Here is a 57,671-nt window from a genome sequence, read left to right as displayed (position 1 = left end):
GGTCGCCGCCGCCACCGTCACCTGGTCGCGCAGCGTGGCGGCGCGGCCGGGGCGGTTCAGGTAGGCCGGTTCCGCGCGCAGGGCGGTGAGCAGCGCGATGATCCGCGGGCCGGTGAGGACCTCCCCGATGGGCAGGTCCGGGTCGAGGCCGCCGAGCAGCTCGCCGAGGACCGGGCCGAGCTGGGAGCCGGAGCGCCAGACGGACCAGCGGTGCGCGAGCCACCAGCCGATCGCCTCGGCGGCCGCCGCGTCTGCGGTGCGCCTCGCCCGGTCGATCCGGCGCAGCAGCCGGGGATGGCGACCGGAGAAGGACGCGAAGTCCGCGGTCAGGGCCGCCGCCGCACCACTTCTCAGGTCCGCCGTCGCGCCGGCGCCGGGATGCGCGACGGTGGCGTCGGCGACGAGGATCGCGCCGACCGCCTCGCCCAGGAACGGCATGGCGACCAGCAGCGCGGCCTCGGCGGGGCTGAGCGGCGGCGGCTCGGTGCCAAGCAGGCGGGCGAGGAACTCGACCCGCTTCACCAGCCGCAGCGCGAGCTGCTGGTCGAGCCAGGGGTCGGCGGGCAGGCGGGCGGCCGCCCGATCCCGCGCCCCACCGAGGACGCCGGCCAGCTCGATCGTCGCGGTACGCAGCTCCTCGGCGCCGGGTGTGTCCGTCATGAGCGTCCAGGCGGCGTGCCGCTCGGCCGCCCGGCGCCAGGGATGGTCCGCCACGGCGGACGCGCCGGCGACCGGCGCGGCCGGGAACGGCCGGAAGCGGGCCGGATCGCAGTGCTCGACGACACGCAGCTCGCACGGCTCGCCCCGGCCCGCGACTGCCGGTGTGCCGCAGGACGGGCCAGCCTGATCCCCCGCGTCGCCGGGCCAGCCCGAGCCGTCGCGCCCACCCGGACCGCCGAGGCTGGTGGGCGCCATCGCGGTCAGGTGCCGCCGCAGCGCCGCTCGCAGCGCGGGCAGGTCGGCGGGTGCCGGGCGTTCACCGAGGACCTCGGTCAACACCCGCAGCAGCGGGGACGCGGCGTGCGGATACCGGGTACGCCGGACGAGGTAGGCATGGTCGGTGCCGTCCCCCGGGGACAGGCGGCCCTCGGACCAGCCGTCCTCGGTGAGTGTCACCCGTAGCGCCTCGTCGAGGTCGTCCGCGGCGTCGACGAGCACGAGGACGCGCCGCGCGGGGCTGCGGGAGATCGTCTCCGACCAGTCGAGGCGCACGCAGACATCCCAGAACGGCTGGTAGCCGGTGTCGGCGTCGGCCGGGACGAGGAAGTCTCGGCCGTCGTGGTGGACACCGTGACCGGCGAGGAGCAGCAACAGGGTGTCGGCCGGGCCGGCGTCGCGCAGGAAGGAGTGAATCGCCGTCTTGACGGCGCTGCCGCCGAGGCGCGACCGGTCGTGGACCTCAGCCCGGTAGCCGACCCCCTCCAGCGCCTCCGCGACCGCGTCCAGCTGCGGCGTGAGCTCGGGCCGCGCGGGCAGGGCGTCGTCCTCATAGCCGGCGACGCCGATCAGCAGCGCGCGGCACTCCCCCACTTCGGCGCCGGGAGCGGCCCGGCCGGACGGCGCCGTGATCGTCGGGCCCGCCGCCACGCTGTCGGAGTGGCCGGGGAAGGTCGGTGCCGCGCTGGTGGCAGGTGCTCTCGGCGGCATCGGGCCGCCGCCGGGAAAGCGCGGCTCGGCCGGTGGCTTCGCTCGCCCGGCGATGGCCTCGCGGACAGCCTGGAGAAGGGCGTCCCGCGCGTCCTGCGGCGACAGCGAGAACAGATCGACCGATACCCGCTGGTTGAGGACGCCGGGACGCGGGCAGGCTTCGATCCGCACCGGCAACAGCCGGCGATCGGCACCGGTGGGATCGGCGGCGAAGGCAGCCTGCCATTCCTGCTCACCGAAGACCGACTCCAGATAGGCGTTCGAGCAGACGGCGAGCGTACGGGTGCTGTAGCGGATGCCGTCCTGCATTGTCGCCGTCCAGTTCGAACCAGCGACCATGTCCCAGGCCTGCACGAGCACCCGGAAATCCGCCGACTCGAGCTGCCACGCGATCCATTCCGCCCAGGAACGATCTCGGGCCGTGTAGGACACGAAGAAGTCCCATCGGCCCTCGCCAGACGGCTGATTCCACCCCCCGATACTCATCATCCGAATTGTGACAGGTCGCTCAACGTCACCGACGCGAGCGCGGCGGTTCCCGGATGCGACCTCGTCACGACGTGGGGTGGGGACAAGCCCCGGCGCGGCGGGCGGGGGCACGCGAGCGCATCCTGCGCACCGCGGAGGGACAACACCGCGGAGCGACAACACGGCGGTCGAGGCGGCGGGAACCCTGCCGGCGGTGGAGGAGGCGGTGATCCGGCACAGGATGGCGTTCACCGCGCGGCTGACCGACCTTGCCCGGCAGGCCGCCGCCGCGGTACGGCGGGGGCCGAGAATCGGCCGGACGGCGACCGTGGTTGTCTTCTGGCGATGGCATCCCGCTCCCGGTCCAGGCGCCGGAACCTCCCGACCTCCAGAGGTTCCGCTGCCGACGCGGCCCGCGCCAGTGGCACGGTCGTGGCCGCGGAACGAGATCGTCCCGGCCGGGGCAATGCCGGCCCCGGGTTTTCCCCGATGGGACGGGGATCCGGCTTTTGCGATGCTGCGTATGCGCTTTACGAAAGGTGACGAATGGGACGGCGCCCGGCTGATGGAACGCCGGCGGTGACCCATCGGTGCGACCGCTGCCGCTGCCAGGGCGAGCCCACATGAGCATCGTCCCGGTATGGGAGGTCGACCCGCTGGAGCTGCCCACGCTGGAGCTTCCCGAAACCGACGGCCTCGTGCTGGCCGGAGCCTCGGGCGCGCGGGACGGCTCCGGTGGCGGGTGCGTCGAGGTCGAGTTCCTGGCGGTCGACGCGGACGAGCTGCTGCGCAGGGCGGTGGAGGCGGCCGCCTGGCCGCACATCGGGTCCGTCACGGTGCACCCTGGCCGGGATCCGGCCGAGCGCACCCGGCTGGCCTTCCTGATCGGCCGGCAACTGCGGCTGGAACGCTCGGCCCGTGGCTGGGACTCGCCGGTGGTGACCCTCGGCTCGGCGCTGCGGCCCGAAGCGGCCGGCGGCCAGGGTCTGCGGATGGTGCCGCACCACGTGCGGCTGCGCTGCGGCGACCGCTGGAACCGGCACACGCTGTGGGAGGTCATGGGACTTCGCCAGTACGTCACCTGGCTGGATCGCCGCGCCCCCGGCTGACGATCGACCTCGGCCGGATGCGGTACCCGTCCGGGCGGAGGGCGTACCGAGCCGGACGAGGACGCCGCATCCGTACCAAACGGCCTGATGACGGCGAGATTCCTCACCTCGTGGCCCTGCCGTTCGCCGGGGTGCGGTGCCGATCATCGTGCTGTAATGCCGGGATGGCGGCGGCAGGCATGCGGATGGCGCGGCACCGGGAACGGCACGGCGTTCAGCGGGCCGGGTGGCTGCGGGCGGCCGTGCTCGGTGCGAACGACGGGCTGGTGTCGACGTCGAGCCTCGTCGTCGGGGTCGCGGCGAGCGGGGCGTCCGGGACCGCGGTTCTCACCGCGGGGCTGGCGGGGCTGACCGCGGGCGCGTTGTCGATGGCCGCCGGCGAGTATGTGTCCGTCAGCGCGCAGGCCGACGTGGAACATGCCGACCGGGCGCTCGAGCGGGCGGAGCTCGCGGCGAGCCCGGCGGCGGAGTTCGACGAACTGGTCGGCATCTACGAGCGCCGAGGCCTGCCGCGCGAGTTGGCGGAGCAGGTCGCGACGGCGCTGAGCGACCGGGACGCCCTCGCCGCGCACATGCGGGACGAGCTGGGGCACACCGAGCTCAGCCGGGCCCGACCGCTGCAGGCGTCGGCCGCGTCGGCGAGCAGTTTCGCCGTCGGCGCGCTGGTGCCGTTCATCGGGATGGCCGCCCCGGCCGGAAGGGCGCGGCTGACGCTGATCGTCGCGGCGACCATGCTGGGCCTCGCGGTGGCCGGGGCGCTCGGCGCCCGTACCGCCGGCACCGCACTGCTGCGCCCGACGCTGCGGGTGGTGCTCGGCGGCTGCGCGGCGATGGCGGTGACGGCACTGGTCGGCGTCCTCACCCACACCGCCGTCGGCTGAGCCCGGTCCGGGCGGGCGCTGCCCGCGCTCACCCGGACCGGGCAGTCGTCTCTCAGGCGGTGGTGGCGGCCTCCGACCGCATGGTGCCCGGCTCCGCCGCGGCCGGGCGGGGACGCTCACGCGCCGGGGAGGCGGCGAGACGCTCGGCGAGCGCGCCGAACCCAAGCGCGAGCGTCGCCCACAGGACCAGCTGGCTGATCACCGAGTAGAAGCGGAACCTGAACAGCAGGTCCGCCGGGAAACCCGGGTAGACGATCGTGCCGTCCGGTGCCCGCAGCGGCTGCGGGGTCTCGGTGGCGACGTTGCCGTACTCGGCCTTGTTGATACCCAGATGCCCCAGTGCCGGCAGCAGCCCCATCGCGATGCCGACCAGGACCAGAAAGACCAGCGCGCCGAGCAGGCTGGCGTTCCACCCGCCGACGCGGCCGGCAAGCCAGCGGGCCGCCAGCACGGCGAGCACCATCGAGATCACCGAGATGGCGATCATCGCCAGGTACAGCACGCTGCGCTCGCCGATCGTCTCCTCATGCCCGACCGCCGGCGGGTTGGCCGGGTACTTGGCGAACGGGATCAGGTACAGGCTGACGAAGCCGGCGGCGGCCAGCAGCGCGGCGAGCACCCGCGGCCGCAGGCCCGGGTAGCGGCGCGAGACGATCAGGTAGGCGACGACGAACAGGCCGCCCATCGCCAGCCCGAAGATCGCCATGCCCACGCCGATGCCGACGTTGCGCTGCACGGACCGGCTGAAGACCTCAGCGGCCTCGGCGCCGTGGCTGTGCCCGCCGTGACTCGCGGCCGCGTTCAGCGACTCCTGCGCCGCGTCCCGGCCGGCCTCGTAGTCGATCGCGTCCTGGATGAAGGGCTCGGCGAAGATGCGGGCGAAGACGAACGCCAGCAGCCCGCCGAGCAGACCCACACCGAGGCCGCGGTAGATGTAGCGGAACTCCATCGCGCGGCCCCCGCTCAGTGGCAGGGGAAGCCGAGGAAGTGGCGCGCGTCGTGCACGAACTCGTGGATGTGCGTGTCCGAACCGAACAGCGACGTCGCTCCCTGGTCGATGCCGAGGAAGTACAGCAGCAGCAGCGACAGCAGCGCCGTGAGTCCCAGCGCCGCCCGGCGGGCGGTGAGCGGGAAGGTGACCGAGCGTTGCCGTGACTGTGCGATGGGAGTGGTCACAAAGGGCCTCCTGAGGGATCGTGCGTCCCGGACATGCGGGCAGCCCGTGCTCGGGTCTGACTTCCGGGCTCCACCGCCGCTCAGGGCGGACGGAGTCCGGTCACAGCGGCGCGACCGTGCCGGATTTCCGCCGGCTTCCTCACACAGGCGATCGGAGTATGCGGTTCCGATCCGGTCGCTGTCAACGCGGACGAAACCGGCAAAAACCCGCATCGCGGCTGGTAACGACATCGTGATGCCGCGGCGCGGGGCCACGGTGGATCGATCAGGACCGGAATCAGCCCGCGCCGACGCGGCGCACGATGGCGGACAGTTCGCCCTGGAACGTCGCGCCAAGCCGGGTCACCGTGCCCTGAAAGGTCCCCGGGCCGTTCTTCGCCCTGCTCAGCCAGTTCTCCGGGAGCTCCACCCGGTCACCGACACGCAGCGGCGACCGGCCGCACCATCGGTAGGCATAGCCGTCGACCTCGACGACCTGGTCGCCATCGAGATCGTGATAACGATGCGCGTCGTCGAGGCATCGCTCAAGGTCGCGGACCCGGTCCCGAAGCTGCTCGACCTCATGGCGGCACATTTCCTGGCCGCTTTCCCAACCTCGGCGGTGACCAAGGCCCATCCCCCGCTGATACGCCTCGGCAACGTCCCGCTCATGGTCGGTGAGGTGGGTGCGGCAGGCGATCTCCGGCCCGTACAACCGCACCTTGCAGGGCTTTCCGGACCGGGTCGGCCGCCCGCACGTCCGGATCTCGACCAGCTGATCGTCTACTCGACTGTCCATGCCGTCGCCACCGATCTCATCGTTGTCAGGGATGACGGGGGCAACTATAACCAGGAAAAGTACGGGGTCGATGGGCGGTTAGCGTACTTTTCCACCATTGGAAGTCGGCCGCGCAGCCACGGCCCTACTCTTGGCGAAAGGATCGCGCGGAGACGGAACGTCCCGCCAGGTCAGCGCGTTATTGATTTTCTCCGCGTCAGAAACGATGCGATCCGACCAGGCATCCCACGCCCGATCCCCGCCAGTCGGCGGCAATTACGCCACTGTCGGCCGATGCCATTATGACCACGCGGCCAGTCCAGAAACAACGTGCGCCGGCGACTCCGGGCGCGGCACCCGGCTCAGGCCCTGGACCACAGCCGCACGGCGCCGTCCAGGTAGCCGCCGGCGAGCGTTCGTGAGTCCGCGTCGACCGACAGCGCACAGGCCGCGCCATGCCCATCGGACCCGAACACGGTCGGGTTTCCCACCCGCTCGCGATTCACCGTGTTCCAGACCCGCACCGTTCCGTCCGCGCCAGCTGCCGCCAGCATCGCGCCATCCGGGAACCAGGCGAGGTCGTACACCGCCCCGGTCCCGCCGTTCAGCGGCGTCCCCAGCAACCGGGGACTGGCTGGATCGGCGACGTTCCAGAGCTGTACCGCGCCGTCAGCGCCCCCCACAGCAAGGGTCCGGCCGTCGGACGACCAGGCCAGGGCGAACACCGGCCCCGTCGGGCCGCGCAGGGATGAGCCGATGAACGCACGATGGGCGGTGTCCACCAGCAGCACCGACCCGTCGGACACGCTGGCGGCGAAGAGGGCACCGGCGGAGGCGAACGTGTACCACTGCACACCGCCGACGGCCGCGCGCACCTCGGCGGTCAGCGGCAGCGGCACCGGACGGGCGCCACCGTCACCAGTGACCGCCCAGGAACGCGCGATGTTGTCGCTCTCGATGTCGACGACCCTGTCACAGCTCGCGGGAAAGGAGATCCGGGGCACCCTGTCCGTGCCGTCGATCGACCATCGGGGCGGGTCCTGCGCCCGGCTCAGGCCGCTGGCGGACACCTCGGCGGATGCTCCCCGCCCCTTTTCGCACGACAGACTCCGGCCTGTCGGGCTCGCCGGACCGGCCCCCGCAAGCAGCGCCCACTGCTGGGCGGAGCCGCCCGCGTCCGCGGTCACCAGTGACGTGCCCCCCGCCAGCAGGGCCAGCGCGATCGCAGGTCTGCCGGAGCGAGAGACCACCTGGCCGACCAGGCGCAGCCCGCTGGCGCCCGGCGACGTGCCCGCGGTCCAGGGCGAGCCGCCGCGGGACGTCACATCCAGCGGCGGTGGGGCCGTCGTCGCGGCGGTCGTCGCCGCAGTTGCCGGCGCCGGCGCCGGCGCCGGCCGCCTCGGGTGATCTGGTGCGGCGGCGGACCGGTCGGCGTCGTGATCGCCTCCGCCCTGACGCGCCGTCGCGCCGTGGAGGGCGCCGGCACCGGCGCCGAGAGCGACGACGAGGCCGGCGGCCAACGCCACGACGGCCCGCGCGGACCACCGCGGGTGGCGTGGCGCGCGGCGTCGGCGCCGCCGGCCACCGCCCCGGGCCTCCCGAGGGGCGGCACCCGTGGGACCCGTAGCACCCGTAGCACCCGTGTCGGAGACTTCCTCAGCGGTGCCTGGCGGCGGCTTCACATCGCGGGCCGCGCCCGACCTCGAACCGCCGTTCTGACCTGGACCATCAGCCGGGCCTGGGCCGCCTGGAAAGGGCGGCGCGTCGCGTGGTTTCGCGCGGCCGCTGTCGACCGCCTCGAACGCCGCCAGGAGATGACCGCGGGCAGCCTCTTCGGCCAGGCCGAACAGGTCGATCGGGCGCACCTGGCCGAGCAGCGCGGGTGGTTCGCACTCCTCGACACGGATCACCAGAAGCCGGCGGCGCCGGCCGTCGGGATCGGTGTCCATCGCCGCGCGCCATTCCGGCCGGGCCGACATCGCGGCCAGGGTGGCCGGCGACACCACCGCGGCGACATGGCGGGCGCCGGAAAGAACGTGCTGGACCTGCTCGGTCTGCTGTGTTCCTGCGACGGAATCCCAGTTTCGAAGCCATATTTTTAGCCCGACTTCCTCGAGCACCCAGGCAAGCCATTCGGCCCAGCCCTGATCGGTCCCCTCGTTGAAGATGGCCACGTCACACTTGGTCCAGGCGTGTGTCCCGGCCTCCGGCACACCGGAGGCATTCACGGACTGGAGTGCCATGCGGTAAGCGTGCCAGAGCGTCAGCAGGCGGGAGAAGGCAGGGCCACCCCCTGGCTTCGACATTGCCGCGCGCGTGTAGCCTCCGACACACAGAACTTCGGGGGGAACACGAACTATGCAAGGACGATTCCGATCGCGCCGCCGTCTGGCGATGGCCGCTTGCTGCCTTTCTCTGGCGGCCGGCCTGACCGCCGGATGCGGCTCGGGCGGCGATGCCGCCGAAGCGGGAGCGGCGGCGCCGCCGGCGGGAGACAGCGGAAGCCAGGTGGCAACTCTCACACCTACGCCGACAGCGGCCGGTGCCACCGCCACACGGGCCGCTGTCACACAGTCCATCGCGACAACCGCCCCGGCAACCCTGCCAGGCCAGGCCGCGCAGCCACCAGCGGCCGACCCACCCGCGCACCAGCCGGCAGCCGACCAGCCCCAGGCCGGCCAGTCGCCGGCTTCCTCGAGTACCTACTACCGGAACTGCGCCGCGGCACGGGCCGCCGGGGTGGCGCCGCTGCACCGTGGTGAACCCGGCTACGACAGCCACCTGGACCGGGACGGCGACGGCATCGCCTGCGAGTGACGCTCACCCGCCCGCGGCGCCCACTCCCTGCGCGGCGCCGCGGGCGGGGGCCGCGGTGGGCCCGCGACGCTCCCGGGCGGCGGTCCGGCGGCGCACGGTCGCCGCGACGTCCGCGGGCAGCACGTTCACCAGGGGGGCGAGCTCGGCGAGCAGGTCCGGCTCGGTGGTCAGGGCACGCAACGCCCGTCCCACGGTCATGTCGTGCGCGGGCCGGTGGGTGATCGTGATCGGGTCTCCCGCCGTGACCTCGCCCTCGACGAGAACCCGCAGGTAGGCGCCTGGCCGTCCGCGCCGGACGAAGCGCCCGACGAGATCGGGCACGTCCCAGAAGCCGGCGAAGACCCGGCACGGCACCCGCGGCGCGGTGACCTCGAACTCGGTCGACCCGATCGCCCAGCGCTCGCCGATACGCGCGCCCGTCACGTCCAGCCCGGCGGTGGTGAAGTTCTCGCCGAAGCTGCCAGGGCGCAGCTCACGGCCGATGTCCCGCGACCACCAGGCGAAGTCCTCGGCGGCGTACGCGTATCCGGCGCGGTCGGCGCCGCCATGATGGCTACGGTCGACGATGGTGTCACCGTCCAGACCGAGCACCCCGACGCGCACCGGGCCCCGCGCCGGTCGCTTGTCGATGCCCGTGCGTCCCATCCGCCCGGTCCACTCCCCCGTCCGCACGACGGCGAGACTGACGGCGACAAGCCTCATGCGACGGCGTCTTCCTCCTCGTCCGGCGATCCTGGCGCCGGCCCCGACAGCAGCCGCGGCGCCGAAACAAGTGTCGCGTATCGCGGGAGGCCGCGGACCGCGGGCCAGAACGCGTCTCCGGGCATCAGGCCCGGGCGGACGCGGAAAGCGGACGCGGACATGTGGGTGGCGCCGTGGTCGGGACCGGACCGTGGGTGCTTGTGACGGGACCGCCGGGCAGGTGCCGCGGCGGTCCCGTCACGGATGAACCCGGCAGAGGACCGGGCTCCTGGTCAGGGTCAGCAGGTCAGGGTGCCGGTGCGCAGCGCGTGGCTGCCGTCGTTGCTGTCATCGGACCAGACGGCGGGCTTGACGCCACTCACGCAGGCGTCCTGGGGAGCGAGAGCGAAGCCCTCGTTGTTGTAGTTGGACATCCCGGTGGGGCGGGCGTGCACCGCGGTGACGGCGAACCGGCCCTGGGCGTTGATGTCGAGGGTCGCGGTGCGGCCGGAGCAGGTGTCGTCGCAGGCCGCCCACAGATGGCCGGTCGCCGGCTCGTACTCGAGGTCCATCACCGCGGCGAAGCCGCTGGCGATGGTGGCGACCCGGGTGTAGGCGGTGCCGGCCTGGTTGAGGGCGTAGGCGTACACCGTCCCGTTGGCCTCCAGGCCGACGAAGTAGAGACCGCTGCCGTGGCCGGCGTAGGTCGCCGGGTCGTAGACGGCGCCCGTGTGGTCGTCGCGGAATCCGTGCGCGGTGAGGTAGGAGTCGGGAATCCACGAGATGGCCTCGAGGCCGCTGTTCGCGGCCACGGCGGGCAGGTCCGCGGTGAGGTTCCACTCGGCGGTGGCGGTGAGCGAGGAGGCCGTCGAGGAGGCGTCGTAGCGCAGGACCTTCAGCAGGCTGACGGTGTCATGGCTGTTGTCGCGCTCGGTGGAGACCACCATGCCGTCCGGGGTGATGGCCACGCCCTCCGCGTCCGGATCACCACTGCCGTTGGCGTAGTGCAGCGCCTTGCCCGCGGACCAGCCACCGGTGGTGTCGGGGCTCCAGGTCGTGCCGCTCGGCACCAGTTTGTAGAGCGTGCCCGGCCCGTTCTTCACCGCCCACAGCACGCTGGAGGTCTGGTACGACAGGCCGCTGACGTTGGTGCCGAGCACGCCCGCGCCGTCGGCGACGCTGACGGACGAGCCGCCCGGCCACGCCGTCACCGGGATGACGCAGGAGTTCGGCGCGCCGCGGGTCGAGGCCGCGGTCGTCGCGAACGCGCCGGTGCCGTCCGGGCAGCGGCCGTAGGTCGTCGACGCGTGCGACGTCCAGGTGTAGGAGTCCACCAGCGTCGTGCCGCCCGGCTGGTAGAGCCGCACCGAGTCGGAGCTGCCCAGGCCGAACGCCGATTCGACGTCGACGACCAGGTGGCCGCCGGCCGGCAGCGAGGTCCCCGCGGCGATGGTGAACGTGTGCGCGTTGTCGTTGTCCCTGACGACCCAGCCGGAGACGTCGACGGCCGCCGTGCCGATGTTCGTCAGCTCGACCCAGTCACCGGGTGTGCCGCCGCTGGACTCGACCTCGTTGATCCGCACGTCCGACGCCGCCGCCGATGCCGGGCCGACAAGGCCGGTGGCGACGAGGGTGAGGGCGGCGAGGGGCACGGTCAGGGCGACGGCGACGCGTCGCATCCGGCCACGCAGATTCCTGGGCAATGCAGCTGCTCCTTCACGGAGAATCCGAACGAAAGAGTGCGCACCGTCGCACTCCTCGCGCAGAGTGCTGCATCCTGACGACCGCCGGCTGAACGCATGGCCAACGCCGATGGCAGCCCAGATGGCGACTGCGTGCAGAGGAGAAGGCACACACGGCGACATCGACCCGGTCGAACGTCGCCGCGCCCCGGCTCCGCATCTGGTGCGATCCTGGGCGCGGCGAGGCGTGCTATCTTGCAGTTGATCAATGTGTAATTTCCATGGTCAACTGTGTGTGAAAACCTTGATCGGAACCTTCCGTGCGCGCCTACGTTCCTCGCCTGCTGGACACCGAGCTCGCCGATGTGATCGCCGCGCACCCAGCGGTCCTGGTCGTCGGTCCACGCGCCTGCGGGAAGACGACGACGACCCGCCGGCTGTGCCGTTCCATCCTGCGCCTCGACGTCCCCGCTCAGGCCGCCGTCGCACGCGCCGACCCGGACGTCGTGCTGCGTGGACTCGACGAGCCCGTCCTGATCGACGAGTGGCAGGTGGTCCCCGAGATCCTCGGCGCGGTGAAACGTGCCGTCGACGACGACCCGCGCCCCGGACGATTCGTGCTGACCGGCTCCTCCCAGGCCGACGTCACCGCCTCCGGCTGGCCCGCGACCGGCAGGATCGTGCGCCTGACGATGTTTCCCCTCGTCGGCCGCGAGCGCCACGGCGACCCGACCGCGCCCTCGCTGATCGACAGGATTCTCGACGACGGCGCTGACGCGTTCACCGACCCGTACGGCGACTGGGACCTGACCAGCTACCTGACCGAGGCCCTCACCAGCGGCTGGCCCGAGGCCCTGCAGGCGCCGGCGGACCGAGCCCGCGACCGCTGGCTCGTCAGCTACGTCGACCACCTGGCGACCCGCGAGGCTCCGTCCCTCGGCATTGCCCGGGACCCGCTGCGCCTGCGCAGATACCTCCAGGTAATCGCCGCGAACACGGCCGGCTCCCCGACCCACAAGCTGCTCTACGACGCCGCCGGCATCGGCCGCGACGCCGCCCTGGGCTACGACGACCTCCTCGACACCCTCATGATCACCCAACGGGTTCCCGCCTGGGCGGCCAACCGGACCGCCCGTGAGACCCGCCTGCCCAAGCGCTACCTCATCGATCCCGGCCTGCTCGGCCCGCTGCTGCGCATCGACCAGCGTCGTGCGATGCGGGACGGCGACCTGCTCGGCCGTGTCATCGACACCCTCGTGGCCGCTCAGCTGCGCGCCGAGTGCGCGCTGAGCGTCGTCGGTGCCGACCTCTACCACCTGCGCGACGCGGGCGGCCGCCATGAGATCGACCTGCTCATCGAGGCCCGGGACGGGCAGGTCATCGCCGTCGAGGTCAAGGCGACGGCCGCGCCGTCTCGCGCCGATGCCCGTCACCTCACGTGGCTGCGGGATCAGCTCGGATCGAGGCTGGCCCTCGGGCTACTCGTCCACACCGGTCCGCGCGTCTTCCGCCTGACCGAGGACGTCCTCGCCGTCCCCCTCGCCAGCCTGTGGTCCACCCGGCCAGGCTGAGGGCGCGTGCCCGGACATGTCGGACCGTGCACCTACGCTACGTCCATGCACGATGACGGGGATCAGGTCGCATCTGGCGCCTCGGGCGCGGATGGCCCGGGTGCGGACGGCGCGGACGGGGTGGGGGTCGAGGAGTCCGAGCGGCTGGAGGGATACACCTACCTGACCGTTCCGGACCGGACGGTCTATGTGGCGATCATGCGGCTGTTCGTGTCGTCGCTGCTGGTCGACTTCTCCGCGCCCGAGGTCGCGGCGCGCCTGACCGAGCAGGGCATCGAGGTCGACGCCGACGCCGTCGCCGACCGGCTGACGAAGCTGCTGTCCTGGGGGAACCTGCTGCGCAGCTCGCACACGGTCCGCGCGTCGAGCATCCGGGAGTACCGGCAGGCCCGGCAGCGGTTCCAGATGTCGCGGCTCGGCGAGCGGATCCAGCGCAGTGTCGACGAGGTGCTCGGCGCGGCGGACGCGGCCCGCGAGGTCAGCCGGCAGATGCTCGCGCTCGTCGCCCGCGGCCTGGCTGAGCTCGCCGATCTGCTCGAGGCACCGGGCGGGGTCGACCTCGCCGACGCGGGTGACCGGATCGGCACCCTGTTCGTCCAGTTCGCCGAGTTCGCTGACTCGGTCCGCGACTTCTACGCCTACCTGGGCTCCGTCCTCTCCCGCTACGACCTCGACAGCGCCGACTACACCGGGTTCAAGGACCTGCTGCTCGACTACGTCGAATCGATCACCGAGGAGGTGTCGCTGCTCGCCCCACGGGTCGCCGCCGACCTGCGCCGCTGCGAGCCGCACCTGCCGGCGCTGATCACGGCGCTCGACGCCGCCGATCCGGGCCTGTCCGGCCTCGCCGACATCGCCCCGGGCACCCGGATCCGTCGCGGGCCGGGCCGTGATCCCGCCGACTGGACGGCGCTGCGCGGCTGGTTCGAGTCCGACAGCGACGCACCCAGCGAGGTCGACCAGCTGCGCTCGGCGACGCTGCGGGCCCTGCAGTCGCTGCTGGCCAACGCCAAGCGGATGATCCGCGCCGCCGGCGGCGAGGTGTCGCGGCGCCGTGACCTGCTGCGTCTGGCCCGCTGGTTCGACAATGCCGACCATGACGAGGCCGAGGACCTGTTCGCGGCCGCGTTCGGGCTGTACGGAGCGCGGCACGTCTCCTATGCGCTCAGCCCCGACGTTCCGGTGGCCGCGTCGGCGAGCTGGTGGCACGGGCCGGATGTCGGCGTGCCCGTCAGCCTGCGCGAACGCGGTAACCGTGCGACGCGGGGGCGGACGTCCGGCGCCGAGGACCATTCGGCGCAGAAGGAGCGGCTCCTGCGGGAGGCCGCGCAGGCCGCCCGGGCGCGCGAGGCCGCGGCCGCTGAACTGCGCGCCGCCGGCGGCCGCCTCGACGGCATCCGGCTCTCCCCGGCCGCGCTGGCCCTCCTGCTGGAACTGCTCGCCAGCGCACTGGGCGCCGCCCGCGCCCACCGGCCAGGCGAAGACCCGTCCAGCCTGACCGGCCCCGGCCCATCCGACGACACCGACGACACCGACGACGACGGCGACGGCACCGGCACCGGTACTGGCACTGGTACTGGCACTGGTACCGGCACTGGTACCGGCACTGGTACCGAGGCCGGTCCCATTGCAGGTACCGCGCTGCGGGCCGTCACGTTCGACGGCGCCCATGCGTCCGCCAAGGATGTCGACCTCGCGCTGACCGTCACGCATGTGGCTGGCGCGCGGCTCACCCTGAGCAGCTCGGACGGGGACCTGCGCATCGACGACCTGGTGCTTCACGTCGGCTCCGCCGCCGATCCGGCGGCCACCGACGCACCGGCTCCCACCGGTCGTCCGCCTGCGCAGGCTCAGGCACGACACTCGGCGGTGGCGCGGTGACGGCCGGAACGGGGCGGCGCGCCGGCCGGGGGCAGACCCGCCGTAGACGGGCGGGCGAGGCCGGGCACGACGAGGCGATCACCGCGGAGCGCCGCGACGCGGCCCGGCTGCTGCTCGCCCACCCGCTGGTGACCGCGCGGGGACCGCACGCCGACGGGTTCCGCCTGGTCCGCCGGCACTCCGACGCGCTCACCGCGATGTTCGCGCAGCACCTGGGCTACCGTCTCATCGTCGAGCCCGGTTTCGCCCGGCTGGTGAAGGCGGGTCTGCCTCGCGGCGCGGGCCGCGGGCTGGTCCGCGGCACCGGCGGCCGGTTCGCCCCGCGTCACTACGCCTATCTGACGCTCGCCCTGTCGGTGCTGGTCACCTCCGGCGACCAGATGCTGCTCTCCCAGCTGGTCTCGGGCATCCGTACGGCCGCCGTCGACGCCGGCATCGAGCTCGCCGACCCCGACCGCCAGCACGAGCGGCGCGCGCTGGTCGCCGCGCTGACCCAGCTGATGGCCTGGGAGGTGCTCGGCGAGGTCGAGGGAACTGTGCTGGCCTACGCCGACGACGTCCGGCAGGAGGCGCTGCTCGCCGTCGACCGCGAGATCGCCCAGGTCCTCGTCGCCGGCCCGCTGCGCACCAGCGAGACGGCTGACGAACTGGTGGACGCCGCCGCGCGGCCCGGCCCCGGCGGGCTGCGCCACGCGGTGCGCCGGCTGATCGTCGAGACTCCCGTCGTCTACCTCGACGATCTGACCCCCGACGAGCGCGGCTGGCTGCGCCGCGCGCAACGCCGGGAGCAGCGGATGCTCTACGAACAGTTCGGGCTGGACCTGGAGCTGCGCGCCGAGGGCATCCTCGCCGTCGACCCGGCCGAGGCGACCTCGGACATTCCCTTTCCCGGCACCGGCACGGTCGCCCAGGCTGCGCTGCTGATCGCCGGCCAGCTCGTCGAACGGCTGCGCCCGGCGGACGCCGGCCATCCCGCCACCGGAGCCCGCCTGGTCATCGGCGTGCCGGTGCCCGACACGATGCTCGACGTGACCGTCGCCCAGGTGATCGAGAACTACGCGGTGTCCGCGGGGTGGGCCCGCGCCTACGTCGAGGACCCGCCGGCGCTGCGCCGCGCCGCAGGTGACCTGCTTGTCTCGATGGGCCTGCTCGCCCCGGCCGGCGCGGTCCCGCGCGGCGAGCGCGCCGCCGCGTCGCCGGCGGAGTCCCAGACGGATCCGACCCTGACGATCGACGGCGTCGGCGACGAGTCCGAGGACGGTGACCGGGACGAGGACGGTGACCGGGACGAGGACGGTGACCGGGACGAGGACGGCGGGGCCCACGGCGAGGATGACGACATCGCGGACGGGGCGCGTGCCGCCGCGACGGACGCGACCGGGCGGCGGGTCACAGACACCACCGGCGCCCGGGGAGCGGCCACGAGCAGCTATGTCCTGCTCGCGGCGGCGGCCCGGTTCCAGCCCCAGCCCAGCCAGGCACGACCACGCCGGAGGCGGACCGGCGGCGATGGAGGAGAAGGCTGATGAGCGTCCCGCTGCCCCGCTCCACGACCGCCCGCGCCGGCCTGTCGGGCACGGGTCGCGACCCGTGGCGCTATCGGCTGCACCGGGCCGGCATACGCAACGTCTGGCAGTACGACGACGCCGAGTTCCTCTTCGGCGACGGGCGGCTGCTGCTGCGCGGCAAGAACGGCGCCGGCAAGTCGAAGGCGCTGGAGATGCTGCTGCCGTTCCTGCTCGACGGCGACACCCGCGCCCTGGACGCGACGGGAACCGGCCGCACCAGCCTGAGCTGGCTGATGCTCGACGGCGCGGTGGCGACCAACCGCCTCGGCTACCTCTGGCTGGAGCTGCGCCGCACTCTGCCCGACGACGACCGTGAGTCCAGCGAGACGGGGGGCGACGGGGGTGACGAGGCGGCGTTCCTGACCCTCGGGGCCGCGGTCCGGGCGTCGCGGACGACGGGCGAGGCGAAGCCGCTGTTCTTCGTCACGCCGCTGCGGGTCGGCCACGAGCTGCGGCTCGTCGACGGCGCGCAGCCGCTGCCGATCGACCGGCTGCGCGCGGCGGTGGGTGAGGCGGCGACCTACGACACCGCGAAGAAGTTCCGGGCCCGCGTCGCGCGCGACGTGTTCGGTCTCGCCGACACGGGCCGCTACCGCAACCTGGTACACCTGCTGCACCGGCTGCGGCGCCCGACCGTCGGTGACCGGGTCGAGGCCGGCGGGCTCGCCGATCTGCTCGCCGAGGCGCTGCCGCCGATCGACGAGGAGACCATCGACGACGTCGCGCACAACCTCGACGACCTGGACGCCGTGCGCGCCGAACTCGCCCGGCTCACCCGCACCGACGAGGCGCTGCGCGCGTTCCTCGCCGCCTACCGCGGCTACCTGCACGGGGTGCTGCGCCGCCGCGCCGGTGCGATCGCCGACGACCTCGAGCTGCTGCGTCAGCGCCGCCGCGCCGCCGGCGACGCCGAACGGACGGTGACCGCGTCGCAGCTCGCGAGCGAGCAGACCGCCGATGCCCTCGGCACACTGCGTGAGGCCGAGCGTCTTGCCGACGCCGACCTGCGGGCCCTGCGGGACAGCACCGCCTACCAGTCCCTGCGCGAGCTGCGGGACCGCCGCGGCATCGTCACCGCACTCGACGCCGCGGCCGCCGCCGACGAGAAGAACGCCGTCACCGCCGCCGCGCTCGCCCGCAGCGCCGGCGCCCGGGTCCACGACGACACCGACCGGATCACCGCCGGCGCCCGCCGGCTCGCCCGGGCACACACCGGCCTGGTCCGCCGCTCCCAGGGCACCGGGGTCGACGCGGCGCTGCTCGGGCCGACGCCGCGCGCTCCCCTCACCCGGCTGACCCCGGATGTGTCCACGGTCGACGTCGCCGTTGTGCGCGCCGAGGCGGAGCATCTCGGCCGCCGTCTTCGGGACGTACGGACCACGGTCGCCGGACGGCTGCGCGCCGCGGCGGCCCTGCGCGACGACCTGCGCCTCGCCGCGGCCGCGCGCACCCGGGCCGAGGCGGCGGAGGCGACGGCCGGCGAGGCCGAGACCCGCGCGGGCACCGCCGCCGACGCGCGGCGCGGGCGCGAGGAGGAGCTGCTGGTCGCCTCGGTGGACTACGCCGACGCGACCGCGGCCTGGTGCGCCGACCCGCGGATCGCCGGCCGCCCGGACGTCAACCCGAACCCGCTGCTCGCCGCGGTGGCGGTGCCCGGGGCAGGTGGCGGGGGCGACGCGCCCGACGGCGGGCCCGGCGCCGACGCTCACGGCCCTGCCGGCGCCGACCGGTGGGCGGCGGACTCGTCGGCCCGGGACCGGGCGCTGTCCCGCGAGCTGCCCGCCGAGGTGGAAGGTCTCGCCGACGAGCTGCTCGCCCCGCTGGTCCGCGAGGTCGACGCCGAACGGGACGAGGCGGTCGCCCTCGTCGGCGAGCGGGACCGGGGACTCACCGCCACCCGACGGCGCCCAGCGCCGCCGCCTCGCCCAACGCGACCCCGCCCCGCCCCGCTCCCACTACCTCGACCATGACCGCGCCCCGGCGACGGGCGCGCCCCTGTACCTGCTGGTCGACTTCGACGAGAACGTCCTCCCCGCGGCGCGGGCCGGCCTCGAAGCCGCCTTGGAGGCCTCCGGCCTGCTCGACGGCTGGCTCGCCGCCGACGGCGTCCTGCTCGACCCTCTCACCCGCGACACCCTGCTCACCGCCACCGGCACTGCCACCGCCACCGGCACGCCGTCCGCACCGGGCACCGGCCCGGTGGGGCGGGGGGCGAGCCTGGCGGACGTGCTGCGGCCGGCGGCCGTCCCGCCGGGGTCGCGCGAGGCGCCGTCGGTGTCCGCCGAGACGGTCGCGGCGCTGCTCGCGAGCATCGCCGTCGTCCCGTCCGGCATGCCCGCGCCGGCGGCCGGCGGGCGGCCGCACAGCTGGGTGTCGGCGGACGGGCGATGGGGGCTCGGTGTGAGCTCCGGCGCGCATCGCAAGGTCAGCTCCGAATACGTCGGCGCGGGAGTGCGCGCCGAGACGAGGCGCCGCATTCTCGCGGAGCTCGCGGAACGGATCGACCGGCTGACCGCGGAGCTCGACGCCGCGACATCCGCCGTCGAGGCGCTGACCCGCCGCCGTGACGACCTGCGCGCGCTGCGGCGGGCCCTGCCCCGCGGCACCTCCCTGGACCGGGCCTGGACGGCTCTCGACCACGCGGACGTCGCCGTCGAGTCCGCGCGCCGGGAGCTCGGCGAGGCCCGGGCGCGGGCCCGCGACGCCGTCGCCGAGGCGGCGGCGCTGCGGCGCCGGGTGGATGCCACCGCGCGGGCCGCGGACCTTCCCACCGACCCCGACCGGCTCGACGAGGCGATCACCGGGTTCCGCGAGTTCGGTGGTGAGATCGACCAGCTCCGTCAGGGCCTGGCGGAGATCCCGTCGCTCACCGAGAACCATCCGGCGCTGGTCACGACGTTCGAGGACCGCCTGGCCGACGCCCAGGCCGCGGCCGAGACGGCGCTCGTCGCCCGCGAACGCCATGCCGAGGCGGCCCGCGAGCTCGCCCAGCAGGAGGCGGCGATCGGCGCGACCGAACAGCAGCTCATGGACGCCGAGGCCGACGCCACCCGCCGCCACACCGAGGCCCGCACGGCGATCCCGACCGCCGAGCGCGCCGCCGCCGAGGCCCGCGACGCCCTCGTGCGCGCCCAGGAACGCCGCGACCAGGCGCTCGCCGACCGGGCCGGCCAGGAGCAGGTCGTCATCGCCTCCGGTCAGGCGCTGCGCACCGCGCTGCTGCTCGGCGGCCTCACCGACGCCGCCGGCCTCGAAATCCCCCATGCCCTCACCGAGGACGACCTCGCGCCCGACGACGTCCGGGCCCGCCTGCGCCGGCTGGAGGAGCTGGCCCGCGAGGTCGCCGGCGGGCTCGCGGCGGCGCGCCTCGACGTGTCCGACTCGCTGATCCTGCGCCGGGCTCAGGAGCTGGGCGCGGCGCTGCCCGGCGGCCTGGACGCCGCCGTCGGCGAACGCGACGGCATCAAGATGGTCGAGGTCCTCGACGACACCGGGTCCCACGCCGTCGCGATCTTCGCGAGCCGCATCGCCACCGAGCTCGCCGAGGCGCGGACCCGGCTGTCCGACCGCGAGCAGGACGTGTTCCGCCGGTTCCTGCTCGGCGAGCTCGGCGACAGCCTGACCCGCCAGCTCACCGCGGCCCGCCAGCTCGTCGCCGACATGAACGACGTGCTCGCCGAGGTCCGCAGCTCCCACGGCATCGGCGTCCGGCTCGTCTGGGAGGTCAGGGGCGACGCCGACGCCGACACCCGGGCGGCCGTCGAGCTGCTCGCCATCCCGTCCGGGCTGCGCACGCCGGCCGCCGCCGACCGGCTCCGCGAGGCGTTGCAGCGGCTGATCGAAGCCGAACGGTCCGACGACCCGTCCGCCGGCTACGCGGCGCACCTGCGCAAGGCGCTGGACTACCGGGACTGGCACACCTTCGACGTCCGGGTCACCGACGCGTTCGGCCGGGAACGCCGTCTTGGCCCCCGCACCGGCCTGAGCCAAGGCGAACAGCGGGTCGTCTCCTACCTGGTGCTGTTCGCGGCGGCGGCCGCGCACTTCACCTCGCTCGCGCAGAACGAGCCCCGGGTCCCGCGGATGATCCTGCTCGACGACGCGTTCGCCAAGGTCGACGAGCCGACCCACGCGAAGCTGCTCGAACTCCTCGTCGATCTGGACCTCGACTTCGTCCTGACCAGCGAGCGCCTGTGGGGCAACGCCCCGGCCGTGCCGAGCCTGCACGTCTACGAATGCCTACGCGACCCGCTGGTGCGCGGCGTCGCCACCCTGCACTACGAGTGGAACGGCCGCCGCATGCGGCTGGTCTCCCCATGACCGACGGGCCGCTGCCGGCGGCCACCGCCGCCTGGCTCGGGCAGCCGGCGCTGCGGCGGCTGTGGGTCGCGGTGCGGCGGCGGCTGGAGGGCAACTACCTCGCCCCGCGCGGCTTGGTGCGCCTCGCGAACGTCACGGTCGAGGAACGCGAGGCGCTCGGCCAGCTGCTCGGCACCGTCGTCACGTTGCACGACGGCCGCGCGACGATCCGCCTCGACCTGCTCGACGCCCAGCTGCGCGCCTCCGCCGCGGACCGCGGCCTCGTCGACGTGCTCGCGGCGCTGAACCTGCCCGTCGAGGACCGCGCCGGCTCCCGCCGCGCCCGCCGCGACGCCTGGGCGATCGTCTGGGCCGACGCGGCAACCGCCCTGCTCCCCCTCTCCTCCGCCCATGCGCAGGAGTGGCCGGCCCACTGGCTCGCCTCGATCCGCCAGGCCGGCAGCCTGACCCGGCTGGGCCCCGAGCAGGCCGCCACCCTGCTCGCCCAGGCCATCGCCACCCTCACGTTCCTGGCCGGCCAGGGCGCGGCGCAGCCGCCCGGCATCGTCGGACGCGGTGAGCTCGCCGAACGGGTCACCGGAAGCGCGCACGGCCTCGATGATGGTGCCGTCCTCGCCCGGCTCGTCCTGCGCGGCCTCGCGATGGCCGCCGGCGAGGATCCGGCCCAGGCCACCCGCGACGCGCCCGCCCGCCGCGCCCTGTGGCGTACGGCCGGGGTTGTCGTCGACGAGGTGTCGTCCACCGTCCTGACCTACGGGCTGCGCCCGCCGGGCCTCGGCTGGCGGGAACGCGCCCTGCGCGAGCGGGCCGACCACGGTCAGGAGACGCACCTCACCCTGCGCGAGATCGCCCGCATCTCCTGGGGCACGTCGGCCGCGGTCGTGCAGGTCTGCGAGAACCCGCGGGTGGTCGAGGCCGCGGCGACGGCCGGGCTGACCGAGGTCGCCCTGGTCTGCACGGCGGGCAGCCCGTCGACGGTGGTGCTCGACCTGCTCGCGCGTCTGGTCGCGGCGGGTGCGCGGCTGCGCTACCACGGCGACTTCGACTGGCCTGGCCTCGCGCTCGCGGACCGGATCATCGCCCGCTTCGGCGCCGAGCCCTGGCGGATGGCCGCCCAGGACTACGAACGCGCCGTCGCCGAGTCGACCCGGCGTGACACGCCCGCGCTCCCCCTGCGTGGCGCCCCGGTCGAGGCGTCCTGGGACCCGGAACTCGCCGCCGCCATGACCGCCTGCGGCGTCGCCATCCACGAGGAGTCCGTCCTCGAGTCCCTCCTCGACGACCTCATCCACCCCGAGACGGCCGCCCCGCCGCGGCCTGGCACAACAGACCTCGAACTCCATGGACAGCAGTGACAGCAGTGACAGCAGTGACGGCCGTCAGGACGTCAGGACGTCAGCCGCGCGCTGCCGCATCCGGCGGCGCCGCTGACCGCGTCACGGACGGTGGGGAGCTGGTCGAGGGCGGCGGGGCCGGCGGTGCGGTGGCTGAGCTCCGTCAGGCTGGCGCGCCCCTGGTCGAACCGGTAGTAGCGCAGGTCCAGGGTGTAGATGTTCGGCGCGGAGCTGGGTCCGGTGGAGGTGACGAGCGCCGCGGCGGGAACCTGCGCGGGACGGCATGCCCAGCTCGCCAGAAAGCCCGTCGAGCCGCCATAGGCCAGCGCGGCCTGCTTGCCGCCAAGGGTGGCGAGTCTCAGATGCCCGCCCACGTAGCGGAACATCGTCGCGACACCGATGGACGCGCCCTGATCGGTCTGGACGAACACCTCCGCGTGGCCGTCACGATCCGCGTCCGCGCTCCCGAGGACGTGAACGTCCACGAACGCGGGATTTCCGGTCTCGAAGCGGACATCGTCCTCGCCACCATGGCTGTAACGGACGCGCAGCGTCCCCGCCCGAAGAATCGTGAGGGTATCCGCCCTGCCGTCACCATCGACGTCGCCATCGCGCGCGGGACGGGAACCGGACGAGGCAGGCGTGCGGGTCACCGGAGGTCCGGCTGGCGTCGCCGCGGCTGCCGACGTGACCGAATGCGGTGCCGCCGACAGCGGCGCGGTGGATCGCGGCGCGGCCGAGGAGACGGACCTGTCGGCGGCCGCCACCCGCGAGGGTCGCGCCGCCGTCGATCTGTCAGCCCCGCATGCTCCCAGCAGAAGGGAACCGAGCAGGAACAGAACTCCGGGCACAAGGGGTGGGCGGGTCACGGCGTCCTCCGATCGCGGTCGTTGTCCGCGTCATGTGACCACGGAAACGCCGCCGCCACCTCGACTTCTCACGTCGGACTGCCGACAATGTCCGCCACCGGACAGACCGGAAACAGGCGCCCTTCACGGACGCCATTCCTGAGCTCCGACCAGCCCCGCCCACGACCTCGACAGCGCCGGCTATTCCGAATTCGGCGGTCTGCGTGCTCGCCGGTACACGCGACCGCGCCCCGGCCTGGTCCGCGGCTCGGGCGCGACCAGGCGAGGCCCGATCCGTTCCATCTCCAGCACGAAGGCGAACGGAGGCTGGCCCATCAGGGTGATCGTGCTGATACGACCATCGCCGTCCAGGGTCAGTCGCTGCTCCGCCGCGAAGGACTGGCCCATGATCGTGGTCGGACAGGTCAGGATCCACCGGCCGTCCGCACAGGTCACGGACTCGAACCGGATGTCGTCGACGTGGTCGAGGGCGGCGGCGAGCAGCGTCCGCATGGACTCCTCACCCTGGAACCGATAGCGACCGACGGCCGGCATGTCCACCCACAGCACGTCGGCCAGGCAGGCTGCCCCGGCCCTCGCGTCCCCCGCCACGCAGGCTTCCTGCCAGGCAGAAACCGTTTCCGGCGGCACCGCTCCTCCTTCGATTCACGAGCGGTCAGGCTTCCGTCGCCGTCCGCGGCCACGGCGCCTTCCAAGTAACCGTAGTCGACCGGATACACGGCTGCGGGAGCCCGCGGATGCCTGCTTCCCCCGCCCCAGCCGGTTCCATCCGCCTAAGCCGAGCCGACTCGCCCGCGCGGATCACAGGTTCGCCTGCCAGCGATGTCCTGGGTGGGCGCCCGCAGGGCGTTCGGGGGCTCGGCCCGCGGGGAATTCGGGGGCTCGGCCCCCCGGCAAGCATCGCGACCCCGGCACAGTTGCGAGAAGAGCAACAAGCATGCGGAATCAGCGCGTGGGCGCGGCAGGGATCGAACCTGCGACCACTCGCTTGTAAGGCGAGCGCTCTCCCGATGAGCTACGCGCCAGGGAGCAGGGCGAGCCCAGCTAGGCGACGTCGAGCCAGGCGCGGAGGGCCTGACGGATCACCTCGCTCGCGTTCGTGTGGTCCGCGGCGGCCCGAGTAGCCAGGGCCGCCCGCAACTCCGGATCCAGGCGCACCGGCACGACCTCACCCGGCGCGGACCCGATCGGCCGCCTCCCGCCCCTGCGGCGCAAAGCGTCCACGTCGTAGCCGGACTCGGCTTCCCCCGCGAGTCGCGCCACGACCTCGTCCGTCACCGGCACCCCACCCGACGTGCGATCCCGTTTCATCCCGTCCGCCATCTCACCCCTCCTTGTCACGGCAGGAGATCCCGGTACTTCGGACGCATGCGCATCGCATGAATGATCAACTCGGCGCCGTCGTCAAGGAGCAGGACGACGATCTCCAGAAGGTTGCCCGCCCGATCCGGGCCCAGCCGAAGCTCCCGCTGCGGGTTCTCGTCGTCGAGCGCGTAGGCGACCAGATACCCGGCAGCGGCATGGATCATGTCCGCATCGGCCACACGGTGCTTCCGGGCCGACCAGTGGATCTCCACGCCCATTATCGTAATACGAAACTACGACCCACAGCCCGATCGTCGCCGAACACGCCGCGCAACCGGGCCATCGCTACTTCAGACCCGGGCCAACGGACGACGTGAGAGTGCTGCCACGGAAGGTCAGAGCGTAGATCGCTGGTGTGGGCATGGTCAGCCAGAACTGGACATCCACATCCAGGCCGTAGGTGAGGAGTGCGCGAGCGATCCAGGTCCCGTGGGTCGCGATCACAACAGGGCCGTCGCCGTCGGCGCACACGAGCACCTCAGCGAGGGCAGCCACGGCTCGGCCGCCCACGGCTTCCAGCGCTTCACCGGTCCCAAACGGGATAGCGGGTTCCCGCCATGCCCGCTCGTAGTACGACCGCCAGTCCGGCGTGGGCGGCAATCCTGACTTCCATTCACGCAGGTCCTCGTGCGTGCGAATGGGAACGCCCGCCCGCTCGGCAGTCGGCGCGACGGTCTGCAACGCACGCGGATAAGGGCTGGACGCGATACGCCGCGGAGCCCGCCGCCCACATATTTCCACGGCGAGAGCAGCGGCCTGCCCACGACCGACCGCGGTGAGCGCCCGATCGCACTCCCCCGGACCACCAACCCGAGGCCGCACAGCCTCAGCATGCCGAACGACCAACACCTCGACGAGCCCCACAAAGATCACGTCCCACCATGAGACACCTTCTCGTCGGGTACCAAGGCGCGATCGAAGCCCAGGTTCATCCACCCTCCACAGGAGATCCGCCTTACCGAGGTGCGCCCCAGGGTGTCAGGGCCGTTCTCGTTCGCCAGCTCGTCTCACGACGGAGGATGCCCCGCGCCGGTGGGCGCGTCCGCGCACGTCAGCAAGGCAGGTCGCCCCGGCCTCCGCACCCCGCTGCGCAGGACTTCTGCCAGGCAGAGTCCGTCTCCGGCGTCATGGCACCCGTCCTCGATCACTCACTTCGGGTCTCACCGGGCGTCGGCGCAATCCCGCTCATCTGTGTTCGGGGTCCGGGCCGGTATAGACGCCGAGCGCCCGCATCCGCAGCGGCTTCTCCTGGTATTCCTCCAGGGCGTGGGCAATCCAGCCCACGGTCCGCGCGATGATGAAGATGGCCTCTCCCGCGTAGCGGCCCATTCCCATCGAGACCGCGAGTGCCGCCAGCGCGCCGTCGATGTTCGGGAGCAAGGAGGCGTCACGAGATGCCACGGTGACGATCTCGTCGATCGCGGCCACCGAAGGACCCCCGTGCTCCGTCGCGCCCAGCAGGCGAAGAAGAGCCCGCGCACGAGGGTCACCTCGCGGGTAGAGGGCGTGGCCCAGGCCGGGAACGCGCTGCCCGGATCGAAGATGGTCGGCGATGACCATCGCGGCCGACCCGGCCGACAGCGTCTCGATCAGCAGCCGGTAGGCCAGCGAGCTGGCGCCGCCGTGCAGGGGGCCGTCCAGCGCGCCGAGCCCGGCGGAGACGACCGCGTACGGGTGGGCCCTGGCCGAGGCGGCCACCCGCGCCGCGACCGACGAGACGGCCAGATCATGGTCGGCGAGCAGGATCAGGGTGGCCTCCAGGCACCGTAGGAGATCCGGCGTCGGTGGTATGGCGGTGAGCCGTGGCCACAGCCGCGCGGCCAGACCGGGATCGTCGGCGTCGTCGCCGAGGAGGGGCAACGCGGCCAGGAAGTCGCCGAGCAGGCGGGCGCCCATCGCCGCGACGCTGGCGGGGCCGAGGTCGAAACGCAACGGGTCGGCGGCCGCCGCGATCGGCACCGCGATGCGCAGCCGGTCCGGCAGCCTCATCCCCGGGAGTTCCACGCCCGGCCAGCGGACCGGTGCCTCGCTATCGGCGAAAGGGACGGAGAAGCCGTCGCCGCGCTGCCACATCAGGGCGATGACCTCCTCGAAGGTCGACCCGACCGCGAGGGCGGTGGCATCGCGGCCCCGGTAGTACAGGCCGCCGTCCCGGATGAGAGTGATGGCCGTGCTGATCTGCGGAAAGCCGCGGCCCTCACGCCGGCCCGCGTCACCACGGTCCGCGCGCCGCAGGCGCTCGACCTCCACCGGATCGAACGTGCTGCCCTTCCCGCCGGCGGCACGCTCGCTGGTCAACAGGCCACGGCTCGCGTAGGCGTAGACCGTCTCCGTCTTCACGCCGAGACGATCGGCGACCTGCCGGGTGGTCAGCCGCCCCGCCGATGGTGACGGGTCGCGACCCTCGGCGGCCATGCTCGCTCCTCGCGCTCAATACCTTGACTTATGGACTGGATCACGTTGATTAGAATCAACGTTGACGACATAGCGACAGTCTAATCATCGTGAGTCCATGGATGACATTGCCGTGATCAGTGCGCAAGGGCAGGCGAGGCGGGCACCGGAACGAGGGATCGAGGTGCCCAGGGGTCTCGCGGGCGTGCTGGCCGCCGAGACCGAACTGAGCGATGTCCGAGGCCGGGAGGGCTTCTACCACTACCGGCAGTACTCGGCGATCGAGCTCGCGCGGAAGCGGACCTTCGAGGACGTCTGGCACCTGATGATCCTCGGCGAGCTCCCCGACCCGGACCAACGCGTGGCCTTCCAGCAGCGGACGTCGGCTCTGCGCGCCATCCCCGACTCGGTGCGCTCCCTGCTGCCCGCACTCGCCGAGGCCGGCGCGTCCGGCAACCCCCTGGACGAAGTCCGCACCGCCCTGTCGCTGGCGGGCGCGGCCCGCGGCGTCCGCCCGCTGTACGACACTGGCCGCGAACAGCGGATCGAGGACGCCCTGTTCGCCAGTGCCCTCGTCCCGACCATCCTGACGGCTCTGCACCGCCTCGGCCGGGGACAGGCTCCGATCGAGCCGCGTGACGACCTGCCGCACGCCGCCAACTACCTGTACATGCTGACCGGCGAGGAACCGGCGCGGGCGCCTACCTCCGCGATCGAGAAGTACCTGATCTCCACGGTCGACCATGGGTTCAACGCCTCGACGTTCACCGCCCGCGTGATCGCCTCGACCGGCGCGGACCTGATGGCCTGTGTGGTGGGCGCGCTCGGTGCGCTGTCCGGCCCGCTGCACGGCGGCGCCCCCAGCCGGGCGCTCGACACCCTGGACGAGATCGGCACGCCAGACCGGATCGACCCGTGGATCCGCCAGCATGTGCTGTCCGGCGACCGGATCATGGGCTTTGGCCACCCCGTCTACCGGACCGAGGACCCGCGCTCCCGCATGCTCAAGGGGATCGCCCAGGACCTGGGCGGGGACCTGGTCGACTTCGCCGTCCAGGTGGAGCGGCGCGTCGTGGAGATCCTCGCCGAACTCAAGCCGGGCCGGGAGCTGCACACCAACGTGGAGTTCTTCGCCGGGGTGGTGATGGAACTGTGCGGCCTGCCACGCACGATGTTCACGCCGACGTTCGCCTCGGCTCGCGTCGTCGGCTGGACCGCCAACATCCTCGAACAGGCCGAGGACAGCAAGATCATCCGACCCTCAGCCCGCTACGTCGGCCCGCCCCCGCCCCAGCCAGTACCGTCCGCCTGAAGCCGAACGACCGACCAGTCGACCTCGAAGTACGTGTGTACGGCGATGCCACGGACCGCGCAGCCGATCGAAGATCGGCAAGCTCAAGGAACCCGGCCCGTGGGCGCGGCAGGGATCGAACCTGCGATCACCCGCTTGTAAGGCACAAAAAGCACCAGGTGCCCCAGAGTTCGAGACCTGACGTTGTTTCCCGGCAGCTTCCTGGGAACCAGGGATAGCGCGCGATGCGTCGAAACGGGAAGCCTTTCCCTTTCGACACCGACGGAGAACAGATGTATGCCTTCGCCTCCACACGGACGCGCGCGGCCAGCGCGGTCGCCGTCGTGCCTGACCGCGCTGCTCGGCGGCTGTGGGTCCTCACCCGCGGAACCCGAGCAACTGGGCCCGGCGAAGCCTTACGGGCTCTACACGCACTGCGGCATCAGCGAGGCGCACTACCAGGACCGCTACTACGAGCTGGTCCCGCCGCTGCACGACGGCAACCTCAACCCGCCGGACGGCTGGGGCAACCCATACCAGAACGGAATCCTGACACCTGTGAGCAGGACGGAGGTCGTCTTCACGGATGACGCCGGGCATCGCGTGACCTTCACACTGCGGCCCGGCGCCACGACATGGAAGCGGATCTGCGAGTGACCCGTCCCAGCGGACGCACGGATCTGGCTCTGACGGCCACGTCTCGTGTCCTCGACCCTGTCGGCCGACGGGCTCCTGGACGCCCGTTGATCCACTGAGGGGTGTGGGCTGCCGACACGCCGGCGAGCATGGCGCCCCGGCGCCACGCGCAGCCGTCGCGCGGCGTGAGCCCGCACCCCGCCTTGATCCCTAAAAGAGAGTCGGCGACGATGTTCTGATCTATCCTGCCGGGACCGCGAGATCGCCGGCCACTCCGCGATCGAAGTCACGATGACGATCTATGCCCACTCGTCGATGGCGGGAGAAGCGCGCCGCTCTGGCCCGACTCGACGATCACCTGATCGGCAGCTGATCAGTGACTCCCCCGACGGGTGGCCACCGTGCGCGTTGCTACAGGCGTTGCTACAAACGACCAGATCTCCCGGCCCCAGAGGCGCCGCAGGCGCCCCGCCGGGGGTCTCGGGGGGTCGCCCCCCGGCCAGCATCGCGGCTGTGCCGCAGCCGATCCAAAGATCGGCAAGCACGCGGAAGCAGCGCGTGGGCGCGGCAGGGATCGAACCTGCGACCACTCGCTTGTAAGGCGAGCGCTCTCCCGCTGAGCTACGCGCCCGGGAGATCAAGGGACCAGTAGACCAAGCGTACGCACCGGCGACCGTCCTGGGGACGTTCCCGGCCGCCGAGGACCCGCAAGAACACTGCTGGCGCCTGATGGGGCCGGGTCCGGCGGCGGGCACGCGGGTGCGGGCCGCCGCCGGCGGAGGTCCCGGCGGGGATCCTAGAGGGCGGCGAGGGCCTTGACGTACTCGGCCTGGTCGCGGGCGTCGGGGATGTTGTTGACGACCTTCCAGCGCACGACGCCCTCCTTGTCGATGACGAAGGTGCCGCGCAGGGAGATGCCGCGCTCGGCGTTGAACACGCCGTAGGAGGTCGCGACGGCGCCGTGCGGCCAGAAGTCGGCGAGCAGCGGGAACTCGTAGCCCTGCTGGTCGGCCCAGACCTTGTGGGCGAACGGCGAGTCGACCGAGACGGCGAGGACCTGCACGTTGTCGTTCTGGAACGAGCCGATGTCGTCGCGCACGGAGCACAGCTCGCCCTGGCAGACGCCGGTGAAGGTCAGCGGGTAGAAGAGCAGGACGACGTTCCGCTTGCCGCGGAAGTCCGACAGGGTGATGGTCTCGTTGTTCTGGTCCTTGAGCGAGAAGTCCGGGGCAACGGAGCCGACTTCGACGGTCACGGGCTCTTCCTCTCCACGACGATGGAACCGATCACGATGGGGCCGAGCACTATCCGGGCCGGTCATGCCACCAGGCCACTGATCGGGAGGACCAGGTCGCCGGTGCCGTGACCGTGTCACTGATCACGCAGACGGAGCGGGCGGGCGTGGCGTGTACGGATCACTCCCGCCGTCCCTGGAGCCAGCATGCCAGCTCTGGCCGGGGATGGGCCGACCGGTCGCCCGCGGAGTGGCCCACAACGGCCCACCCGTCCCGCGATCGGCGGCGGCACCGTCCCGGCCACGAATCCCTACGGACGGTGACTTTCACGGTCCGGGGCCACCGATACGGCGGGTGTTCGAGTTTCATGGGCCAGACTGGCCTAGTCTGGCCGATCGACGCGGGAGCCGTCGGCCGGACATGCGCGTAACACGGTGCGTGCTCCGCGTGCGCCACAGGCATGGACACCGACGAGGGCAGGACCACGTTGACCAACCAGAGCGCGACCCCGCAGGGCCACCCTGACCCGCGACGCTACCCGCAGTCGCACGGGTACGCCGACCAATCCCCGTATGCCGACCAGCCCCCGTATTCCGGCCAGCCCCCGTATGCGGGCCAGCCCCAGCGCCCGGACGAGCACCAGCCCCAGCAGGGCTACCCGGAGCAGCGCGGCTACCCTCCGCAGCATCCGCAGCCCGAGCCCCATCCGATCGACGGACCGGGCACCTCCACCGGCGGCTTCCCGATCTACGCGTTTCGCGAGTCGCTGTCGGGGCCGGCGCCCGAGCAAGGCTATCCCGCGACCCCCGACTACGGCACCCCTGGCCCGTCCGGGCCATCGGGTTCCCCGGAGGACCTGGGCGGATCGGGGGTCCTCGGCAAGCACCGGAACCCCCTCGCCGTCTGGCTCGGGCTCCCGCTGATCACCCTGGGGATCTACCCCTTCGTCTGGATTTACAAGACGAACCGGGAGCTGGCCGAATACGACCGGCGTATCCAGGTCAACCCGACTCTGTCCCTGCTGGCGTTCCTGATCGGCTGGGTGCTGATCGTCCCGCCGTTCGTCGCCGCCTGGCGGCTGGGCACCCGCACCCGCGCCGCCCAGCACGCCGCCGGGGTCCCCGAGATCAACGCCGGGCTGGCGTTCGTGCTGTTCCTGGTCGGCTTCGGGCCGCTGTACCTCCAGCTGGAGCTCAACCGGCTCTGGGACCGCTATCAGGGCGCCGTGGAAGGCCAGCAGGTCCCGCTGTACCGCTGAAGCCGCTGAGCCCGGCCTGAGGCCGGCTCAGCGGCAGCTGGACAGCACGGCAGGGCGCCAGGGCGCTGCCCGCCGTCTCCCCCGATCGGGCGGCGAGACATGTCACCCGGCGCACGCGAGCACGGCGCGCCGGCACCCCGAACCGGCGCGAGCACCCGACGTCAGCGGTGGCGCGCGCGCTGCGACTTCGGCGCCGCCAGCCGCTGCCCGGACCACTCCTGCGCGACGCTGAGCGTGCTGGTCTGGACGAGACCCGCGGTGGGCACCGCGTCCAGCACATCACTCGGCGCGACATGGCCGTCTCGGCCCGCCTTCGGCGTCAGCAGCCAGATCACACCATCGTCGGACAGCTGCCGCCGCGCGTCGATGAGCGCGTTGGCCAGGTCCCCGTCGTCCTCGCGCCACCACAGCAGCACGACGTCGACGACGTCGTCGGAGTCCTCGGGGACCAGCTCGGTACCGCTGGCGCTGGTGATCGCGTCCAGCAGGTCCTGGGCGATGTCGTCGTCCTCGTTGAGCGACTGCACCTGGGTCCCGGCGGAGACTCCCAGTCGTTCCGCCCGGCGTTGACCCTCGGCGTTCGCCGCGGTCGGACTCACCCTGCGCTACCTCCTGCTCGTGTGTTCGGCGTCCCGCGTGTGTCGCGGGGACGTCCCGTTTTGGCGTCGACGCACCCCGCGATGGTGTCCATCACGTGACGCGTCTCGACCTAGTCCACCGGACCTCCCGGTGGCTGCGCAAGTGCCACGCCGTCGGTTGTGGACCGACGACACCGTGGTCAACGTGCGACGACTGTGGCCAGGTACCCGCGACGGGCCCCGTTCATCCCGACCAGGGCGGCGGCATTCACCCCGGCAGGAAGGTCAGCCGGACGGTTCGGTCCGGGTTGTCCACGTTGAGATCGACCAGCGCGATGGACTGCCAGGTGCCGAGCGTGAGCCGGCCGCCGAGCACCGGGACGGTCAGCGAGGGCGGGATCAGCGCGGGCAGCACGTGGGAGCGGCCGTGACCGCGCGAGCCGTGGGCGTGCCGCCAGCGGTCGTCGGCGGGGAGGAGGTGGGCGAGCGACGCGAGCAGGTCGGCATCGCTGCCGGAGCCCAGTTCGAGGATGGCCAGCCCGGCGGTCGCGTGGGGTACGAAGATTGACAACAGACCGTCACCGCCGTCCGCGACGAAACCCGCCGCATCGGGAGTGAGGTCGACCACCCGCTCCTCGTGACCGGTACGCACGGACAACGTGGTGGTCTTCATCCGGGTGTCCATCATCGCTGATTGTCTACCAGTCACAGGGCCGGACGCGGCGGCGGCGCGGACGACATGTCAACAACGCCACCCGCATCGCCCGATTGACTACTCGAAAGTAACCGGGGCGTACGTGACGACGTCGCGCGGACGGAGCACGATGGAACCAGGACGCGCGTCCGCGCGGCGGCGACCATCCCCGGGCCCCGGGAGCCGGCCGGTCCACCGCGAAGGATGAGCGGCCAGGAACGCGGTGATGCATCGATCATGCGGGCACCGCATCCGCGTACACGAGACGTGACACATAGGTTGACGGACCATGCGAAAAGGACCTTTTCGCATGGTGTCGGCGGCGACGACAGCCTGAGGAGCAGGAGAAGGCGTGGCGCAGGACACATCCCGGAGTTTCTCGGTCATCACCGATGGGCTGCCGAGCCAGCTTCCCGACATCGACCCCGCGGAGACCAGCGAGTGGCTGGAATCACTCGACGCGGTCATCGAGGAGTCGGGGCGCGGCCGGGCCCGGTTCCTCATGCTGAAGCTCCTCGAACGAGCCCGGGAGAAGGCCGTCGGCGTCCCCGGACTCACCAGCACGGACTACATCAACACCATCCCGCCGGAGCGCGAGCCCTGGTTCCCCGGGGACGAGCACGTCGAACGGCGCATCCGGGCATACATCCGGTGGAACGCGGCCATCATGGTGAGCCGCGCCAACCGGCCCGAGTTCAACGTCGGCGGCCACATCGCCACCTACGCCTCGAGCGCGAGCCTGTACGAGGTCGGATTCAACCATTTCTTCCGCGGCAAGGATCACCTCAGCTCCTCCCCTGGAAGTGCCTCCGGTGACCAGATCTTCATTCAGGGTCACGCCTCCCCCGGCATCTACGCCCGCGCGTTCCTGGAGGGCCGGCTCTCCGAGCGCGAGCTCGACGCCTTCCGCCGGGAGGGCGAGCCGGGCGGATTGTCGTCCTATCCGCACCCGCGGCTCATGCCGGACTTCTGGGAGTTCCCGACCGTGTCGATGGGCCTCGGCCCGATCGACGCGATCTACCAGGCGCGGTTCAACCGCTACCTGCTCAACCGGCAGATCAAGGACACCTCGAACAGCCGGGTCTGGGCCTTCCTCGGCGACGGCGAGATGGACGAGCCGGAGTCGATCGGCGCGCTCGGCGTTGCCGCCCGCGAGGAGCTCGACAACCTGATCTTCGTGGTGAACTGCAACCTGCAGCGCCTCGACGGCCCGGTCCGCGGCAACGGCAAGATCATGCAGGAGCTGGAGTCGCTGTTCCGCGGCGCCGGCTGGAACGTCGTCAAGGTCGTCTGGGGCCGTGACTGGGACCCGCTGCTGGCCAAGGACACCGACGGCGTCCTCGTCCACCGGATGAACACCACCCCGGACGGGCAGTTCCAGACGTATTCCACCTCGTCGGGCGACTACATCCGCGAGCACTTCTTCGGCGCCGACGCCCGGCTGCGCCGCATGGTCGCCGACCTGGCCGACGACGACCTGCGCAAGCTGTCCCGCGGCGGCCACGACTACCGCAAGCTGTACGCGGCCTACAAGGCGGCCACCGAGCACGCCGGCCAGCCGACGGTGATCCTCGCGCACACCATCAAGGGCTGGACTCTCGGCAAGGACTTCGAGGCCCGTAACGCCACTCACCAGATGAAGAAGCTCACCAAGGCCGAGCTCAAGGAGTTCCGCGACCGGCTCTACCTGGAGATCCCGGACTCGGCGCTGTCCGGCGACCTGCCCCCCTACTACCACCCGGGGCCGGACTCCGAGGAGATCCAGTACATGCGCGAGCGCCGGGCCGCGCTCGGCGGCTCGATGCCGCGCCGGGTCGTGCGCGCCAAGCCGCTCACGCAGCCGCCGGCGAAGATCTTCGACGAGCTGCGCCGCGGGTCCGGCAAGCAGCCGGTGGCCACGACGATGGCGTTCGTCCGGCTGCTCAAGGACCTGATGAAGACCAAGGAGATGGGCGCCCGGTTCGTCCCGGTCATCCCGGACGAGGCGCGCACCTTCGGCATGGACGCGATGTTCCCGACGGCGAAGATCTACTCGCCGCACGGGCAGCGCTACGAGGCCGTCGACCGTGAGCTGCTGCTCTCCTACCAGGAGTCCGAGCAGGGCCAGATGCTGCACGAGGGCATCAGCGAGGCCGGCAGCATGGGCTCGGTGATGGCCGCGGGGACGGCCTACGCCACCCACGCGCAGCACATGATCCCGGTCTACGTCTTCTACTCGATGTTCGGGTTCCAGCGCACCGGCGACCAGATGTGGGCGCTCGGCGACCAGCTTGGCCGCGGCTTCCTGCTCGGCGCCACCGCCGGGCGGACCACGCTCAACGGCGAGGGCCTGCAGCACCAGGACGGCCACTCGCTGCTGCTCGCCTCGACGAACCCGGCCTGCGTCGCCTACGACCCGGCGTTCGCCTTCGAGGTGTCGCACATCGTCCGCGACGCGCTCGACCGGATGTACGGCGAGCGCGACGAGAACGTCTTCTACTACCTCACCGTCTACAACGAGCCCGTCCCCCAGCCGGCGGAGCCCGAGGGCCTCGACCCGGCGCAGATCATCGCCGGCATGTACCGGTTCCGGCCCGCCGAGGGACTCCCCGGCGGGGCGCCCGCCGCGGGTGCGGCTGGCGGGGTCGGCGGCGACGGGGGTGCCGCGGCAGCGGCGGCGCCCCGGGCGCAGCTGCTCGCCAGCGGCACGGCGATCCACTGGGCGCTGGCCGCCCAGGAGATCCTCGCGGCCGACTTCGGCGTCGCGGCCGACGTCTGGTCGGTGACGTCGTGGAACGAGCTGCGCCGCGAGGCGCTGGAACGGGACCGGGAGACCCTGCTCGCCCCGGAGGCCGCCGGTGCGGTCCCGTATGTGACCCGGATCCTCGACGGCGCCCCCGGCCCCGTCGTCGCCGTGTCCGACTGGATGCGCGCCGTACCCGACCAGATCTCCCGCTGGGTACCGCAGCCGTTCGCCTCGCTCGGCACCGACGGCTACGGCCGCTCCGACACCCGGCTGGCACTGCGCCGGCACTTCAAGGTCGACGCCGAGTCGATCGTGATCGCCACACTGGAGGCCCTGGTCCGCGCCGGTGAGGTGAAGGCCAGCACGGTCGAGGACGCGATCCGCCGCTTCGGCCTGCGCGACGACACCGACGCCCGCCAGAGCATCGAGGACGCCAGCTAGCCTGCCCGTCCCGCCCGCGCACCGTTCCTCCCTCCGCGGGCCCGGACCGACGGCCATTCCCGGCCGCACGGTCCGGGCCCGACCCGTTCACGGACACCTGACGCCCGGTCGCCTGTCACGGCGCGGTCCCGCCAGGAGGACGCGCCCGCTCCCGGAAGCGTGCGATCTCCCGCTCCTTCCGGCTGGTCGGAAGGCCGGCTATGGGGCGGACTTCCCGTGGGTGGGAAGCGTGTGCGGGGGAAGGCGGCGCTGCGCCAGGAACACCACGCGTCGCGCCCGATTTGTCCCCATGCAACTGGCACGAAGGGTCGCGAGGCTGCCAGAACGCTGCCACGACCGCGCCACCACCCGGACGTGGGCGCGTCCCGGGCGGGCTCGGGACGCCGCTCGGCAGCAGTCCCACCCGGGCAGGGGACCACCATCGGCCACCGTTGCGGCCAATACCACCCCCGGCTTCCACCCGCCCGGAGGTCCCACCAGCAGGGTGCACCGCGTCACCGGCCCCGCGACCCCCGCAATGGGACCGCGCCGGTCCGGCGGCGTCGCGGCACGCCCCGCCACCACCGTCACCCGGCGCCCCAGCGCCCGCCACGTACCGACGCACACACCCGCCCGAACCCGCGATGCCGAACCGTCCTGCCTGGTCACCGGCACTCCGGTGCCAGCACCGTCATGCCCCGCCGCATGGCACAACGAGTTCCACATCGGGTCGGCAAACACTAGTCTCACGGAGGTGACATCGGGAGATCGGCGACGCGGAGTACGCCGTCGTGCGCCCGGTGACGGCGCCGCGGACCCCGCGCGCCGCCCCGCACAGCTACCGTGTCGGAGAGCTTCAGCGTGTGGTCCACCTGGCACCCGGGACCACGCAGGGCTCCCCGTCACGCCGCCCGCGCGCACGGAAACGGACGACGGCTGCCCGGCGCACGCCGCGACGGTCGAGGAGGACGAGGTGAACGGTGTCACGACGACCCCCACACCCGCGGCGGCACCAGCCGCGCCGCGGACGGGCGGGCGCGCGGTGACCCCGCGGCGATCCAGGCGCGCGGTCGCGCCCGCCGGGGACGGGCGGTCGGCATGATCCTGCGGGCCCGCCGCATCGAGCGGCTGGAGGAACATCCCAACCTGCGCGGCATCCTCGGCATCCTCGCCCAGCTGGTGCACACCACCGACGCCGAGCTCGGCGCGCTGGCCGCCGCCTGGCGCAACTCCGGCTACCTGGCCGCCGCCCGGGACAAGGCGCTGGCGCCGGACTCGCCGCTGATCGTCGAAGTGCTCGCCGCGTTCGACGCGCTGAGCGCGATCTACGCGGACGACCTCGCCGGCGCGGACTACGTCACCGTCGAGCCGTCGGTGGCGGCCACGGCGCTGCGGGCGATGCGCGACGCGGTCGCCGCGTCCTACGCCCGGCCGATCCTCGGCCGCGCCGAGTACGCGGCGCTCATGCGCCCGTGGCGGGCGGTCTACCCGCGGGCCCGCTCGCACGAGCCCGACCTGGGGCCCGCGGCGGCGGACGTCAAGCGGGTGCTGGCCGCGCTGCCCGTACTCGCCGGCCGCTGCCACGACCCGGACAGCCTGGAGGTCTTCGACGGGCTGCTGGTCAGCGCGCTGACCCGGGACGACTCCGCCCACCAGCAGGCCATGGACGCCGCGTTCGCGAGCGCCGTGGTGACCGGCCGTCGCCGGGTCTGGACGCTGGTGCGCCGCAGCGCCGCCGAGGGTTTCTGGCGGCTGTGCCCGGACTGCCGCGGCACGCGCGCCGCCACCGACTCCAGCGAGGACCACCGGGTGATGGAGCTGTGCGCGGACCTGGCCTGCGCGCTGCTCGTCGAGGACCTTCTCGACGGCGACCAGTTCACCCAGCTCACCCGCCCCCTGCACACCCTCATCCCGCTGCAGCACCGCGGCGGCTGAGCCGGCACCCGCCCGGCACGGCGGCCGGCGGTCAGGCCCGCGGGTCAGGCCCGGGGGCGGTAGACGACCAGCCGGGCGCCGCTCGGGGCGACCACGATCCGCTCGACGCCCTCGGTGACCTCGCCGTCGCAGGCGAACGGGAGCGCCCCGGGCTGCTCGGAGGAGATCAGCACCCGTTCCACGGTGCGCTGCTCGTAGACGCGGCTGCGCCCGAGCCGGCCGGTCAGCACCGCGCCGACGAGGCGCAGCCTGGCCAGCGGCGCGTCCGCGTCGACCACCCGCAGGTCCAGGCGGCTCTCGTCGAGCCGGCAGCGGTAGGTCGGCGCGAAGCCGTCGGGATGGTAGACGCCGTTCCCGACGAAGATCAGCCAGACCCGCCGGCGCTCGTCGTCGATGCGCACCTCGAACGGCGGTTCGTGGCGCAGCACCCAGCACAGGGCGATGACCATCGCCGGCCACTTGCCGATGCGCCGCTCGAACTTCTCCCGCACGGCCACCATGTCCGGGTAGCCGCCGAGGCTGGCGGTGTTCACGAAGAGCCGGGAGAACCGGTCGAACGACGCCGAGATCCCGTCGGCCCGGCCGAGGTCGACGGCCACCGCCGACCCCTCCCGCAGCGCGTGCACCGAGTCGCCGGCGCCGGCGAGCCCCAGGTCGGCGGCGAAGTGGTTGAGGGTGCCGGCGGGGAAGACCGCGAGCGGCAGCCCGTGGGCCAGCGCGACCTGGGCGGCGGTGTTGATGCTGCCGTCGCCGCCGGCGATGCCGAGCACCCGCGACGACGACGCCGCCTCGGCGAGGGCCGTGTCCAGATCGTCCGCCGGCCCGACCTCGACGACGCGGGCCTTCGGCAGGTCGGCGCGCAGCACCGCGAGCAGCTCCGCGTGGTGACCGGCCCCGGATCGGGTGTTGACCACGACGGTCAGGCCGTCGCCGTAGGGCAGCGCCGGCGCCCAGGCCGACGCCGGGGCCGCCCGGGCCGGCGACCACGGCCGGCGCGGCATCACCTTCGTCGTGAGCAGGCCCGCGCCGACCCCCAGCAGGACGCCTGCCAGCACATCACCGGGATAGTGCACCCCGACGTACACCCGGGAGAAGGCGATGGTGGCGGCGAGCGCGGCCACCGGCACGGCGGCGCCGGGCGCGTCGAGGGCGACACCGGTCGCGAAGGCGGCGGCGGAGGCCGCGTGCCCGGAGGGGAACGAGAACGTCGTCAGGTCGCGACGAAGCCGCCGCAGCGGCGGGATGGTGTGCGTCGGCGGCCGGTCACGGCGGAACACCAGCTTGGCCGGGCCGTTGGCGAGCAGGCTGGCCGCGCCGAGCGCGAGCAGCCCGCGGGCGGCCGCCGGGCGGCGCCGTCCCCGCGTCGCCCCCAGCGCGCCCGCCACGCCCCACCACAGCAGGCCGTGGTCGGCGGCGTGGGACAGCCGGGGCAGCACCGGGTCGAGCAGCGGGCGTCCCCCCGCCAGCGCCGTGAACAGCGAGCGGTCCGCCCGGGTGAAGGCGTGGACGAACGTCCGGCCCAGCGCGATGTCGCGGCGCATGAGCACGCGGACCTGCCGGCCGACCGTCCCGTCCGCCCGCGTCATGGTCACTCGCCTCGGGTGCCTGCCCGCCGCTCTCGCCGCCACGCCGGCACCGTACCCATCCGGAGGGCCGCCGGATCATTCCGGGCGAACGTCACAGCCCAGGCGGTGTGGACCGGCGACCCGGGCAGGGGGCCGTCAGACCGTGACGGGTGCGCCGCTGGCACGGCGCGGTGCCGGCGGCCGGGGCACGCAGGCCGCCCGCGGCAGCGTCCGGCGAGGTTCGATCGTCCGGCCGGTCGGCAGGATCTCGCCGGTGTCCTCGAACAGGATCACCCCGTTGCACAGCAGGCTCCAGCCCTGGTCCCAGTGCTGGCTGGCGACCCGGGCCGCGTCCCGGTCCGCGCTGTCCGCCGTGGGGCAGGGCGGCGAGTGCGGGCAGCCGCGCCGCGGTGGCGGCACCGGACGTGGGCCCGCGTAGGTGGAGGAGGGTTCTGGGTCGTCGCTCGGCACCATGGGCGCCTGCGCCTCGTCTGAAACACGAACACCTTGCACGGGCACCAGACGTTACGCCTCCTCGTAAGAAGCGTCACACCGAGGCGCGCGTGACGGGGTTGGCGTGTCTGCCGCGCCACACCCGCGGTCCGGGACGCAACCGACGCTGACCAGCACCCGGGCACACAGGAGCACGATCGGCCCGTCGGGGACAGACCACAGGGTGTCCGCAACGAGATACCTGGTAGCGGGTCCGGCGGAGCAGATCGGTAGGTTACGGGGCTGTGGCCGAGCGATGCGTGGCACCGGCCGTCAGACTGGCTCGCGTCGGCGCCGCCCGGCCATGGAGGGGGTACGGACGATGGAGGGTGCCACGAGTGCCACGAGTGCCACGGGCACTGGCGCGAGCCGGGTGCTCGAGGTCTCGGTCGTGATGCCCTGCCTCAACGAGGCCGACTCGGTCGGCCTCTGCGTGCGCAAGGCACTGGCGGGCCTGGCCAGTGCCGGCGCGGTCGGCGAGGTGGTCGTCGTCGACAACGGCTCGACCGACGACTCCGCGAAGATCGCCGAAGAGGCCGGCGCCCGGGTCGTGCACGAGACGCGCCGCGGCTACGGCAACGCCTACCTCGCCGGGTTCGCCGCCGCCCACGGCCGCCTGATCGTCATGGGCGACGCCGACGACACCTACGACTTCTCGGACCTGTCCGCGCTGCTGGCACCGCTGCGCGCGGGCCGGGCCGACTACGTCCTCGGCTCGCGTTTCGCCGGGCGGATCCTGCCCGGCGCGATGCCATGGCTGCACCGCTACGTCGGCAATCCGGTGCTGACCGGCATCCTCAACCACCTGTTCGACGTGCGCTCCTCCGACGCCCACTCGGGCATGCGGGCCTTCAGCCGCGAGGCGTACCTGCGGATGCGGCTGCGCTGCGAGGGCATGGAGCTGGCGAGCGAGATCGTCATCGCCGCCGGGCGGGCCGGGCTGCGCATCGAGGAGGTGCCGATCACCTACCACCCGCGGGTGGGTGACTCGAAGCTGCACTCGCTGCGCGACGGCTGGCGCCACCTGCGGTTCATGCTGCTGCTCGCGCCGCGCCACCTGTTCGTCCTGCCGGGCCTGGTGCTGCTGGCGCTGGGCCTCGTCGGCCAGGCGGTGCTGCTGCCCGGCTCGCTCAACGTCGGGTTCCACCGGCTGGACCTGCACTTCTCGGTCCTGTTCGCGCTGATGGCGCTGCTGGGCTGGCAGCTGGTGCTGCTCGGCGTGTGCGCCGACGTGCACAACCACGCGGTCGGCTGGCAGGAGCGGCGCCGCTGGCCGCTGCCGCAGATCCACAGGTTGTTCACCCTCGAGCGCGGACTGGCGCTCGGCGCGGGGGCGTTCGCCGTCGGGTTCGTCGTCGACGTCGTCGTGCTCGCGCGCTGGCTCGCGAACGACCTGGGGCCGCTCAACGAGATGCGCCCCGCTCTGCTCGCGATGACGCTGATGGTGCTCGGCGCCCAGACCGCCTTCGGCTCGTTCTTCCTGCGGCTGCTCACCGCCGGCCCGAGCGGCGAGCACCAGCGCTCCACCGCCCGCCCCGGCCCCGCGAGATCGACGCCGGACGACCCCGCCGACGGCACCCCGCTGGTGACGATGCACTATGAGAAACAGGCGCGCTCCGAGCGGCCGGACCGGTCGGATCGCTCCGACAGACCGGATCACCCCGAGTCACCGGACCACCCGGCCGAGGCCGTCGGGTTCTGACGAACGGCGGGCAGGCACGATGGTCGTCCTGGGCAGGCACGAGGCCCCGCCCCCCGACGGCGGCGATGAGCGGGAGCCAGCCCGCGAGCAGGACCCGGCCACCTACCCGGACCTCGGCCATCCGGATCTCCGCGGCCCGGTCCTCGGTGACCCCGACCTGACTGATCTGGGTATGGACGACCCGGGTCTCGGCGGTTCGGCTCTCGGCGGTTCGGCTCTCGGTGACCCGGGTCTCGGCGGCTCGGGTCTCGGCGGCTCGGGTCTCGGCGGCTTGCCGAGCCGGGACGCGGGCACGACGATGCCGGACGCACCGGTCCTGCTGGGGGCCGCGCTCGGGGCGGACCCGCCGTCGCCGTCCCGCTCGTGGCGATCGCGGTTGGTTCGGCATCTGCCGTTCGCGGTCATCCTCGTGGCCGGGGCCGTCCTGCGCGCGATCACCGCGTACGCCTACCGGCCGGCGTTCGAGTTCAGCGGGGACTCCTACGCCTATCTACGCCTGGCGACGCTGCACTCCCCCGACCCGATGCGCCCCGCGGGGTATCCCGCGTTCCTGCGGGTGCTGTCGTTCACCGGCGACCTGTGGTGGGTGACCGTCGTCCAGCACGTCGCCGGCCTCGCCCTCGGCGTCGCCCTCTACGCGCTGCTGGTGCATCGCCGGGTCGCCGCTGCGGTCGCGGCGCTGGCGGCCGCGCCGATCCTGCTCGACGCCTACGAGCTGGTCATCGAGCACTACGTGATGGCCGAGACGCTGTTCGCGGTGCTGCTCGTCGGGGCGCTGCTGGCGCTGACCTGGTCGCCGCGGCCGTCCGCGTGGGCGTGCGTAGGGGCGGGACTGCTGCTGGCCGCGGCGGGTCTGGTGCGCACGATCGGGGTGGCGATCGCCGTGCTGGCGGTGCTCTACCTGGTGGTGCGCCGGGTCGGCTGGCTGCGTTTCGGCGGCTTCGCGGCGGCGCTGGCGGTGCCGCTCGTCGCCTACGCCGCCTGGTTCCACGACGCGCACGGAAAATATGCCCTCACCGGCGGTGACGCGGTGTGGATGTACGGCCGGGTGGCACCGATCGCCGAGTGCGACCGGCTGCGGCTCAAGCCTGCCCAACTGGTCCTGTGCTCCGCGCATCCCGTCGCCGAGCGGCCCGATCCCAGCTACTACGTGTGGAGCGGCACCAGCCCGCACTGGAAGCTGCCCGGCACCGACGACGAGAAGGAAGCACTGCTGCGCGACTTCACCCACCAGGTGATCCGCCACCAGTTCGGCGACTACGCCCGGATGGTCGGCGGCGAAATCGTGCACTACTTCAAGCCCGGCCGATCCGTCGGCCAGCGCGACTGGCCGGACGCCACCTGGCGCTTCCCCACCGCGCACGTGCCGCGCTACCTGCACAACAGCGAGCCGTTGCTCTCCTTCCACAACGCCGGGGCAACCCGGGTCGTGAACGAGCCGTCCGCCGGCCACCTACGGGCCTACCAGCGCGTCGGGTTCACGCCCGGGCCGGTGCTCGCCGGGCTGCTGGTGCTCGCGGCCGTGGCGATCGTGGTGCCGGCGCGGCGGCGGGCTCCCAGGCTGGGCGTGCGCGGACCTGCGGCGCGGCGCCGCTGGCGCGACGAGACGCTCGAACACCGCCGGCTGCGCGCCGACATCACCCTGCTCGCCGCCGCCGGCCTGACGATGCTCGTGGTGCCCGCGGCCACCGTCTGCTTCGACTACCGGTACATGCTGCCCGTCCTCGTCCTGTTCCCGCCCGCCGCGGCACTGGGGACGCGCCGTCTGCTGCTGGTCCGCCGCTCGCGCCGCGAACCCGACGAGTCGATCCAGGCCACCTATCCCGAGAGCTACCCCGACGGCGAGGGACGACCCGACGGCCGCACCCGGCTCGGCAGCCACGCCGCGCCGAACGCGGACGCCCGCACCAGCAGCGGCGCCCGCCCCGGGCCCGGCAGCGGCGCGGGACCCGGCAACCTCACGGATCCTGGCGTCGCGCCTGGTGCAGCGCCCGTGCGCGGTCCGTTCGAGCCGGCCGCGCCGGCCGGACATCAGGGTCCCCAACGCTGTCAGCGGTCGCTCGGACGGCGCGGCCCGGGCGGGTACGCGGGGGAGAGATCCTCCGCGCACCGCCCGCGGGGGATATATCGGGCGCGGAGCCCTCGACCGTCCCGTCATGACGAGCCGAAACTTCGCCGTCGACCGTCCCGTCATGACGAGCCGAAACTTCGCGGTCGACCGTTCCGGTCATGACGAGTCGAGACGTCGCGGTCAGCGGGTCCAGGGCAGGCCGAGGCGGGGGGCCTCCATCGCGGGGCAGGTGTCCATGACGACGGCGAGGCCCGCCTCCTCGGCCCGCACGGCGGCGGCGTCGTCACGGACGCCGAGCTGCAGCCACACGCCCCCCGCCCCGATCTTCACCGCGTCATCGACGACCGCGCCGGCAAGCTCCGAGCGGACGAACACGTCCACGACGTCCACGGGGAACGGGATGTCCGCCAGCGTCGCGTATCCCCGTTCCCCCGCGACCGTCGGCGCGGACGGGTGGACCGGCACCACCCGCTTGCCGTTGCGGCGCAGGTAGTCGGCGATCGAGGAGGCCGTCCGGCGCGTGTCGTTGGACAGTCCCACCACCGCCCACACCGCGGTGTCGGTCATCAGCCGGCGGATCGTGGCGTCGTCTCCGTAGCGCATGCTCTCTCCCAACAGCGCGGCCGGGCCGCGTCATCCAGGCGGGGAGGCCGGCCGAACCCGCCGGGCGCGAAGGGCCGTCGCGAGCCTCGCGGGACGCATAGGATCATCGGGTGAACAACGCGGATTCCGGCGTCGCCGCGCGGCGCGGGTCACGGCCGCACGGCTCCCGTCGCCCCAGGGGTCGCCGATGAGCAAGCACGAGGTCACCCTGTCCACCTCCGCCGAGCGGGATCTGGCGAAGCTCGCCGAGCTCACCCGTTCCGAGGTGCGCGGCTTCCTCGACGGCAAGCTGCGCGACGACCCCCTCAAAGCCGGCACGCCGATGCCCGGCGAGCAGGTCGGCATGTTCGAGGCGATCACCCGCACCTGGCGGGTCCTCTACCGGGTGGACGCCAACACCCGCACCGTGCGGGTCATGGTCATCGCGCCGCGCGGCTCCCGCACCCGGATCATCCCGAGCGCGGGCAGCAGCGGTACCGCCGCCGGCTGGCGCCGCATCTGACGTGGAGCCAGGATGGTCCGCCGCCACGGCGCGCGCCGTGGCGGCGGGGATGCTCAGGAGACGTTGACGCCGAAGTCGAGGGCGATGCCGCGCAGGCCGGTCGCATACCCCTGCCCGACGGCACGGAACTTCCACTCGCCGCCGTAGCGGTACAGCTCGCCGAAGATCATCGCCGTCTCGGTGGAGGCGTCCTCGGTGAGGTCGTAGCGGGCGACCTCGGCGCCGGTCGTCGAGTCGGTGACGCGGATGAAGGCGTCGCGGACCTGGCCGAAGGTCTGGCGGCGCGAGTCGGCGTCGTAGATCGACACGGTGAAGACGACCTTGGACGCCTGCGGGGTGAGGGTGCCCAGGTCGACGGTGATCTGCTCGTCATCGCCACCCCCGCCGCCGACGAGGTTGTCGCCGAGGTGCTTCACCGAGCCATCCGGGCTCACGAGGTTGTTGAAGAAGATGAAGAAGCCGTCGGAGAGCACCCGCCCGGCCTCGCTCACGACGATGGCGCTGGCGTCCAGGTCGTAGTCGGCACCGCTGGTCTGACGCACCTTCCACCCGAGCCCCACCGTCACGGCGGTGAGGTTCGGAGCGACCTTGCTCAGCGAGACGTTCCCGCCCTTGGACAGCGAAACCGACGACATGGCCACACCCTAGTACCGATCGCGACGCCCGGAACATCCCGCCACCGCCCCGTCGCCATCCCGACAACCTGGACCGCCCGCGAGCTCGCCGTGCGGCGGCGCTGACGCCCGCGCTGACCCAGAGCGTTGAGGTCGTGCCGTTCGAGGGCACGACGCTGGTGGTCGTCGAGGTCGAACCGCTGCCGCCCGCGCAGCGACCGTGCTACGTGACGGCAAGGGGCCTGTACAACGGCGCGTTCGCCCGGGCTGGTGACGGCGACCAGCGGCTGACGGCCTATGAGATCGACCGTCTGCGAGAGAACGCCGGCCAGCCGCGCTGGGATGAGGAGGCGGTCACGCAGGCCAGCGTGGAGGATCTTGACCGGAGAGCCGTCCTTCGGCTCGTCGAGGCGGCCGCACGCAACTCGCCGCGGGCATTCGCTGGGCTGAATGAATCCGACGCGCTTACCCGCCTTGGTGTTCTCGTGCCGCACGGCGAGCGGCTCGTGCCGTCGCTCGCGGGGTTGCTCGCGGTCGGCGCCCTCGCTCTCGCGTGCCACGGGCGTGACGTGGACGAGGCCTTGCTGCGCAGACTCGGACTCGACGCCGCAGCGGCACGGCGCCAGCTCCACCAGCTCCACGAGCTCGGCCTGCTGCGCCCGCGCAAGGCCCGTGACGACGGAACATATCGCCTGGCCGGCGGTCTTCCTCCCGTCGACCTGCCTCCGCTCGTCGAGACGGGTGCTGGGAAGACCACCGCGACCGCGGCCGGCCTGCGGACGACGGTCCCCGCTGCTGGCAGCCTGACCGACCGGATCCTCCACACGCTGAACACCTCTGACTCCGCCAGCCGCGAGGAGTTGCAGGCCGCGACAGGGGGTGCGCGGAGCAGCGTGACGAAGATTCTCAACAAGCTGATAGCCACAGGTCAGGTCGAAGCCACCGCTCCACCCAACAGCCCCACCCGGCGCTATCGGCGACGAGCGTGAATCGCCGTTTCCTCTGGCGGGCGTGATAGACGCTCAGGGCGCGGAGGCGTCTACCTGCCAGCAGGCGGCGGTGTAGCGGATCCGGTCGTTCAGGCGGTAGGGGTCGAAAGCGGCAAGGGCCGTGTCGACGACCTTCGCGCGGGTGTCCTCGCCGAGCTCGGGGAGTGTCCGGCCGACGGGGCCGATCAGGGTGACGTACTGTTCCAGCTCCTCCTCGTCGAGGGTGCACGGAACATCGATCGGGCGGATAGCGATGTCGGTCCAGCCACTGTCCGCGAGAAGGCGGCGGGTCTGGTCACGCGCCGCGAAGGCGAACGGGCCGGGTGCGTTCGCGACGCGTGGCGACAGCGCCGGCAGGAGTGGCGCGGCGGCGTGCTCGGCCGCGGTGAGGAACGGGTTCTCCGCCGGGTCGCGCCAGGCGACGAACCGCAGGCGGCCACCCTCCCGCGTCGCGCGCCGCAGACGGGTGAACGCATCCACGGGATCGTCGAAGAACATGACGCCGAACCGCGAGATGACCGCGTCGAACTCGGCGGTCGAAAACTCGTGGCTCGCGGCATCGGCCAGCAGAAACCGCACCGGTGCGCTGCCGGCGGACTTCTCCGCGTCCACCGCCGTCCCGCCTTTCTCATCAACGCGGGCGCTGGCCGCCGCGATCATCGGCTCGGCGATGTCGATGCCGACGCAGCGTCCCGCGGGGCCCGCCCGACGAGCGGCGGCGAGGGTCGTGGTGCCCGGGCCGCAACCGACGTCAAGCACCTGGGCACTGGGACCGACGATCTCGACGATCAGTTCCTCGAAGGGCCGGTACATCCGGTCGAGCAGATCCTGCGCCCGCACCCAGCCACGCCCCGCAGCCCTGTTCCACAGCGCCTTCTGACCACCGGTCTCCCCCACGTCGCCCATGCTCCGCCTCCTCGTGGTCGCCGTCACCGATCGGGAGCCGTACTGTTTCACCTCAAGCCGGCCTGAGATGAAACAGGAGGCGCGACGGTGGCGATGCCGGCTCGCGGTCAACGCACTTGTTCGGTCTGCGTAACTCTCCGTAGAAATCGGGCCTTGCCGGGGCCGTGGCCACCTGCGGCCAGCAGTGGCCACGGGCCACGGTGGGCGGCGGGCGGGCTCGCGACAGTGAGCACGTCCATACGAGGGCGGGCCGGGAGATCACAACTCGACACGCGGCTTTAGCGGCGATCTTTTCGGTGTCCCAGTCCTTCACCGCCAGAGGTCGATTCCGCATTGCCGAAGACGGCGTCCGCGGCCGCCCGTGCGACTGCCACCTGAGTGATCGCAGCGAGCCCGAGCCGGTTGATGCCGGGCCGGCGACGGCCTGATGGGGCGGGCGTCGCTTCGACGGGTCAGGGGGTGGTGAGGTGCCAGTGGTCGGGGTGGCCGCGGGTGACGTGGGCGGTGCCGGTGGTGGCGAGGGTGGTGAGGCAGGCGATGGTGTCGGTGACGGCGTTCTGGAGGGCGACGCCGCGCAGGTTGCGCAGGGGGCGGTGCCAGGTGATGAAGGCGGCGAGCTCCCAGACGGTGGTGGCGCCGGCACGCAGGCCCTCGACCACCTCGTCGAGACGGCCGCGGTGGTGGGTCTCGAGGGCGTCGAGGCGACCTTCGAGGTCGGTGAAGCGGTGCTCGTGGGCGGGCAGCACCTCGGTGGCGTCGAGGCCGCGCAGCCGGGCGAGGGAGCGCAGGTGGTCGCCGAGCGGGTCGGGGTTGAGGTCGTCCGGCACAGGGGTGCCGACGGCGGTGGTCGGCAGGACGTGGTCGCCGGACAGCAGCAGACGGTGCGCCGGTTCCCAGAAGTTCACGTGGCCGGGCGAGTGGCCCGGCGTCCACAGGGTGCGCAGCTCCCAGCCGGGGATGTCGGGCTGGTCGCCGTCCTCGAGCAGGATGTCGGGGCGCGGCAGCGAGTGGGGGGCAAGGTGCTCGGCGGTGAGCAGGCGCTCGGCGATGTCGCCGGGCACGCCGGCGCCGTCGAGGACGTCGGACAGCCGGTCGGCGAGGCCGTGGCGCGCGCGGGCGAGCAGGTCGTCATCGAGCGGGTGCAGCGAGACCCAGGCGCCGGATGCGGCGCGGATGCGGGCGGCCATGCCGTAGTGGTCGAGGTGGGCGTGGGTGACGAGCACCCCGCGGACCTCGGGCACGGACGTGCCGATCAGGGCGAGGCCGTCCTCGAGCGCGGCGAACGCCTCGTCCCAGTCCCAACCTGCGTCGATGAGGTACGGCCCGTCGAGTGACTCGATGACGTACATCAGGGTGTAGGACGGCCGGGCGAACGGCAGCGGGATCGGCAGGCTCCACAGCCCTGGCCGGACCCGCTCCACCGGCGGCAACGGCCGCCGCCAACGCTGCGCCGGCCGCACGCCCGCCGGCGCGGCAGCCGTCGGCAGGGCCGCCGTCGGCGGGGCGGATGGTAGTGCGGTGGATGGTGGTGCGGTGGCCGGTGGGGAGGCGGGCGGCGGGCTGTCGCCGGTGCGCTGCTGGGGCGGACCGGGGATGCGTCCGAGCTCGGAGGTGGTCACGCTGCTTCCTCCCGCTGGGTCAGGGTGGGCCGCCGACGGCCGGGCCGTGTGGCGACGCCCCGCCGGCGCCGGAATCGGTTTGAGAATACCCACCAGTCGGCGCGGATCATCGCCGGCGAGCGGCCGGGTGGCCGGAGACACAGGTCGCCGCCCGCCGCCGACGGACACCCGGACAGCCCCGCGCGCGGCGGCGGCACACGGCGGATGTCGGCGTCCAAATACCGTGCAACCGGCGCGTTCGTCGCCGGACATCCCGCCGCGACCTCGTCGGGCCCTCCCCCTCCGGGCGAGGTCGGCACGGCTCGCGGCGGCCGCGTCCACGCTCGCCGCGCTCCCTCCGACACCGCCGACGAGGCCGCCTCCCCCTCCGCGCGACTCGGCAAACAGTGCACTGAAATGCCGCCAGCCCACCGGCCGCGGCCAGCTCTCGGGCCTTCGGCCGGGGGTGGCGGCGGGCGCCCGCGGGCAGGTGGGCGCGGGCCGTCGCACCGTCGGCCACTACAGTCGGCGGGATGATCGAACCCGTGTCGCCCGTCGACCGGCCGCCGTCCGCGGTCGGTCTCGTCGGCGACGTCGGGATGGTGCGCCGGCTCAAGGCGCTCGCGCTCACCGGCCCCCTGCACGACCTCGACGCGCGCAAGGCGCACCTCGACGGCGCGGACCTCACCGTCTACGCGATGGCCGAACTCGGCCTGCACGCCATCGACCTCGTCACCGTGGCGATGGACTTCGACCGCGGCGCCGACCACGACCAGGTGCTGCGCCGGCTCGTGCCGCTCGCCGCCGCCCAGGCTCCGGGACGGCCCGCCGCCGAGCACGAGCGGGTCGCCGCCTGGGTGCTGCACAGCCTCATCAACGTCGGCAACGTCAACCGCGGGTTCGACGCCGGTTACGGCACGCTGCACGCCGACGGCCGTTACGAGCGCCGCCGCTTCGACTTCAAGCTGCTCGTCGAGCTCGCCGACCCGCACGGCGAGATCTACCTGCGCGCCACCGACGAGGCGGTCACCGTCCTGGTCGGCGCGCTCGACACCGACATCACCTCGGCGCAGATCGCCGCCGAGGTGGCGCTGGACACGCTTATCCGCCGAGGCCGCCTGGCCGACGCCCGCGCCGCCGCCGAGGCGGCCCGCTACCGCACCGTCCAGTACGCCGAGCAGCTGCGCCGCCAGCTCGACGCGACCCGGCGCAACGTGCTCGCGGTCGACTGGCTGGAGGCCATGCCCGCCCTCGTCGACGAGGCGTTGGCCCACGTCGAGCAGCGCTACCGCTACGAGAACGCGATCCTCACGCACATCCGCCGCTACCGCGACTCCGCCGACGATCCCGATCACAAGCGCCAGGCCGCCGACCTGGTGACGATCGTCGGCGACTGCATCCGCCGGCACACCCAGCTGCAGGCCCGGCTGCTGGAGGCGGGCGCGGTGTTCCGCGCCGAGCAGGACCGCCAGCAGTTCGCCACCGCACCGTCCCGCGGCGGCCTCGACCTGCACGCCCAGCTGCTGGTGCCGACGCTGACGCTGCCCGCCGGTGACGCCGAGCGCCCCGCCGCCGCGTTCTTCCCGGGCGCGGTCGGCGTGCGCACCCCGCGGACGCCGCGGATCCTCGACCTCGTCGACCTGCTGCTGCGCCCGCCGGTCGAGCGGGACACGCTCGGAGCCGAGGTCGTCGAGGCGGAGCTGGTGGACCTCGCCGAGCCGCCTCGTTTCGACGACGAGACCTGGTCGGGCGCCCTGCGGCTGCTCGATCTCGACCCGGGCGCGCCCCGCCGGCTGTCCGCGCTGCTCGCCGAGGCCCGCCGGGCCGACGAGCGGGACGTCGCCGACCTGGTGGCGCTGCTCGCACTGCACGCGGTGAGCCCGCGCGTCGCCGCGTCCCGACAGGCCGGGGACGAGACGCTCACGGTCGCCGTCGACGACGGCACCGTGCTCGACGACCCGGAGTTCGGCGGCGCGGACCTGCTCGTCGGCCGCGCCCGCCTCGTCACCGTCCCCGAGGCCGACGAAGCCGAGGCCGAAGCGGACGCAGACGCTGGAGCGGACGCAGCGGCTGGCGCGGGCGCAGGGATCGGAGCGGACGCAGGGGCCGGCGCGGGTGGCGACGAGGACGGAGCCGGCGGCGGGAGCGTGAACGGTTCGGCGGGAAGGAGGCGGCGGTGACGCAGGAGCGGCGAGTGGACCACGAGGCGGCGCGGGAGGCGGCTCGGGAGGCCGCGCGGCTGCTGTCGTTCGGGCTGCGGCCCCGGCTGGTGCCGGCGCGTGACGTCGACTACCGCGACCTCGTCCGGCGCTACCTGCGCGACAGCGAGTTCGCCGCGCTGACCCGGGCGGTCGCCGACGGCCTCGGCCTGGTCGTGCTGGACGTCTCCGAACGTGCCGGCATCGTGCCGGCCGGTGCCGAGGACTCGGCGTTCGCCATGCGTCTGGGCGACTACGCGCGCCGTGCCGGCGGGGAGCACCGGGCCGCCGACCGGCTGCTGCACGCCCTCGCCCAGCTCGCCGTCGCCGCGCTCGCCTACCCGCGGCCCGCCGACCTCACCGACGCCTCCTACGTGGGGCGGGTCAGCGTGCACGGCGTCGACGCGTTCGTCCGCGAGACGTGCCGGCTGCTCGCCGAGCGCGCCGCCGGCGAGGACCTCACCGTCGACCCGCCACTCGACGCCCCGCAGCTGGAGGCCGCCTGGCGGCTGTACGCCCGGCGCGCGTCGACGGGCACGACCCGCGACGCGCGCCGTCTCTCCGGCTCCACCACCGGCATCGTCGCCCGGGCGATGAACGTCCTCGTCGACGCGGGCTGCCTCGTCCTCGTCGGCGACGACGCCGGCGGCACGTTCCGCACGACGCCGCGCTACCAGGTCCAGGTCCGGGAGCTGGCCGCGGACGCCGCCTTCGAGGAGCTGCTGGCGCTGGGCGTGGTCACCGTCACCGACGGCGCCGGGACGGTGCGGGTCGTCGTCGACGAGCCGGTGCTGCTGGACGCGCCGGCCGCCCAGGTCCCGTCGGCGCGGGTGGCCGCCGATGTATGAGCTGTGTCGGGTGCGGCTGCACGCGATCGGCCCGCCGGGCGCGCGCTTCGCCGACGTGACGCTGGACCTGTCCGGCGTCGGCGCCGAGGTCACCGGGCCGCGCCAGGACGCCCTGTTCGCGCCCGCGACCACCGCGTCACCGGGCAGCGGTGGCGGCGCGGCGGGCGAGGCGCCGGCCCGGCCCCGCCGCCCGTCCCCCGCGACCGTGCTGTTCCTCGAGAACGGCGGCGGCAAGAGCGTCCTGATCAGGCTGATCTTCTCGGTGGTGCTGCCGGGGCGGCGGCAGGTCGTCGGCACGTCCAACGGCCGGGTCCTGGACAACTTCGTGCTGCCCGGTGACTGCGGCCAGGTGGTCTGCGAGTGGCAGCACGCGGTCACCGGGCAGCGGCTCGTGACCGGCAAGGTCAGCGAGTGGCGCGGGCGCGCCGGCGCGGACGCCGGCCGGCTGTCCGAGGCCTGGTATTCGCTACGCCCCGGCGGCGGGCTGGAGATCACGTCGCTGCCGTTCACCGCGCAGGGTCGCCAGGTCACCCTCGCCGGGCTGCGCGCCCGCCTGCACGACGCCCACGCCGCCGACCCGTCCCTCGGCCTGACCTGGGAGACCCATCAGGGCGCGTGGAGCGAGCACGTCGACGCCCTCGGCCTCGACCCGGAGCTGTTCCGCTACCAGCGGGCGATGAACGCCGGCGAGGGTGAAGCCGCGGAGGCGTTCTCGTTCGGCAGCGACGAGCAGTTCGTCGACTTCCTGCTGCGCGCCGTCACCGCGCCGGAGGACCCCGAGGGTGTCGCCGATGTCGTCGACGGCTACGCGACCCGGCTCGCGGAACGGGCCGCGCTCGACGCCGAGCGGGCGTTCGTCGCCGGTGCGCTGGAACGACTGGAACCACTGGTGGCAGCGGTGCGACGGCGGTCGGCCGCCGGCGCCGAGCACGGTGCGGCCCGGACCCGCGCCACCGAACTGCTCGCCGGTCTGCGGGCCCGGGTTCGGCGCGACGACGCGGCCCTGTCCGGGCTCGCCGCCCAGGCCGACGCGGCCCGCGGCGCGGAACGGGACGCCGACCGGATGCGGGCGGCCCGCCACGGCGACGTGCTCGCCCTGCGCCGCCGGATCGCCGAGCTGCGCGTGGAGGCGGCCGAGGAGGACCGGGACCGTCTGGTCGCGGCCGCCGCCGCGGCCGGTGCCGAGATCGACGCCTGGCGGGCGACCGAGCACGTGTTGCGCCTCGCCGCCGCGTCCGCCGAGGCGGTTCGGCTCGCCCGGCTCGTCGCCGACGCCGAGGACGTCGCGGCACCCGCGATGGCCGACCGGGACGGCGCCGCCCGCGCCCTGCTGACCGGCCTGCGCCGCCTCGCCGCGGCCTCCGCCGAGGCGGCCCGGCAGGCCGAGGCCGACGCCGAACGGCACGAGCGCTCCGCGACCACCGCCGAGGCGGCCGACCGGCGCGCCAGCGACGACGCGGCCGCCGCCCGCGCCCAGGAGCAGTCCCTGCGCCAGCGGCGTGACGAGGCACGCGACGCCCTCGCCGCGGCCGTCCGCGACGGCCTGCTCGCCCCCGGCGCCGGCGGCTCGGATGTCGCCGCTCAGGCACGCCAGGCCGCGGCCGCCGCCGACCAGGCCGCCGCGGCCGTGCGCGAGGCACTCGCTCGCGCCACCCACGCCCAGGACCGCCATCTCGTCGACGTGGCGCCTCGTGCCGCCGAGCAGCGGGTCGCCGCCGCCCGCGCCATGCTGGACCGGCCCCGTGCACAGCTCGCGACCGCCCGGGCGGAGGCGTCGGCACTACTCGCCGACGGCCGTCTGACCGCCCTGCTCGGCACCCCCCGCTCTCGCGACGAGATCGATGACGCAGCTCAGGGCGGCGCCGCACAGCCGTCCAGGGCCGCACAGCCGGACAGCCGGACCGACCCGGACAACACGGCGGAGCTGGACAACACGGCGGACGCTGACCGCAGGGCGGAGGCTGACACCAGGACGGACGCTGACGGCGCGTCGAACGCTGACGGCGCGACAGACACGGAGAGCGCGGAGGACGTTGACAGCGCGGAGGACGTTGACAGCGCGGAGGACGTTGACAGCGCGGCCGAGTTGGACGCCGTCGCGGAGGCCGGGGCGCGGCGGCTGACGGAGGCGATCGCCGCCGCCGAGGCGCGCCAGCTCGACCTGTCGCTGGCCGCCGACGCCGACCGGCGGTTGCTCGCCGCGCTCGGCGGCGCCGGCCTGCGCCCGCCGCGCGACGAGGTGGCCGCGGCCGTCGAGGCCCTGCGAGCGGCCGGAATCGCGGCCGTCGCCGGATGGTCCCACCTCGCCCACGCCGTGCCGGCGCGCGACCGCGAACGTGTCCTGCGGGCCCGCCCCCATCTCGCCGACGGCGTCGTCGTCACCGACCGCACAGGGCTTGCCCGGGTCCGGGAGGCGCTGGCCGCCGCGGCGCTGCTACCCGACAGCGTCGTGGCCATCGGCGGCGTCGAGGAGCTTCTCACCGACGCCGACCCGGTGATCGACGGGGAACGGGTCCTGCTCGTCCGCCCGAATCCCGCGCTGTACGACGCCGACGCCGCCGCCGCGGAACGCGACATCATCCGGACCCGCCAGGACGAACGCGCCCGCGCCGCGGCCGAGCTGGCCGCCCGCATCGCCGCCGACCGCGACCTCGCCGCAGGGCTCGCCGGCTGGCGGCGCGGCTGCCCGCCCGGGCACCTCGACCGGCTCGCCGGGCAGCTCGCCACCGCCCGCGCCGGACTCGCCGAGGCCGAGGCCGGGCTCGCCGCGGCGAGCCGGGAGGCGGCCGCCGCCGAGCAGGCCGCGCGCGCCGAGCTGGCCGGCGTCGAACCGCTGCGGGTGGCCGCCGAGCAGGCCGCCGAGCGCGCGGCGGCGCTCGACCGGCTGGCGCGCTCCATCGGCGACCCGGATGTCCTCGACAGGCAGATCGACCAGGTCGCCGCCATCGTCGAGGACCGGCTGGCGCAGGCCCGGGCGGCGCGCGAGCATGCCGCCACCGCACGGCGGGCCGCCGCCGCGGCCATCCGCCAGTCCGACGAGGCCCGCCGCAACGCCGACGCGGCCCGCGCCGAGAGCGCCGGCATCATCGGCGCCACCACCGACGACTCCGACCCCGACTCCACCCCCAGCCTCGACACGCCCAGCCTCGACTCCGCGGACGGCGCCACGGGCGGAGCGGGCAGCGGCGGGGCGGAGCAGCCAGTCGCCGTGCTGCGTGCCGCGTACGAGGCGGCGAGCAGGACGTTCGCCCAGGTCGAGGTCGGCGCGGATCTGCGCGGCGAGGTCGAGCGTGCCCGGCGGGAGGAGGCGGCCGCCCGGGCGGACGTCGACGCGGTGGACCCGGCCATCCGCGCACGGGCCCGGGAGCTGCTCGCCGGTACCAGCGGCGGGGACGGCGCGACCCGCGCCGCCGGTGAGGCCCGCGCACGACGCGAGAGCGCGGCGATCGGCGCCGAGCTGGACGAGTCCCGCGAGCGCCTCGGCGCGCTGCGGGAGGAGCTGCGTTCCGCCACCGCGGAGGCACGACGCTTCGAGGCCGCCCCGCTGACCGGTGACGGGGTACCCGCCGACCTCGACGAGGCCGAGCGGATGTTGCGCGGCGCGACGGCCGCGGTCGCCGCCGCCGAGCGGGACCACGCCCGGGCCAGAGCCACCCGCGAGGAGCTTGTCGAGGCGTCCGCCCGCCGGTCCGATGAGGTCGCTGCCTTCGAGGCCATCGCCGAGAACCTCGCCGACCTCGCCGACGCCGCCCCGTCCGGCGACACCCCGCCCGCTGCCACCACCACTCCCACCACCAGGTCCGACACCGCCACCGTGCCGTTCACCGGCGACGCCCAGGCGGCCCGCGACGACGCTCGCCAGCTGCGCCTGGCCTGGCGGGAGACAGCCGCCGGCTACGGCCAGGCCGCCACGGCGGTGCGCGCCGCCGCCGAGGCCGTCAGCGCGTGGGCGGCGCAGGACCGGTTCGACGCGGTGCGCGCCCCGGCCCGCCGGCAGATGCTGCGCGCTGGCCGGGAGACGGTCGCCGACTCGGCGGCCGCCTGGGCGGCGGCGCTCGCTCCCCGGCTGCGCAGCCTCGACGACGACCTCTCCCACATCGGCCGCAACCGCGAGGCGATCGTCGCTCGCCTGGAGGGCATGGTCCGGGCTGCTCTCGGGACGCTGCGCGCGGCCGGCCGGCTGTCCCGGCTGCCCGACCGGCTCGGCGACTGGTCGGGACAGGACTTCCTGCGCATCACGTTCGCCGACCCCGACGACCGGGCGCTGACCGAAGCCCTGGGCCAGGTCGTCGACGACTCCGCCGCCGCCACGGTGGCCGCCCGGTCCCGCGCCGGTGCCGGCCGGCCCACCGGCGATGCCCGCACCACAGGCGGCGCGCTCACCAGCGGCGATGCCCGCGCCGGCGGCGGCGCGGCGGGTCGGTCGGCGGCGGCGGCCCGGCGCGATGGGATGGGCCTGCTGCTGCGTGGGGTGCGGGCGGCGATCCCGCGCGGGGTGCGGGTGGAGATCCTCAAGCCCGACGCGGTCCTGCGCACCGAACGCGTGCGGGTCAGCGAGCTCGGCGACGTCTTCTCCGGGGGCCAGCAGCTCACCGCCGCGATCATCCTCTACTGCACGATGGCGGCGCTGCGCGCGAACGACCGCGGCCACCTGCGGGCCTCGCATGCCGGCGTGCTGTTCCTCGACAATCCGATCGGCCGGGCCAGTGCCGGCTATCTGCTCGATCTTCAGCTCGCCGTCGCCGACCGCCTCGGCGTCCAGCTCGTCTACACGACGGGTCTGTTCGACACCGCCGCCCTGTCGGCGTTCCCGCTGATCGTCCGGTTGCGCAACGATGCCGACCTGCGGGCCGGACGCAAGTACCTGCGCGTCGAGGAGCACCTGCGCCCCGGCCTGACTCCGCCCGAGCCAGCCGGCCCCGCCGGGACGACCACAGGTGTGATCACCGCGACCCGGCTGTTCGCGCGCCCCCGCGCCAACCCCGAGCCACCGGCCGGCCACCATCTCGGCGCACGTGTGGGGCGCACCGAGGGCGCAGGCGGCGAGGCTCACTGACGCTGGGATATCGGCGGTCAGCGCTGGCCTCGCGCCGCCCTTTCCCGCCCGGCCCGAGGCGTTCCGCGGAACGCAATCCCTCATCAGAGATCTCGGGCGGTGGCGGTGCGCCGGCCTACGGCCGGACACGCGGCGGTGTCCGCCACCTGACCGGAGAAGATCCGTAGTTACTCACTGTCTGAGCTGGGACTACTCGTTAGCGTGATGACCGTGCCCGCTCGGGACACGATCAGGGACTTGGCGGGCGGATCTGGAGCTGCCATGATGACTAAGCCGCCCGGCACCCCCCGAGCCGGGCGGCACCATCATTTCCCGGGCGTCCCCACGGCGTGGGGCGTGGCGGAGGTCAGCTCGGGCAGGGCAGCACGGGTAGCGATCCCGGGTACTGCGCCCGTTTGCCGTTCAGGTCGGTGACCGCAGCCGTGTAGGTGATCGTGCCGGTCTGCGATGGAGCCGTAAGCTGCCCCGTCCAGGTCGAGCGGTCACCTGTCGCCGCGCCGAGGTTCATCGCCAGGGTCTGGCTCCGCCCACCGGGCAGGGTCGCCGCCAGCTGCACCGCGAAGATGCCGACCGCGTCGTCGGTCGTGACGGTGACCGTCGTCTGTGACGCCGCGGGGGCAGCGGCCGCGCCCGCCCCGGCGGACGTCGCAGTGGCGCCAGGCGGCGGCGCGGGTGCGCCGGCCGACACACCGCGGGGCGCCGTGCCTCCCGAGGACGCCGCGCTCTGGGAGGCGCCGCCCGTCGCCGGGCAGCCCGAGCGCACGATCCGCGCCGGCGCGGCGGTCACCGAGACGATCCGCGGTGAGCCGTCGACCTTGGCGGTGATGCGCAGGTCCGCACCGCCGACGCCGGTGCGGGCGGTGACGGGCACGGTCACGTCGACGGTACCCTCCGGCGCGGCCGCCCGGTCAAGAGTGATCACGAGGGGGACCTTCACCCCCGGGTCGACCCGCCGCTGGTTCGGGACGACCGCCAGCCACGAGGGGGTGCTGCCGACCGCCACGTCGACAGGCGCCGTCCCGTCGCCACGCAGGTCGACCCGCCAGACCGAGTCGACCGCGCCGAGGTCCACCGACGTCGCGCTCAGCCCGAGCACCGGCCCGCTCGGACGCGGCGCGACCGCTGGGGCCGTGGCGCCCGCGCCCCTGTCACCGCTGCGCGTGCCCCCCGTCCCGGCGCTGACTGACGGGGATGGCACCACCCCGTCGGGCGGGAGCACGTCGAGGGGGGTGGGC

43 protein-coding genes, 2 tRNA genes and 1 pseudogene (1 of these 46 running past the window's edge) are annotated in these 57,671 nt (G+C 73.6%); 21 read left to right on the top strand and 25 right to left on the bottom strand.

Features of this window, described 5'->3' with window-relative positions:
• Positions 1 to 2,133, bottom strand: partial view of a toll/interleukin-1 receptor domain-containing protein gene (locus C1A33_RS04685; RefSeq protein WP_243407190.1) — the 5' portion only. The gene continues 288 nt to the left of window position 1, outside the view; only the first 2,133 of its 2,421 coding nucleotides appear in the window; it begins with the start codon at positions 2,131 to 2,133; its stop codon lies beyond the left edge, outside the window.
• 605 nt (positions 2,134 to 2,738) lie between these two features.
• Here C1A33_RS04685 and C1A33_RS04675 point away from each other — a divergent pair.
• Entirely contained in the window at positions 2,739 to 3,224 is a 486-nt protein-coding gene (locus tag C1A33_RS04675) for a hypothetical protein (protein WP_101830287.1), read from the top strand.
• 164 nt (positions 3,225 to 3,388) lie between these two features.
• Positions 3,389 to 4,105, top strand: coding sequence for a VIT1/CCC1 transporter family protein (locus C1A33_RS04670; protein ID WP_243407189.1), 717 nt, complete (start codon positions 3,389 to 3,391; stop codon positions 4,103 to 4,105).
• Positions 4,106 to 4,157: 52 nt separating this feature from the next.
• Here the strand turns inward: C1A33_RS04670 and C1A33_RS04665 are convergent, their stop codons facing one another.
• The 4 genes from C1A33_RS04665 to C1A33_RS04650 all read right to left on the bottom strand — a co-directional run bounded on the left by C1A33_RS04665 (position 4,158) and on the right by C1A33_RS04650 (position 8,281).
• Positions 4,158 to 5,054: a CbtA family protein gene (locus C1A33_RS04665; protein ID WP_101830286.1), complete on the bottom strand. Its 897-nt coding sequence runs from the start codon at positions 5,052 to 5,054 to the stop codon at positions 4,158 to 4,160.
• Positions 5,055 to 5,068: 14 nt separating this feature from the next.
• Complete coding sequence (locus C1A33_RS04660) at positions 5,069 to 5,281, bottom strand: CbtB domain-containing protein (RefSeq protein WP_101830285.1); 213 nt, start codon at positions 5,279 to 5,281, stop codon at positions 5,069 to 5,071.
• Positions 5,282 to 5,558: 277 nt separating this feature from the next.
• Complete coding sequence (locus C1A33_RS04655) at positions 5,559 to 6,059, bottom strand: hypothetical protein (protein WP_115537919.1); 501 nt, start codon at positions 6,057 to 6,059, stop codon at positions 5,559 to 5,561.
• A 341-nt stretch (positions 6,060 to 6,400) separates the two neighbouring features.
• Complete coding sequence (locus C1A33_RS04650; RefSeq protein ID WP_165818230.1) at positions 6,401 to 8,281, bottom strand: toll/interleukin-1 receptor domain-containing protein; 1,881 nt, start codon at positions 8,279 to 8,281, stop codon at positions 6,401 to 6,403.
• Positions 8,282 to 8,546: 265 nt separating this feature from the next.
• Between C1A33_RS04650 and C1A33_RS36225 the strand changes: the two genes are divergently transcribed.
• On the top strand, positions 8,547 to 8,855 hold the full coding sequence (locus C1A33_RS36225) for an excalibur calcium-binding domain-containing protein (RefSeq protein ID WP_243407188.1): 309 nt from the start codon (positions 8,547 to 8,549) through the stop codon (positions 8,853 to 8,855).
• 3 nt (positions 8,856 to 8,858) lie between these two features.
• Here C1A33_RS36225 and C1A33_RS04640 read toward each other — a convergent pair whose 3' ends face one another.
• Together C1A33_RS04640 and C1A33_RS04635 are read right to left on the bottom strand one after the other, a co-directional pair.
• Positions 8,859 to 9,557, bottom strand: a complete 699-nt coding sequence (locus C1A33_RS04640) for an MOSC domain-containing protein (protein WP_101830282.1) — start codon at positions 9,555 to 9,557, stop codon at positions 8,859 to 8,861.
• Positions 9,558 to 9,835: 278 nt separating this feature from the next.
• Positions 9,836 to 11,215, bottom strand: a complete 1,380-nt coding sequence (locus C1A33_RS04635) for a lamin tail domain-containing protein (RefSeq protein WP_101830281.1) — start codon at positions 11,213 to 11,215, stop codon at positions 9,836 to 9,838.
• A 323-nt stretch (positions 11,216 to 11,538) separates the two neighbouring features.
• Between C1A33_RS04635 and C1A33_RS04630 the strand changes: the two genes are divergently transcribed.
• From C1A33_RS04630 to C1A33_RS04610, 6 genes and pseudogenes are all read left to right on the top strand, one after another.
• Positions 11,539 to 12,789, top strand: a complete 1,251-nt coding sequence (locus C1A33_RS04630; protein WP_101830280.1) for an ATP-binding protein — start codon at positions 11,539 to 11,541, stop codon at positions 12,787 to 12,789.
• Between the two features lie 45 nt (positions 12,790 to 12,834).
• Positions 12,835 to 14,670 carry a TIGR02677 family protein gene (locus tag C1A33_RS04625; RefSeq protein WP_101830279.1) on the top strand — a complete coding sequence of 612 codons (1,836 nt, stop codon included), beginning with the start codon at positions 12,835 to 12,837 and terminating at the stop codon, positions 14,668 to 14,670.
• The gene (locus C1A33_RS04620; RefSeq protein WP_165818229.1) at positions 14,667 to 16,196 is read left to right on the top strand and encodes a TIGR02678 family protein; all 1,530 of its coding nucleotides are present in this window, start codon (positions 14,667 to 14,669) and stop codon (positions 16,194 to 16,196) included. The genes C1A33_RS04625 and C1A33_RS04620 overlap by 4 nt, the downstream gene beginning before the upstream one ends.
• The gene (locus tag C1A33_RS36220; protein ID WP_243407187.1) at positions 16,196 to 18,208 is read left to right on the top strand and encodes a hypothetical protein; all 2,013 of its coding nucleotides are present in this window, start codon (positions 16,196 to 16,198) and stop codon (positions 18,206 to 18,208) included. The genes C1A33_RS04620 and C1A33_RS36220 overlap by 1 nt, the downstream gene beginning before the upstream one ends.
• Positions 18,209 to 18,212: 4 nt before the next feature.
• Positions 18,213 to 20,558, top strand: a pseudogene (locus C1A33_RS04615) (TIGR02680 family protein); the annotation flags it as partial.
• Positions 20,555 to 21,913 carry a TIGR02679 family protein gene (locus C1A33_RS04610; RefSeq protein WP_101830276.1) on the top strand — a complete coding sequence of 453 codons (1,359 nt, stop codon included), beginning with the start codon at positions 20,555 to 20,557 and terminating at the stop codon, positions 21,911 to 21,913. The pseudogene C1A33_RS04615 and the gene C1A33_RS04610, both read left to right, overlap by 4 nt.
• A gap of 32 nt (positions 21,914 to 21,945) precedes the next feature.
• On the opposite strand, the gene C1A33_RS36215 is transcribed toward C1A33_RS04610, so the two are convergent.
• From C1A33_RS36215 to C1A33_RS04570, 7 genes are all read right to left on the bottom strand, one after another.
• Entirely contained in the window at positions 21,946 to 22,545 is a 600-nt protein-coding gene (locus C1A33_RS36215) for an FG-GAP repeat domain-containing protein (protein ID WP_243407186.1), read from the bottom strand.
• A gap of 396 nt (positions 22,546 to 22,941) precedes the next feature.
• On the bottom strand, positions 22,942 to 23,352 hold the full coding sequence (locus C1A33_RS04600; RefSeq protein WP_133150563.1) for a nuclear transport factor 2-like protein: 411 nt from the start codon (positions 23,350 to 23,352) through the stop codon (positions 22,942 to 22,944).
• Between the two features lie 362 nt (positions 23,353 to 23,714).
• Positions 23,715 to 23,785, bottom strand: a tRNA-Val gene (locus C1A33_RS04590).
• Positions 23,786 to 23,805: 20 nt separating this feature from the next.
• Complete coding sequence (locus C1A33_RS04585) at positions 23,806 to 24,084, bottom strand: ribbon-helix-helix protein, CopG family (protein WP_243407185.1); 279 nt, start codon at positions 24,082 to 24,084, stop codon at positions 23,806 to 23,808.
• Between the two features lie 14 nt (positions 24,085 to 24,098).
• Positions 24,099 to 24,290, bottom strand: coding sequence for a hypothetical protein (locus C1A33_RS04580; RefSeq protein ID WP_243407184.1), 192 nt, complete (start codon positions 24,288 to 24,290; stop codon positions 24,099 to 24,101).
• A gap of 121 nt (positions 24,291 to 24,411) precedes the next feature.
• Positions 24,412 to 24,975: a histidine phosphatase family protein gene (locus C1A33_RS04575; RefSeq protein ID WP_279354590.1), complete on the bottom strand. Its 564-nt coding sequence runs from the start codon at positions 24,973 to 24,975 to the stop codon at positions 24,412 to 24,414.
• A gap of 336 nt (positions 24,976 to 25,311) precedes the next feature.
• Positions 25,312 to 26,541: a citrate/2-methylcitrate synthase gene (locus C1A33_RS04570; RefSeq protein ID WP_101830273.1), complete on the bottom strand. Its 1,230-nt coding sequence runs from the start codon at positions 26,539 to 26,541 to the stop codon at positions 25,312 to 25,314.
• Positions 26,542 to 26,704: 163 nt separating this feature from the next.
• Here C1A33_RS04570 and C1A33_RS04565 point away from each other — a divergent pair, with 163 nt between their 5' ends.
• Together C1A33_RS04565 and C1A33_RS04560 are read left to right on the top strand one after the other, a co-directional pair.
• On the top strand, positions 26,705 to 27,832 hold the full coding sequence (locus C1A33_RS04565; protein ID WP_243407183.1) for a citrate synthase/methylcitrate synthase: 1,128 nt from the start codon (positions 26,705 to 26,707) through the stop codon (positions 27,830 to 27,832).
• A 276-nt stretch (positions 27,833 to 28,108) separates the two neighbouring features.
• On the top strand, positions 28,109 to 28,468 hold the full coding sequence (locus C1A33_RS04560) for a hypothetical protein (protein WP_243407182.1): 360 nt from the start codon (positions 28,109 to 28,111) through the stop codon (positions 28,466 to 28,468).
• A 538-nt stretch (positions 28,469 to 29,006) separates the two neighbouring features.
• Here C1A33_RS04560 and C1A33_RS04555 read toward each other — a convergent pair.
• A tRNA-Val gene (locus C1A33_RS04555) sits at positions 29,007 to 29,078 on the bottom strand.
• Between the two features lie 165 nt (positions 29,079 to 29,243).
• Entirely contained in the window at positions 29,244 to 29,702 is a 459-nt protein-coding gene (locus C1A33_RS04550; protein WP_101830271.1) for a peroxiredoxin, read from the bottom strand.
• Positions 29,703 to 30,142: 440 nt separating this feature from the next.
• Here C1A33_RS04550 and C1A33_RS04545 point away from each other — a divergent pair, with 440 nt between their 5' ends.
• Positions 30,143 to 30,940, top strand: a complete 798-nt coding sequence (locus tag C1A33_RS04545; protein ID WP_243407181.1) for a DUF4234 domain-containing protein — start codon at positions 30,143 to 30,145, stop codon at positions 30,938 to 30,940.
• Positions 30,941 to 31,101: 161 nt separating this feature from the next.
• On the opposite strand, the gene C1A33_RS04540 is transcribed toward C1A33_RS04545, so the two are convergent.
• Both C1A33_RS04540 and C1A33_RS04535 read right to left on the bottom strand, forming a co-directional pair.
• Positions 31,102 to 31,539, bottom strand: coding sequence for a DUF3052 domain-containing protein (locus C1A33_RS04540; RefSeq protein ID WP_101830270.1), 438 nt, complete (start codon positions 31,537 to 31,539; stop codon positions 31,102 to 31,104).
• 247 nt (positions 31,540 to 31,786) lie between these two features.
• On the bottom strand, positions 31,787 to 32,191 hold the full coding sequence (locus tag C1A33_RS04535) for a secondary thiamine-phosphate synthase enzyme YjbQ (RefSeq protein ID WP_101830269.1): 405 nt from the start codon (positions 32,189 to 32,191) through the stop codon (positions 31,787 to 31,789).
• 373 nt (positions 32,192 to 32,564) lie between these two features.
• Here C1A33_RS04535 and aceE point away from each other — a divergent pair, with 373 nt between their 5' ends.
• Together aceE and C1A33_RS04525 are read left to right on the top strand one after the other, a co-directional pair.
• Positions 32,565 to 35,378 (top strand): pyruvate dehydrogenase (acetyl-transferring), homodimeric type, encoded by a 2,814-nt coding sequence (gene aceE, locus C1A33_RS04530; protein ID WP_101830268.1) that lies wholly within the window; start codon positions 32,565 to 32,567, stop codon positions 35,376 to 35,378.
• 1,077 nt (positions 35,379 to 36,455) lie between these two features.
• Entirely contained in the window at positions 36,456 to 37,292 is an 837-nt protein-coding gene (locus C1A33_RS04525) for a hypothetical protein (RefSeq protein ID WP_101830267.1), read from the top strand.
• Between the two features lie 44 nt (positions 37,293 to 37,336).
• On the opposite strand, the gene C1A33_RS04520 is transcribed toward C1A33_RS04525, so the two are convergent.
• Together C1A33_RS04520 and C1A33_RS04515 are read right to left on the bottom strand one after the other, a co-directional pair.
• A complete protein-coding gene (locus C1A33_RS04520) occupies positions 37,337 to 38,878 on the bottom strand; it encodes a bifunctional phosphatase PAP2/diacylglycerol kinase family protein (RefSeq protein WP_243407180.1) in 1,542 nt (513 codons plus the stop codon).
• 135 nt (positions 38,879 to 39,013) lie between these two features.
• Positions 39,014 to 39,331 (bottom strand): DUF5999 family protein, encoded by a 318-nt coding sequence (locus C1A33_RS04515; protein WP_243407179.1) that lies wholly within the window; start codon positions 39,329 to 39,331, stop codon positions 39,014 to 39,016.
• A gap of 340 nt (positions 39,332 to 39,671) precedes the next feature.
• On the opposite strand from C1A33_RS04515, the gene C1A33_RS04510 reads away from it, so the two are divergent.
• Positions 39,672 to 41,051 (top strand): glycosyltransferase family 2 protein, encoded by a 1,380-nt coding sequence (locus C1A33_RS04510; RefSeq protein ID WP_243407178.1) that lies wholly within the window; start codon positions 39,672 to 39,674, stop codon positions 41,049 to 41,051.
• A gap of 19 nt (positions 41,052 to 41,070) precedes the next feature.
• Complete coding sequence (locus tag C1A33_RS04505) at positions 41,071 to 43,284, top strand: hypothetical protein (RefSeq protein WP_243407177.1); 2,214 nt, start codon at positions 41,071 to 41,073, stop codon at positions 43,282 to 43,284.
• Positions 43,285 to 43,302: 18 nt separating this feature from the next.
• On the opposite strand, the gene C1A33_RS04500 is transcribed toward C1A33_RS04505, so the two are convergent.
• Positions 43,303 to 43,725 (bottom strand): CoA-binding protein, encoded by a 423-nt coding sequence (locus tag C1A33_RS04500; RefSeq protein WP_101830265.1) that lies wholly within the window; start codon positions 43,723 to 43,725, stop codon positions 43,303 to 43,305.
• Positions 43,726 to 43,912: 187 nt separating this feature from the next.
• On the opposite strand from C1A33_RS04500, the gene C1A33_RS04495 reads away from it, so the two are divergent.
• A complete protein-coding gene (locus tag C1A33_RS04495) occupies positions 43,913 to 44,227 on the top strand; it encodes a type II toxin-antitoxin system RelE family toxin (protein ID WP_101830264.1) in 315 nt (104 codons plus the stop codon).
• 53 nt (positions 44,228 to 44,280) lie between these two features.
• On the opposite strand, the gene C1A33_RS04490 is transcribed toward C1A33_RS04495, so the two are convergent.
• On the bottom strand, positions 44,281 to 44,862 hold the full coding sequence (locus C1A33_RS04490; protein ID WP_101830263.1) for a TerD family protein: 582 nt from the start codon (positions 44,860 to 44,862) through the stop codon (positions 44,281 to 44,283).
• Positions 44,863 to 44,996: 134 nt separating this feature from the next.
• On the opposite strand from C1A33_RS04490, the gene C1A33_RS04485 reads away from it, so the two are divergent.
• Entirely contained in the window at positions 44,997 to 45,830 is an 834-nt protein-coding gene (locus C1A33_RS04485; protein WP_101830262.1) for a hypothetical protein, read from the top strand.
• Positions 45,831 to 45,863: 33 nt separating this feature from the next.
• On the opposite strand, the gene C1A33_RS04480 is transcribed toward C1A33_RS04485, so the two are convergent.
• Positions 45,864 to 46,736: a class I SAM-dependent methyltransferase gene (locus tag C1A33_RS04480; RefSeq protein WP_101830261.1), complete on the bottom strand. Its 873-nt coding sequence runs from the start codon at positions 46,734 to 46,736 to the stop codon at positions 45,864 to 45,866.
• 452 nt (positions 46,737 to 47,188) lie between these two features.
• On the bottom strand, positions 47,189 to 48,355 hold the full coding sequence (locus tag C1A33_RS04475; protein ID WP_243407176.1) for an MBL fold metallo-hydrolase: 1,167 nt from the start codon (positions 48,353 to 48,355) through the stop codon (positions 47,189 to 47,191).
• A gap of 512 nt (positions 48,356 to 48,867) precedes the next feature.
• Between C1A33_RS04475 and C1A33_RS04470 the strand changes: the two genes are divergently transcribed.
• The 3 genes from C1A33_RS04470 to C1A33_RS04460 are packed head-to-tail and all read left to right on the top strand — an operon-like array spanning position 48,868 to position 56,436.
• Positions 48,868 to 50,514 (top strand): hypothetical protein, encoded by a 1,647-nt coding sequence (locus tag C1A33_RS04470; protein WP_243407175.1) that lies wholly within the window; start codon positions 48,868 to 48,870, stop codon positions 50,512 to 50,514.
• Positions 50,511 to 51,380, top strand: a complete 870-nt coding sequence (locus C1A33_RS04465) for a hypothetical protein (protein WP_101830259.1) — start codon at positions 50,511 to 50,513, stop codon at positions 51,378 to 51,380. Before C1A33_RS04470 ends, C1A33_RS04465 begins: the two co-directional genes overlap by 4 nt.
• A complete protein-coding gene (locus C1A33_RS04460; protein ID WP_243407174.1) occupies positions 51,373 to 56,436 on the top strand; it encodes a hypothetical protein in 5,064 nt (1,687 codons plus the stop codon). Before C1A33_RS04465 ends, C1A33_RS04460 begins: the two co-directional genes overlap by 8 nt.
• A gap of 346 nt (positions 56,437 to 56,782) precedes the next feature.
• Here C1A33_RS04460 and C1A33_RS04455 read toward each other — a convergent pair.
• On the bottom strand, positions 56,783 to 57,671 hold an 889-nt coding region (locus C1A33_RS04455), incomplete at its 5' end, for a hypothetical protein (protein WP_101830258.1).

The organism is Frankia canadensis (genome assembly GCF_900197875.1).
GTDB classification, from domain to species: domain Bacteria; phylum Actinomycetota; class Actinomycetes; order Frankiales; family Frankiaceae; genus Frankia; species Frankia canadensis.
The sequence above is the reverse complement of the archived record's forward strand: the minus strand, read 5'-3'. Positions and strand labels throughout refer to the sequence as shown.

Excerpts from the sequence above, each read along its gene's own strand:
- C1A33_RS04675 (WP_101830287.1), top strand. The coding sequence starts at position 2,739 with ATGAGCATCGTCCCGGTATGGGAGGTCGACCCGCTGGAGCTGCCCACG.
- C1A33_RS04670 (WP_243407189.1), top strand. The coding sequence starts at position 3,389 with ATGGCGGCGGCAGGCATGCGGATGGCGCGGCACCGGGAACGGCACGGC.
- C1A33_RS04665 (WP_101830286.1), bottom strand. The coding sequence starts at position 5,054 with ATGGAGTTCCGCTACATCTACCGCGGCCTCGGTGTGGGTCTGCTCGGC.
- C1A33_RS04655 (WP_115537919.1), bottom strand. The coding sequence starts at position 6,059 with ATGGACAGTCGAGTAGACGATCAGCTGGTCGAGATCCGGACGTGCGGG.
- C1A33_RS04650 (WP_165818230.1), bottom strand. The coding sequence starts at position 8,281 with ATGGCACTCCAGTCCGTGAATGCCTCCGGTGTGCCGGAGGCCGGGACA.
- C1A33_RS04640 (WP_101830282.1), bottom strand. The coding sequence starts at position 9,557 with ATGAGGCTTGTCGCCGTCAGTCTCGCCGTCGTGCGGACGGGGGAGTGG.
- C1A33_RS04635 (WP_101830281.1), bottom strand. The coding sequence starts at position 11,215 with ATGCGACGCGTCGCCGTCGCCCTGACCGTGCCCCTCGCCGCCCTCACC.
- C1A33_RS04625 (WP_101830279.1), top strand. The coding sequence starts at position 12,835 with ATGCACGATGACGGGGATCAGGTCGCATCTGGCGCCTCGGGCGCGGAT.
- C1A33_RS36220 (WP_243407187.1), top strand. The coding sequence starts at position 16,196 with ATGAGCGTCCCGCTGCCCCGCTCCACGACCGCCCGCGCCGGCCTGTCG.
- C1A33_RS04610 (WP_101830276.1), top strand. The coding sequence starts at position 20,555 with ATGACCGACGGGCCGCTGCCGGCGGCCACCGCCGCCTGGCTCGGGCAG.
- C1A33_RS04585 (WP_243407185.1), bottom strand. The coding sequence starts at position 24,084 with ATGGCGGACGGGATGAAACGGGATCGCACGTCGGGTGGGGTGCCGGTG.
- C1A33_RS04580 (WP_243407184.1), bottom strand. The coding sequence starts at position 24,290 with ATGATCCATGCCGCTGCCGGGTATCTGGTCGCCTACGCGCTCGACGAC.
- C1A33_RS04570 (WP_101830273.1), bottom strand. The coding sequence starts at position 26,541 with ATGGCCGCCGAGGGTCGCGACCCGTCACCATCGGCGGGGCGGCTGACC.
- C1A33_RS04560 (WP_243407182.1), top strand. The coding sequence starts at position 28,109 with ATGCCTTCGCCTCCACACGGACGCGCGCGGCCAGCGCGGTCGCCGTCG.
- C1A33_RS04545 (WP_243407181.1), top strand. The coding sequence starts at position 30,143 with ATGGACACCGACGAGGGCAGGACCACGTTGACCAACCAGAGCGCGACC.
- C1A33_RS04535 (WP_101830269.1), bottom strand. The coding sequence starts at position 32,191 with ATGAAGACCACCACGTTGTCCGTGCGTACCGGTCACGAGGAGCGGGTG.
- C1A33_RS04525 (WP_101830267.1), top strand. The coding sequence starts at position 36,456 with ATGATCCTGCGGGCCCGCCGCATCGAGCGGCTGGAGGAACATCCCAAC.
- C1A33_RS04520 (WP_243407180.1), bottom strand. The coding sequence starts at position 38,878 with ATGACGCGGGCGGACGGGACGGTCGGCCGGCAGGTCCGCGTGCTCATG.
- C1A33_RS04515 (WP_243407179.1), bottom strand. The coding sequence starts at position 39,331 with ATGGTGCCGAGCGACGACCCAGAACCCTCCTCCACCTACGCGGGCCCA.
- C1A33_RS04510 (WP_243407178.1), top strand. The coding sequence starts at position 39,672 with ATGGAGGGTGCCACGAGTGCCACGAGTGCCACGGGCACTGGCGCGAGC.
- C1A33_RS04505 (WP_243407177.1), top strand. The coding sequence starts at position 41,071 with ATGGTCGTCCTGGGCAGGCACGAGGCCCCGCCCCCCGACGGCGGCGAT.
- C1A33_RS04500 (WP_101830265.1), bottom strand. The coding sequence starts at position 43,725 with ATGCGCTACGGAGACGACGCCACGATCCGCCGGCTGATGACCGACACC.
- C1A33_RS04495 (WP_101830264.1), top strand. The coding sequence starts at position 43,913 with ATGAGCAAGCACGAGGTCACCCTGTCCACCTCCGCCGAGCGGGATCTG.
- C1A33_RS04490 (WP_101830263.1), bottom strand. The coding sequence starts at position 44,862 with ATGTCGTCGGTTTCGCTGTCCAAGGGCGGGAACGTCTCGCTGAGCAAG.
- C1A33_RS04480 (WP_101830261.1), bottom strand. The coding sequence starts at position 46,736 with ATGGGCGACGTGGGGGAGACCGGTGGTCAGAAGGCGCTGTGGAACAGG.
- C1A33_RS04470 (WP_243407175.1), top strand. The coding sequence starts at position 48,868 with ATGATCGAACCCGTGTCGCCCGTCGACCGGCCGCCGTCCGCGGTCGGT.
- C1A33_RS04460 (WP_243407174.1), top strand. The coding sequence starts at position 51,373 with ATGTATGAGCTGTGTCGGGTGCGGCTGCACGCGATCGGCCCGCCGGGC.